Source organism: Acinetobacter sp. V110_1 (assembly GCF_031798975.1).
Taxonomy (GTDB): Bacteria; Pseudomonadota; Gammaproteobacteria; order Pseudomonadales; family Moraxellaceae; genus Acinetobacter; species Acinetobacter nosocomialis_A.
Genome location: NZ_JAVQNN010000024.1, coordinates 1 through 55,762, shown reverse-complemented (window position 1 = coordinate 55,762; position 55,762 = coordinate 1). Strand labels below are relative to the sequence as shown.

At 39.7% G+C, this 55,762-nt stretch carries 49 protein-coding genes, 2 tRNA genes and 2 pseudogenes; 38 read left to right on the top strand and 15 right to left on the bottom strand.

The features are described from left to right. Positions 1-115: 115 nt before the first annotated feature. The 11 genes from RMA95_RS09920 to RMA95_RS09870 all read left to right on the top strand — a co-directional run bounded on the left by RMA95_RS09920 (position 116) and on the right by RMA95_RS09870 (position 13,515). Positions 116-191 (top strand) — tRNA-Trp (locus tag RMA95_RS09920). Between the two features lie 75 nt (positions 192-266). After that, complete coding sequence (secE, locus tag RMA95_RS09915; RefSeq protein ID WP_002157045.1) at positions 267-707, top strand: preprotein translocase subunit SecE; 441 nt, start codon at positions 267-269, stop codon at positions 705-707. A gap of 7 nt (positions 708-714) precedes the next feature. Continuing rightward, positions 715-1,248 (top strand): transcription termination/antitermination protein NusG, encoded by a 534-nt coding sequence (gene nusG, locus RMA95_RS09910; RefSeq protein WP_002115092.1) that lies wholly within the window; start codon positions 715-717, stop codon positions 1,246-1,248. 109 nt (positions 1,249-1,357) lie between these two features. Continuing rightward, the gene (gene rplK / locus RMA95_RS09905; RefSeq protein WP_001074682.1) at positions 1,358-1,786 is read left to right on the top strand and encodes a 50S ribosomal protein L11; all 429 of its coding nucleotides are present in this window, start codon (positions 1,358-1,360) and stop codon (positions 1,784-1,786) included. Between the two features lie 3 nt (positions 1,787-1,789). Then, positions 1,790-2,485, top strand: a complete 696-nt coding sequence (rplA, locus tag RMA95_RS09900) for a 50S ribosomal protein L1 (protein ID WP_002156922.1) — start codon at positions 1,790-1,792, stop codon at positions 2,483-2,485. Positions 2,486-2,804: 319 nt separating this feature from the next. Beyond that, positions 2,805-3,311 (top strand): 50S ribosomal protein L10, encoded by a 507-nt coding sequence (gene rplJ / locus RMA95_RS09895; protein WP_002157004.1) that lies wholly within the window; start codon positions 2,805-2,807, stop codon positions 3,309-3,311. A gap of 42 nt (positions 3,312-3,353) precedes the next feature. Beyond that, positions 3,354-3,725, top strand: a complete 372-nt coding sequence (rplL, locus tag RMA95_RS09890) for a 50S ribosomal protein L7/L12 (RefSeq protein WP_174728237.1) — start codon at positions 3,354-3,356, stop codon at positions 3,723-3,725. Between the two features lie 304 nt (positions 3,726-4,029). After that, positions 4,030-8,118 carry a DNA-directed RNA polymerase subunit beta gene (gene rpoB / locus RMA95_RS09885; protein ID WP_263612767.1) on the top strand — a complete coding sequence of 1,363 codons (4,089 nt, stop codon included), beginning with the start codon at positions 4,030-4,032 and terminating at the stop codon, positions 8,116-8,118. Positions 8,119-8,204: 86 nt separating this feature from the next. Then, positions 8,205-12,398, top strand: coding sequence for a DNA-directed RNA polymerase subunit beta' (gene rpoC, locus RMA95_RS09880; RefSeq protein WP_311070310.1), 4,194 nt, complete (start codon positions 8,205-8,207; stop codon positions 12,396-12,398). A gap of 180 nt (positions 12,399-12,578) precedes the next feature. Beyond that, positions 12,579-12,944: a DNA transfer protein p32 gene (locus RMA95_RS09875; RefSeq protein ID WP_311070309.1), complete on the top strand. Its 366-nt coding sequence runs from the start codon at positions 12,579-12,581 to the stop codon at positions 12,942-12,944. A 214-nt stretch (positions 12,945-13,158) separates the two neighbouring features. After that, positions 13,159-13,515: a DNA transfer protein p32 gene (locus tag RMA95_RS09870; protein ID WP_311070308.1), complete on the top strand. Its 357-nt coding sequence runs from the start codon at positions 13,159-13,161 to the stop codon at positions 13,513-13,515. A gap of 39 nt (positions 13,516-13,554) precedes the next feature. Here the strand turns inward: RMA95_RS09870 and RMA95_RS09865 are convergent, their stop codons facing one another. Continuing rightward, complete coding sequence (locus RMA95_RS09865) at positions 13,555-14,040, bottom strand: DUF4442 domain-containing protein (RefSeq protein ID WP_263612771.1); 486 nt, start codon at positions 14,038-14,040, stop codon at positions 13,555-13,557. 117 nt (positions 14,041-14,157) lie between these two features. On the opposite strand from RMA95_RS09865, the gene RMA95_RS09860 reads away from it, so the two are divergent. The 5 genes from RMA95_RS09860 (at position 14,158) to htpG (ending at position 20,033) form a co-directional block, all read left to right on the top strand. Continuing rightward, on the top strand, positions 14,158-15,039 hold the full coding sequence (locus RMA95_RS09860; protein ID WP_311070307.1) for an alpha/beta fold hydrolase: 882 nt from the start codon (positions 14,158-14,160) through the stop codon (positions 15,037-15,039). Between the two features lie 101 nt (positions 15,040-15,140). Then, positions 15,141-16,565, top strand: a complete 1,425-nt coding sequence (locus RMA95_RS09855) for a Na+/H+ antiporter NhaC family protein (protein ID WP_311070306.1) — start codon at positions 15,141-15,143, stop codon at positions 16,563-16,565. A gap of 327 nt (positions 16,566-16,892) precedes the next feature. Beyond that, a complete protein-coding gene (locus RMA95_RS09850; protein ID WP_263612774.1) occupies positions 16,893-17,474 on the top strand; it encodes an OmpW family outer membrane protein in 582 nt (193 codons plus the stop codon). A 183-nt stretch (positions 17,475-17,657) separates the two neighbouring features. After that, positions 17,658-18,011: a lysozyme inhibitor LprI family protein gene (locus RMA95_RS09845; protein ID WP_263612775.1), complete on the top strand. Its 354-nt coding sequence runs from the start codon at positions 17,658-17,660 to the stop codon at positions 18,009-18,011. Positions 18,012-18,113: 102 nt separating this feature from the next. Beyond that, complete coding sequence (gene htpG / locus RMA95_RS09840; RefSeq protein ID WP_311070305.1) at positions 18,114-20,033, top strand: molecular chaperone HtpG; 1,920 nt, start codon at positions 18,114-18,116, stop codon at positions 20,031-20,033. Between the two features lie 85 nt (positions 20,034-20,118). On the opposite strand, the gene RMA95_RS09835 is transcribed toward htpG, so the two are convergent. From RMA95_RS09835 to RMA95_RS09825, 3 genes are all read right to left on the bottom strand, one after another. Next, entirely contained in the window at positions 20,119-21,021 is a 903-nt protein-coding gene (locus RMA95_RS09835) for a selenocysteine synthase (protein WP_263612777.1), read from the bottom strand. A gap of 122 nt (positions 21,022-21,143) precedes the next feature. Then, a complete protein-coding gene (locus RMA95_RS09830) occupies positions 21,144-22,283 on the bottom strand; it encodes a hypothetical protein (protein ID WP_263612778.1) in 1,140 nt (379 codons plus the stop codon). 352 nt (positions 22,284-22,635) lie between these two features. Continuing rightward, the gene (locus RMA95_RS09825; protein WP_263612779.1) at positions 22,636-23,346 is read right to left on the bottom strand and encodes a DsbA family oxidoreductase; all 711 of its coding nucleotides are present in this window, start codon (positions 23,344-23,346) and stop codon (positions 22,636-22,638) included. Positions 23,347-23,523: 177 nt separating this feature from the next. Here RMA95_RS09825 and RMA95_RS09820 point away from each other — a divergent pair, with 177 nt between their 5' ends. After that, positions 23,524-24,282, top strand: a complete 759-nt coding sequence (locus tag RMA95_RS09820) for a hypothetical protein (protein WP_311070304.1) — start codon at positions 23,524-23,526, stop codon at positions 24,280-24,282. 21 nt (positions 24,283-24,303) lie between these two features. Here the strand turns inward: RMA95_RS09820 and RMA95_RS09815 are convergent, their stop codons facing one another. Then, on the bottom strand, positions 24,304-24,669 hold the full coding sequence (locus RMA95_RS09815) for a MerR family transcriptional regulator (protein ID WP_311070303.1): 366 nt from the start codon (positions 24,667-24,669) through the stop codon (positions 24,304-24,306). A gap of 71 nt (positions 24,670-24,740) precedes the next feature. On the opposite strand from RMA95_RS09815, the gene RMA95_RS09810 reads away from it, so the two are divergent. After that, entirely contained in the window at positions 24,741-25,388 is a 648-nt protein-coding gene (locus tag RMA95_RS09810; protein ID WP_311070302.1) for an alpha/beta hydrolase, read from the top strand. A gap of 237 nt (positions 25,389-25,625) precedes the next feature. Then, positions 25,626-26,117 carry a hypothetical protein gene (locus tag RMA95_RS09805; RefSeq protein WP_311070301.1) on the top strand — a complete coding sequence of 164 codons (492 nt, stop codon included), beginning with the start codon at positions 25,626-25,628 and terminating at the stop codon, positions 26,115-26,117. 47 nt (positions 26,118-26,164) lie between these two features. Here RMA95_RS09805 and fadA read toward each other — a convergent pair whose 3' ends face one another. Beyond that, positions 26,165-27,337 carry an acetyl-CoA C-acyltransferase FadA gene (fadA, locus tag RMA95_RS09800; RefSeq protein ID WP_019456791.1) on the bottom strand — a complete coding sequence of 391 codons (1,173 nt, stop codon included), beginning with the start codon at positions 27,335-27,337 and terminating at the stop codon, positions 26,165-26,167. Between the two features lie 12 nt (positions 27,338-27,349). Beyond that, positions 27,350-29,503, bottom strand: coding sequence for a fatty acid oxidation complex subunit alpha FadB (gene fadB / locus RMA95_RS09795; RefSeq protein WP_311070300.1), 2,154 nt, complete (start codon positions 29,501-29,503; stop codon positions 27,350-27,352). Positions 29,504-29,980: 477 nt separating this feature from the next. Between fadB and RMA95_RS09790 the strand changes: the two genes are divergently transcribed. From RMA95_RS09790 to RMA95_RS09750, 9 genes and pseudogenes are all read left to right on the top strand, one after another. Beyond that, complete coding sequence (locus tag RMA95_RS09790) at positions 29,981-30,985, top strand: hypothetical protein (RefSeq protein ID WP_311070299.1); 1,005 nt, start codon at positions 29,981-29,983, stop codon at positions 30,983-30,985. 171 nt (positions 30,986-31,156) lie between these two features. Beyond that, on the top strand, positions 31,157-32,071 hold the full coding sequence (lpxO, locus tag RMA95_RS09785; protein WP_004699120.1) for a lipid A hydroxylase LpxO: 915 nt from the start codon (positions 31,157-31,159) through the stop codon (positions 32,069-32,071). 87 nt (positions 32,072-32,158) lie between these two features. Next, positions 32,159-32,285, top strand: a pseudogene (locus tag RMA95_RS09780) (hypothetical protein). Continuing rightward, a complete protein-coding gene (locus RMA95_RS09775) occupies positions 32,282-33,325 on the top strand; it encodes a lysozyme inhibitor LprI family protein (RefSeq protein WP_263612787.1) in 1,044 nt (347 codons plus the stop codon). The pseudogene RMA95_RS09780 and the gene RMA95_RS09775 overlap by 4 nt, the downstream one beginning before the upstream one ends. Positions 33,326-33,554: 229 nt before the next feature. Further along, complete coding sequence (locus tag RMA95_RS09770) at positions 33,555-34,085, top strand: CHAP domain-containing protein (RefSeq protein WP_263612788.1); 531 nt, start codon at positions 33,555-33,557, stop codon at positions 34,083-34,085. A gap of 133 nt (positions 34,086-34,218) precedes the next feature. Beyond that, positions 34,219-36,018, top strand: a complete 1,800-nt coding sequence (gene uvrC / locus RMA95_RS09765) for an excinuclease ABC subunit UvrC (RefSeq protein ID WP_311070311.1) — start codon at positions 34,219-34,221, stop codon at positions 36,016-36,018. A gap of 120 nt (positions 36,019-36,138) precedes the next feature. Then, a pseudogene (locus RMA95_RS09760) lies at positions 36,139-36,923 on the top strand (thioesterase family protein). A 118-nt stretch (positions 36,924-37,041) separates the two neighbouring features. Further along, the gene (gene pgsA, locus RMA95_RS09755) at positions 37,042-37,629 is read left to right on the top strand and encodes a CDP-diacylglycerol--glycerol-3-phosphate 3-phosphatidyltransferase (protein WP_002156973.1); all 588 of its coding nucleotides are present in this window, start codon (positions 37,042-37,044) and stop codon (positions 37,627-37,629) included. A 169-nt stretch (positions 37,630-37,798) separates the two neighbouring features. Then, positions 37,799-38,410 (top strand): alpha-ketoglutarate-dependent dioxygenase AlkB, encoded by a 612-nt coding sequence (locus RMA95_RS09750; protein ID WP_311070298.1) that lies wholly within the window; start codon positions 37,799-37,801, stop codon positions 38,408-38,410. Positions 38,411-38,604: 194 nt separating this feature from the next. On the opposite strand, the gene RMA95_RS09745 is transcribed toward RMA95_RS09750, so the two are convergent. Beyond that, on the bottom strand, positions 38,605-39,378 hold the full coding sequence (locus tag RMA95_RS09745) for an IclR family transcriptional regulator C-terminal domain-containing protein (protein ID WP_311070297.1): 774 nt from the start codon (positions 39,376-39,378) through the stop codon (positions 38,605-38,607). A gap of 494 nt (positions 39,379-39,872) precedes the next feature. Here RMA95_RS09745 and RMA95_RS09740 point away from each other — a divergent pair, with 494 nt between their 5' ends. The 3 genes from RMA95_RS09740 to RMA95_RS09730 are packed head-to-tail and all read left to right on the top strand — an operon-like array spanning position 39,873 to position 43,212. Next, the gene (locus RMA95_RS09740; RefSeq protein ID WP_311070296.1) at positions 39,873-41,972 is read left to right on the top strand and encodes an FUSC family protein; all 2,100 of its coding nucleotides are present in this window, start codon (positions 39,873-39,875) and stop codon (positions 41,970-41,972) included. After that, on the top strand, positions 41,965-42,171 hold the full coding sequence (locus tag RMA95_RS09735; RefSeq protein WP_263612794.1) for a DUF1656 domain-containing protein: 207 nt from the start codon (positions 41,965-41,967) through the stop codon (positions 42,169-42,171). Before RMA95_RS09740 ends, RMA95_RS09735 begins: the two co-directional genes overlap by 8 nt. A 39-nt stretch (positions 42,172-42,210) precedes the next feature. Next, positions 42,211-43,212 (top strand): HlyD family secretion protein, encoded by a 1,002-nt coding sequence (locus tag RMA95_RS09730; protein ID WP_174723304.1) that lies wholly within the window; start codon positions 42,211-42,213, stop codon positions 43,210-43,212. A gap of 56 nt (positions 43,213-43,268) precedes the next feature. Here the strand turns inward: RMA95_RS09730 and ruvX are convergent, their stop codons facing one another. The 3 genes from ruvX to recN all read right to left on the bottom strand — a co-directional run bounded on the left by ruvX (position 43,269) and on the right by recN (position 46,056). Beyond that, entirely contained in the window at positions 43,269-43,709 is a 441-nt protein-coding gene (gene ruvX, locus RMA95_RS09725) for a Holliday junction resolvase RuvX (protein ID WP_000127528.1), read from the bottom strand. Then, complete coding sequence (locus RMA95_RS09720) at positions 43,709-44,263, bottom strand: YqgE/AlgH family protein (protein ID WP_001979301.1); 555 nt, start codon at positions 44,261-44,263, stop codon at positions 43,709-43,711. Before RMA95_RS09720 ends, ruvX begins: the two co-directional genes overlap by 1 nt. Positions 44,264-44,388: 125 nt before the next feature. After that, a complete protein-coding gene (recN, locus tag RMA95_RS09715) occupies positions 44,389-46,056 on the bottom strand; it encodes a DNA repair protein RecN (RefSeq protein ID WP_311070295.1) in 1,668 nt (555 codons plus the stop codon). Positions 46,057-46,170: 114 nt separating this feature from the next. Between recN and RMA95_RS09710 the strand changes: the two genes are divergently transcribed. From RMA95_RS09710 to RMA95_RS09695, 4 genes are all read left to right on the top strand, one after another. Then, on the top strand, positions 46,171-47,481 hold the full coding sequence (locus tag RMA95_RS09710; RefSeq protein WP_311070294.1) for a tetratricopeptide repeat protein: 1,311 nt from the start codon (positions 46,171-46,173) through the stop codon (positions 47,479-47,481). A 76-nt stretch (positions 47,482-47,557) separates the two neighbouring features. Next, the gene (locus RMA95_RS09705; protein ID WP_000099685.1) at positions 47,558-47,884 is read left to right on the top strand and encodes a pyrimidine/purine nucleoside phosphorylase; all 327 of its coding nucleotides are present in this window, start codon (positions 47,558-47,560) and stop codon (positions 47,882-47,884) included. Between the two features lie 101 nt (positions 47,885-47,985). Next, positions 47,986-48,735 (top strand): 23S rRNA (guanosine(2251)-2'-O)-methyltransferase RlmB, encoded by a 750-nt coding sequence (gene rlmB, locus RMA95_RS09700; protein WP_311070293.1) that lies wholly within the window; start codon positions 47,986-47,988, stop codon positions 48,733-48,735. A gap of 35 nt (positions 48,736-48,770) precedes the next feature. Next, a complete protein-coding gene (locus tag RMA95_RS09695) occupies positions 48,771-49,685 on the top strand; it encodes a DMT family transporter (RefSeq protein ID WP_311070292.1) in 915 nt (304 codons plus the stop codon). On the opposite strand, the gene coaE is transcribed toward RMA95_RS09695, so the two are convergent. From coaE to pilB, 4 genes are read right to left on the bottom strand one after another with little or no spacing between them, the layout of a single operon-like run. Further along, positions 49,682-50,278: a dephospho-CoA kinase gene (gene coaE, locus RMA95_RS09690; RefSeq protein WP_311070291.1), complete on the bottom strand. Its 597-nt coding sequence runs from the start codon at positions 50,276-50,278 to the stop codon at positions 49,682-49,684. The genes RMA95_RS09695 and coaE overlap by 4 nt on opposite strands. Position 50,279: 1 nt before the next feature. Further along, positions 50,280-51,140, bottom strand: coding sequence for an A24 family peptidase (locus RMA95_RS09685; RefSeq protein ID WP_311070290.1), 861 nt, complete (start codon positions 51,138-51,140; stop codon positions 50,280-50,282). Then, positions 51,140-52,366: a type II secretion system F family protein gene (locus tag RMA95_RS09680; RefSeq protein ID WP_311070289.1), complete on the bottom strand. Its 1,227-nt coding sequence runs from the start codon at positions 52,364-52,366 to the stop codon at positions 51,140-51,142. Before RMA95_RS09680 ends, RMA95_RS09685 begins: the two co-directional genes overlap by 1 nt. Before the next feature lie 27 nt (positions 52,367-52,393). Further along, positions 52,394-54,106, bottom strand: coding sequence for a type IV-A pilus assembly ATPase PilB (gene pilB, locus RMA95_RS09675; RefSeq protein ID WP_311070288.1), 1,713 nt, complete (start codon positions 54,104-54,106; stop codon positions 52,394-52,396). A 289-nt stretch (positions 54,107-54,395) separates the two neighbouring features. Between pilB and tpiA the strand changes: the two genes are divergently transcribed. From tpiA to RMA95_RS09660, 3 genes are all read left to right on the top strand, one after another. Next, on the top strand, positions 54,396-55,190 hold the full coding sequence (tpiA, locus tag RMA95_RS09670; protein WP_311070287.1) for a triose-phosphate isomerase: 795 nt from the start codon (positions 54,396-54,398) through the stop codon (positions 55,188-55,190). A 12-nt stretch (positions 55,191-55,202) separates the two neighbouring features. After that, complete coding sequence (gene secG, locus RMA95_RS09665) at positions 55,203-55,532, top strand: preprotein translocase subunit SecG (protein ID WP_002156913.1); 330 nt, start codon at positions 55,203-55,205, stop codon at positions 55,530-55,532. Positions 55,533-55,588: 56 nt separating this feature from the next. Continuing rightward, positions 55,589-55,673, top strand: a tRNA-Leu gene (locus RMA95_RS09660). Positions 55,674-55,762 lie beyond the last annotated feature (89 nt).

Below are 55,762 nucleotides of genomic sequence, written 5' to 3'. Positions count from 1 at the left end.
CCGTGAAGGTGGTCGTACTGTAGGTGCTGGTGTTGTTGCGAAAGTAACTGCATAAGCATAATATAGTGACGAATTACGTCTCAAGTTGAGAGCTTTGGCTCTCAACTTGCTTTATAGGTCAGTAGTTCAATTGGTAGAGCGTCGGTCTCCAAAACCGAATGTTGGGGGTTCGAGTCCCTCCTGACCTGCCATATTTTGAAATAAAAAGCTTGATGCTGGCTTAGTTGTTCATATAATAAGTCGCGAGTTCTACGACGAGTACAAAAATGTCGAATGATAAATCGCGTGACGCATTGAGCGACGCGCCAATTCCTCAAAGAAATAATTCTGCTGAAGTTGTTCGTACTGGTTCGCCTTTAGATATCGTTCTATGGGTGATAGCAATTGCATTATTGCTCTCGGCTACCATGGTGAATCAGCATTTACCAGCGTATTGGGCCCCTGCAAATAATGTATGGGTGCGCGTTGGGGTAATTTTTGCTTGTATCGTTGTGGCTTTAGGTTTATTATACGCCACCCATCAAGGTAAAGGCTTCGTTCGTTTGCTGAAAGATGCACGAGTCGAATTGCGTCGAGTAACTTGGCCAACAAAACAAGAAACAGTCACTACATCGTGGCAGGTTCTATTGGTTGTAGTTGTTGCATCGTTAGTATTATGGTGCTTTGACTATGGTTTGGGTTGGTTAATTAAGTTGATTATCGGGTAAAAGAGCTATGAAACGTTGGTACATTATTCATGCCTACTCTGGTTATGAAAAACAAGTGATGCGTTCACTTACAGAACGAATCCAGCGTAGCGCTGTTGCCGATAGCTTTGGTGATGTCCTAGTTCCTACCGAAGAAGTGGTAGAAATGAAGGATGGTAAGAAACGTAAATCTGAGCGTAAATTCTTTCCTGGCTATGTGTTAGTTGAAATGGAAATGAATGATGATACTTGGCACATTGTTAAAGAATGTCCAAAAGTATTAGGTTTTATCGGTGGTACACCTGAAAAACCAGCGCCAATCACTCAACGTGAAGCAGATGCGATTCTTGCGCGTGTACGTAATACTGGTGAAGCTCCACGTCCTAAGACGATGTTTGAACCAGGTGAAGAATTACTCGTTATTGATGGTCCATTCACAGACTTTAAAGGTGTGGTGGAAGAGGTTCAATACGACAAGTCACGTTTAACGTTGACGATTAACGTGTTTAATCGACCAACTCAGGTTGAACTCGAATTTCGCCAAGTCGAAAAAACGATTTAATCTTAATTGGTTGAAAAGCGCCCGATTTTATCGGGCATTGTTGTTGTAACAGTATTGTTACGTAGAAATTGGGGAGCCTAACGGCGCCTGTACCCAGAGGTATTTTAAAATGGCTAAGAAGATTGACGGCTATATCAAGCTGCAAGTTCCAGCTGGTAAAGCAAATCCATCTCCACCAATTGGTCCTGCACTAGGTCAACGTGGTGTAAACATCATGGCATTCTGTAAAGAATTCAATGCTGCTACACAAAAAGTTGAACCAGGTCTTCCAATTCCTGTAGTGATTACTGTGTACAACGACAAGTCGTTCACATTCATCATGAAAACTCCTCCAGCTTCTATTCTTCTTAAGAAAGCTGCTGGTATCCAAAAGGGTTCATCTGTACCTAACAAAACTAAAGTTGGTAAGTTGACTCGTGCTCAATTAGAAGAAATCGCGACTACTAAAGAACCAGACTTAACTGGTGCTGATTTAGACGCGCGTGTTCGTACCATCGCTGGTTCTGCACGTTCTATGGGCTTGGAAGTGGAGCTATAAGACATGGCAAAGTTAACTAAACGTCAAAAAGCCATTGCTGCTGCTGTAGAAGCAAACAAAGTTTACACTTTGGAAGAAGCAGTACAGGTTCTTAACAGCTTACCTGCTGCAAAGTTCAAAGAATCTTTAGACATCTCTGTAAACCTTGGTGTAGATCCACGTAAATCTGATCAGGTTGTTCGTGGTGCTACTACATTACCTGCAGGTACTGGTAAAACTGTACGTGTAGCTGTATTTGCTCAAGGCGCTCAAGCAGAAGCTGCTAAAGAAGCTGGTGCTGATGTTGTAGGTTTTGATGACCTTGCTGAAAGCATCCAAGGTGGAAACCTTGACTTTGATGTTGTAATCGCTGCTCCAGACGCTATGCGTGTTGTTGGTAAGCTCGGTACAATTCTTGGTCCACGTGGTTTAATGCCAAACCCTAAAGTAGGTACTGTAACTCCTGATGTTGCGAATGCTGTTAAAAACGCAAAATCTGGTCAGGCTCGTTACCGTGTAGACAAAGCGGGTATTATCCACGCTGCGATTGGTCAAGTTGGCTTTGATGCTGCTGCAATCCGTCAAAACGTTGAAACTTTAGTTGCTGACTTGAAAAAGTTAAAACCTGCAACTTCTAAAGGCGTATACATCAAGAAGATCACTTTGAGCTCAACTATGGGTCCTGGTCTTACTGTTGATGTAAACAACGTTTCTAACTAAGTTTTAACTTAGTTCTGTACAGAATTTTAAAGTCCTGATTGAGTAGGTAGCAAAAATAGAAATAAGTTTCTATTTTTGCGCAGTCAAAGCAACGCTTTGACTCTTGCTTATCAGGCGGACTTTGAATTGATGAATGAGAATTTATCAGCGTCAAAGACCTCAGGCGAGAAGGCGTTATTTTCGAATAGCGACTTTTCTTAATAACCCAGCCTGCGTAGACGCGGTGGTGTGATTTGTTCCTCCTCCGCGTGTAAGTCGAAAGGCTTACGAATTGGGAGTGTGCCCATTGGGTGCATAAATCACCTTAGGAGGTTTTACAATGGCTCTTCTTATCGAAGACAAAAAACAGATCGTTTCAGAAGTAAGTGAAGTTGCTTCTAAAGCGTTTGCAGCCGTTGTTGCTGACTATCAAGGTTTAAGCGTAGAGCAATTAACAACACTTCGTGTTGAAGCTCGTAAGTTAGGTGTAACTACACGTATCGTACGTAACACTTTGGCTAAGCGCGCATTCCAAGGTACTCAATTTGATATCTTGAACGACAACCTTGTTGGTCCAACAATTCTAGGTTTTTCAACTTCTGAAGATGACATGGGTGCAGCTGCACGCTTGTTTGAAGAATTTGCAAAAACTAACAAAGCATTTGAATTAAAAGCTGCTGCATTTGACGGCAAAGTTTATCAAGGTGCTGATGTTAGCGTTATTGCTAATCTTCCAAACCAAGAGAAAGCGCTTACTATGCTTGCCTCTGTTCTTCAAGCTCCTATTTCGAAATTGGGTCGCCTCATTACAGCGCTCAAAGAGAAAAACGAGTCAGAAGCTGCTTAATCAATTTTACACACCATTCAATATCCATTTGGAGTTATTCTCATGGCTTTAACTAACGAAGAAATCTTAAACGCAGTTGCTGAAAAAACTGTTCTTGAACTTGTTGAATTAATTTCTGCTTTCGAAGAGAAATTCAACGTTTCAGCTGCAGCTGTTGCTGTTGCTGCTCCAGCTGGTGGCGCTGCTGCTGCTGCTGAAGAACAAACTGAATTCAACGTTGAGTTGACTTCTTTCGGTGCTAACAAAGTAGCTGTAATTAAAGCAGTTCGTGAAGCAACTGGCCTTGGTCTTAAAGAAGCTAAAGACCTAGTTGAAGGTGCTCCTCAAGTTCTTAAAGAAGGCGTTTCTAAAGAAGAAGGCGAAGAACTTAAGAAGAAACTTGAAGAAGCTGGTGCTACAGTTACACTTAAGTAATTGTAAAAGGAGTCGGTTTTTAAATCGGCTCCATAAAATGGCTGATGGCTCTTGGGTCATCAGCCTTTTTGCGTTACAATAATCGGCTCGATTTTTGTTAGTTTTGTTTGATTTTTATAAAAATCTAAATAAAACAAGAAATTTCAAATGTTTACCAATATTTTTCATTTTTAAAAATATTGTTAAGCGTTTTTATACCACTAAAAATTGCAGCATTTGTAAACAGTGGTGGCCATATCGGCCTGCGTAATTCCTTCTGAGCCCGTTCTGCAGGCGGGCTTAGTTTACTTTCCGAGGACTCCAGATGGCATACTCATATACCGAAAAGAAACGGATCCGTAAGAATTTTGGTAAATTGCCCCAAGTAATGGATGCACCGTACTTATTATCGATTCAGGTCGATTCGTACAGAACATTCTTGCAAGATGGCAAAACTCCAAAAAACCGCGAAGATATCGGTCTCCAAGCCGCATTTCGTTCAGTTTTTCCTATCGAAAGTTATTCTGGCAATGCTGCTTTAGAATTTGTTGAGTATAGCCTTGGTAAACCTGAGTTCGATGTACGCGAATGTATTCTTCGTGGTTCGACTTATGCGGCACCAATGCGCGTTAAAATTCGTTTGATTATTAAAGATCGCGAAACTAAATCAATTAAAGACGTACGTGAACAAGAAGTCTATATGGGTGAAATCCCATTGATGACTGAAAATGGTACCTTTGTTATCAATGGTACTGAGCGTGTAATCGTATCTCAATTACACCGTTCACCAGGCGTGTTCTTCGATCATGACAAAGGTAAGACTCACTCAAGTGGTAAAGTGTTGTATTCAGCACGTATCATTCCTTACCGTGGTTCATGGTTAGACTTTGAATTTGATGCAAAAGACCTTGTTTACGTACGTATTGACCGTCGTCGTAAATTACTTGCTACTGTTGTGTTACGTGCACTAGGTTATAACAATGAACAAATCTTGAATTTGTTCTACGAAAAAGTACCTGTGTATCTTGACATGGGCAGTTATCAAATTGACCTTGTTCCTGAGCGTTTACGTGGTGAAATGGCTCAATTTGATATTGCTGACAATGAAGGTAAAGTCATTGTTGAGCAAGGTAAACGTATTAATGCGCGTCACGTACGTCAAATGGAAGCTGCAGGTTTAACTAAACTTTCAGTTCCTGACGAATACTTATATGAGCGTATTACTGCTGAAGACATTACTTTACGTGATGGTGAAGTGATTGCTGCGAATACGTTGTTAAGCCATGAAGTAATGGTGAAGTTGGCAGAAGGCGGTGTTAAGCAATTTAACATCCTGTTCACGAACGACATCGACCGTGGTTCTTTTGTTGCTGATACATTACGTGCAGACACAACAGCGGGACGTGAAGAAGCATTAGTAGAAATCTACAAAGTAATGCGTCCGGGCGAGCCACCAACAAAAGAAGCTGCTGAAAATTTATTCAATAACTTGTTCTTCTCTTCTGAGCGTTATGACTTATCTCCAGTAGGTCGTATGAAGTTCAACCGTCGTTTAGGTCGTCCTTACGAAGTTGGTACTGACCAGAAGTCACGTGAAGTTGAAGGTATTTTATCGCACGAAGATATTATCGATGTATTACGTACATTGGTTGAAATCCGTAACGGTAAAGGTGAAGTGGACGATATCGACCACTTGGGTAACCGTCGTGTACGTTCTGTTGGTGAAATGACAGAGAACCAATTCCGTGTTGGTTTGGTTCGTGTTGAGCGTGCTGTTAAAGAACGTTTAAGCCAAGCAGAAACAGATAACTTGTCTCCACAAGACTTGATTAACGCTAAACCAGTTGCTGCTGCAATCAAAGAATTCTTTGGTTCAAGCCAGTTATCTCAGTTCATGGACCAAAACAACCCATTATCTGAGATTACACATAAGCGTCGTGTATCTGCGCTTGGTCCTGGTGGTTTAACACGTGAGCGTGCAGGCTTCGAAGTACGTGACGTACATCAAACTCACTATGGCCGTGTTTGTCCAATTGAAACTCCTGAAGGTCCAAACATTGGTTTGATCAACTCGCTTTCTGTATATGCAAAAGCGAATGACTTCGGTTTCTTGGAAACACCATACCGTAGAGTAGTAGATGGTCGTGTAACTGATGCAGTTGAATATTTATCTGCTATTGAAGAAGTAGGTACTGTTATTGCACAGGCCGACTCTGCTGTAGATAAAGATGGCAACTTAACAGAAGAATTCGTTTCTGTTCGTCATCAAGGTGAATTCGTACGTATGCCACCTGAAAAAGTGACGCATATGGACGTTTCTGCACAACAGGTTGTATCTGTTGCTGCATCACTTATTCCATTCCTTGAACACGATGACGCGAACCGTGCATTGATGGGTTCGAACATGCAACGTCAGGCTGTTCCTACTTTACGTGCTGACAAGCCACTTGTCGGTACAGGTATGGAAGCGAACGTAGCACGTGACTCAGGTGTGTGTGTAATCGCAAATCGTGGTGGTGCAATTGAATATGTAGATGCTTCTCGTATCGTTATTCGTGTAAACGAAGATGAAATGGTTGCAGGTGAGGCGGGTGTAGATATCTATAACCTCATCAAATATACACGTTCGAACCAAAATACTTGTATTAACCAAAATGTTATCGTGAATTTGGGCGACAAAGTTGCTCGTGGTGACATCTTGGCAGACGGTCCATCAACAGACATGGGTGAACTTGCGCTTGGTCAAAACATGCGTGTAGCGTTCATGACATGGAATGGTTACAACTACGAAGACTCGATCTTGTTATCTGAGCGTGTTCTTCAAGAAGACCGTTTAACTTCTATTCATATTCAAGAATTGTCATGTGTAGCACGTGATACTAAGTTAGGTGCAGAAGAAATTACTGCCGATATTCCTAACGTAGGTGAAGCTGCGCTTTCTAAACTTGATGAATCAGGTATCGTTTATATCGGTGCTGAAGTTACTGCTGGTGACATCTTAGTTGGTAAAGTAACGCCTAAAGGCGAAACTCAGTTAACTCCTGAAGAAAAATTGCTTCGCGCAATCTTTGGTGAAAAAGCTGCTGACGTTAAAGATTCATCTTTACGTGTTCCATCTGGTACTAAAGGTACAGTTATCGACGTTCAAGTCTTCACTCGTGATGGCTTAGAGAAAGATGACCGTGCATTAGCGATTGAAAAAGCACAGCTTGATTCTTACCGTAAAGACTTGAAAGAAGAATACAAAATCTTTGAAGAAGCGGCTCGTGAACGTGTAATTCGTTTACTTAAAGGCCAAGAGTCTAATGGCGGTGGTTCAACTAAACGTGGTGATAAACTTTCTGAAGATTTATTGTCTGGTTTAGAGCTTGTTGATTTACTTGAAATTCAACCGACAGATGAAGCAATCGCTGAGCGTTTAACTCAAATTCAAGTGTTCTTGAAAGAGAAGAGCGCAGAAATCGATGAGAAATTCGCTGAGAAGAAACGTAAGCTTGCAACAGGTGATGAGTTAACAACTGGCGTATTGAAAGTTGTTAAGGTTTACTTAGCTGTTAAACGTCGTATTCAGCCTGGTGATAAGATGGCTGGTCGTCACGGTAACAAGGGTGTTGTATCTAACATCTTACCTGTTGAAGACATGCCACACGATGCGAACGGTGTACCGGTAGATATCGTATTGAACCCGTTGGGCGTACCATCTCGTATGAACGTGGGTCAGATTCTTGAGACTCACTTGGGTATGGCGGCTAAAGGGCTTGGTGACAAAATCGAAAAAATGTTGAAAGAACAGCGTACAGTTTTAGAGTTACGTGAATTCTTAGACAAGATTTATAACAAAGTCGGTGGCGAGCAAGAAGATCTTGATAGCTTGACTGATGATGAAATCCTAGCACTTTCAGGCAACTTACGTGCTGGTGTTCCTTTAGCTACTCCTGTATTTGATGGTGCTGAAGAAAGTCAAATTAAAGATTTACTTGAATTGGCTGACATTTCACGTACAGGTCAAACAGTATTGTTTGACGGACGTACAGGTGAACAGTTTGACCGTCCAGTAACTGTTGGTTACATGTACATGTTGAAGTTGAACCACTTGGTTGATGACAAGATGCACGCACGTTCAACTGGTTCTTACTCATTAGTTACACAACAACCGCTTGGTGGTAAAGCACAATTCGGTGGTCAGCGTTTCGGTGAGATGGAAGTATGGGCACTTGAAGCATACGGTGCAGCATATACACTTCAAGAAATGCTCACAGTGAAGTCGGATGACGTTGAAGGACGTACTCGCATCTATAAGAATATTGTAGATGGTAACCATTATATGGATCCGGGTATGCCTGAATCGTTCAACGTATTGACCAAAGAGATCCGTTCTTTAGGTATCAACATTGAACTGAAAAATGGTGACTAAGTCGTAAGACTCACGATTTTTTAGGAAAAAACAATATTTGTGACCCAGTCGGGTAAGCGAGGCTTCCCGACACACGGAGAAAAAAATTGAAAGACTTGCTCGATATCATGCGTAAGAAAACGGATTCAGATGGTCATGCGCCAGTTGAGTTCGACCGTATCCGTATTGGTCTTGCGTCACCAGAAATGATTAAGTCATGGTCTCATGGTGAAGTTAAAAAACCTGAGACAATCAACTACCGTACGTTCAAGCCAGAACGTGATGGTTTATTCTGTGCCAAAATCTTTGGTCCAGTAAAAGATTACGAATGCTTGTGTGGTAAATACAAGCGTATGAAATACAAAGGCGTCATTTGTGAAAAATGTGGCGTTGAAGTAACTACAGCGAAAGTTCGTCGTGAACGTATGGGTCACATTGAACTTGCTTCTCCAGTTGCGCATATCTGGTTCTTAAAATCGTTACCTAGCCGTATCGGTTTATTACTTGATATGACACTTCGTGATATCGAACGTGTATTGTATTTCGAATCATACGTTGTTACTGATCCTGGTATGACGCCATTCGAAAAGTATCAACTTCTTAATGACGAAGAATACTTTACAGCTTTAGAAGAGCACGGTGACGAGTTCGTTGCGAAAATGGGTGCGGAAGCAGTTCAAGACTTGTTGAAAGACATTGACCTTGAAGCTGAAATTGCTCGTTTACGTGAAGAAATTCCTCAAACAACTTCTGAAACGAAGTTGAAAAAAGCATCTAAACGCTTGAAATTGATGGAAGCATTCAAAGACTCGAACAACAAGCCAGAATGGATGGTAATGAATGTACTTCCGGTGCTTCCACCAGATTTACGTCCATTAGTTCCACTTGAAGGTGGTCGTTTCGCGACTTCTGACTTGAACGATTTATATCGTCGTGTGATTAACCGTAACAACCGTTTGAAGCGTCTTCTTGACCTTGCAGCGCCAGACATTATCGTACGTAACGAAAAACGTATGTTACAAGAGTCTGTAGATGCATTGCTTGATAACGGTCGTCGTGGTCGCGCAATCACTGGTTCTAACAAACGTCCATTAAAATCTTTGGCAGATATGATCAAAGGTAAACAAGGTCGTTTCCGTCAGAACTTGTTAGGTAAGCGTGTTGACTACTCTGGTCGTTCGGTAATTACTGTTGGTCCTACTTTACGTCTTCACCAATGTGGTCTTCCGAAGAAAATGGCGCTTGAATTATTCAAACCATTTATTTTCGCGAAATTACAAGCTTCAGGTCAGGCAACAACCATTAAAGCTGCGAAGAAAATGGTTGAGCGCGAGACTCCGGAAGTTTGGGACGTTCTTGCATCTGTAATTCGTCAACATCCAGTCATGTTGAACCGTGCGCCAACACTTCACCGTTTAGGTCTTCAAGCATTTGAACCTATTCTTATTGAAGGTAAAGCAATCCGTCTTCACCCACTCGTTTGTGCTGCGTTCAACGCCGACTTCGACGGTGACCAAATGGCGGTACACGTTCCATTGACACTTGAAGCACAGTTAGAAGCTCGTGCATTGATGATGTCAACGAACAACATCTTGTCACCTGCAAACGGTGAGCCAATCATCGTTCCTTCTCAAGACGTTGTCTTGGGTCTTTACTACATCACTCGTGATGCAGTAAATGCGAAAGGTGAAGGCATGGTGTTTGCGGATACTCATGAAGTAAACCGTGCACTTGCAACTGGTCAAGTTGCGATTCATGCGCGTGTTAAAGTGCGTGTGCATCAAACTGTTATCAATGAAAATGGTGAACGTGAACACCAAACCATTATCGTTGATACAACACCAGGTCGTTGCTTACTTTGGGAAGTTGTTCCACAAGGTTTAAGTTTTGACATGATCAACCTTGAGATGACTAAAAAGAACATCTCTAAGTTAATCAACTCTTGTTACCGTAAACTTGGTTTGAAAGATACTGTTATCTTCGCTGACCAGTTAATGTACTTGGGCTTCCGTCAAGCGACTCGTTCAGGTGTATCTGTAGGTATGGAAGACATGTTAATTCCACCTACGAAACACACAATTATTGATAAAGCGGAAACAGAAGTTCGTGAAATCGAACAACAGTTCGAACAAGGTTTCGTAACTGCTGGTGAACGTTATAACAAAGTTGTCGATATCTGGGCGCGTACAAACGACCAAGTTGCGAAAGCGATGATGGATAATTTGTCTTACACTGTTGTTAAAAACAAACAAGGTGAAGACGAGAAGCAAAAATCATTCAACAGCATCTATATGATGTCTGACTCTGGTGCCCGTGGTAGTGCGGCACAGATTCGTCAGCTTGCTGGTATGCGTGGTTTGATGGCAAAACCGGATGGCTCGATTATTGAGACACCGATTAAAGCGAACTTCCGTGAAGGTTTGACAGTACTTCAGTACTTTATTTCAACACACGGTGCGCGTAAAGGTTTGGCCGATACAGCATTAAAAACTGCGAACTCTGGTTACTTGACTCGTCGTCTTGTAGACGTAGCGCAAGATTTAGTAATTACCGAGCCTGACTGTGGTACAGCGGGTGGTTTGGTAATGACTCCATTCATTCAAGGTGGTGATGTCATCGAGCCATTACGTGACCGCGTATTAGGTCGTGTAACTGCTGAAGATGTACGTCGTGCATCTGATGATGAAGTTGTATTACCTCGTGGTACGTTAATTGACGAGAAAATCGCAGCTCAGCTTGAAGAAGCTGGTGTCGATGAAGTTAAAGTACGTTCAGTAATTGCATGTGAATCTACATTCGGTGTATGTGCTCGTTGTTATGGTCGTGACCTTGCACGTGGTCACTTGGTGAACCCAGGTGAATCAGTAGGTGTAATGGCTGCGCAATCAATTGGTGAGCCAGGTACACAGTTAACGATGCGTACGTTCCACGTAGGTGGTGCTGCGAGCCGAACTTCTGCTGCAAACAGTGTTCAAGTACGTAACAAAGGTACTGTACGTTTCCACAACGTGAAAACTGTACAACATGCGAAAGGTCACTTGGTTTCAGTTTCACGTTCAGGTGAAATTGGTATTGCCGATGAGTTAGGTCGTGAGCGTGAGCGTTATAAACTTCCTTACGGTGCAAGCATCTTGTTGAAAGATGGTGAAATCGTTGAGGCAGGTGGTATCGTTGCGACTTGGGATCCGCATACACATCCATTAGTAACAGAAGTTGCTGGTAAAGCACGTTTCAGCCAAATCGCTGATGGTGTAACTGCAACATCGAAAACTGATGATGCAACTGGTATGACAACTGTTGAAATCTTGCCTGTAACAGCACGTCCTGCTTCTGGTAAAGATTTACGTCCAGCAATCGTATTGGATACGGCTGATGGTGGTGAACAGTTCTACTTCTTACCACAAAACACGATTGTTACCGTTCGTGATGGCGAAACAATTGGTGTGGGTGACGTTATTGGTCGTGTACCACAAGAATCTTCACGTACTCGTGATATTACCGGTGGTCTTCCACGTGTTGCTGACTTGTTCGAAGCACGTAAGCCGAAAGAACATGCGATCTTGGCAGAAGTGTCTGGTATCGTAAGCTTTGGTAAAGAGACTAAAGGTAAGAACCGTTTAGTAATTACTCCAGATGACGGTTCTGAAATTTACGAAGAGTTGATTCCTAAATGGCGTCAAATCAACGTGTTTGAAGGTGAGCATGTGAACCGTGGTGAAACCATTTCTGATGGTCCACAAAACCCACATGACATCTTACGCTTGAAAGGTGAAGTTGCTTTAACTAACTACATCGTGAACGAAGTTCAAGACGTTTACCGTCTCCAAGGTGTAAAAATCAACGACAAGCACATTGAAGTTATCGTACGTCAAATGTTGCGTAAAGTTGATATCATCGATGGTGGTGATACAAGCTTCATTAAAGGCGAACAAGTGGATTACATCCGCGTTGTTCAAGAGAACCAAGCTGTCTTGGCTCAGAACAAGTTCCCTGCGAAGTTTGAACGTCAATTGATGGGTATTACGAAAGCATCGCTTTCTACTGACTCGTTCATCTCTGCTGCATCGTTCCAGGAAACAACTCGTGTGTTAACTGAAGCTGCTGTAACAGGTAAAGAAGATGATTTACGTGGCTTGAAAGAAAACGTTGTTGTGGGTCGCTTGATTCCAGCTGGTACTGGTCTTGCATACCACTTAGAGCGTCGTCGTCAAGAAGCAGAAGCTGCAGAACATGAGCTTCATAATGACTTCAGCGAAGTAGACCAAGCATTCAGCCAAGCATTAAACTCAGAGCAATTCTAAGTTTAGACTGGCAATAAAAAAGGCACCTCAGGGTGCCTTTTTTATTTATATTCATTTTTAACAATTAAAAGTTGTAATTACATAAACACATTAAAGAGCCATTATTTTATTACTTAAGCGGGATAAAGACTCCACAAAAAACCATTAGGCTACCTGCTTATGAAGACTGGAGTAAATCGAATGAAAAAAATGATGATGATTGCAGGTGTGGGTTTGATGTCAACCACGCTATTTGTAGGCTGCCAAAATGCAAGTCCAGAAAGCAAACGTATTGGTTCAGCCGCTATTGGCGGTGGTGCAGGTGGTGCAGTAGGTAAACATGTGGGCGGTAATATTGGTGCAGGCTTAGGCGCGGCGCTTGGCGCTGGTGTGGCAGCGAATGCAAAAGGGTCTAGCAGTAAAACTGTACGTAATAGTGCAATTGGCGCCGGTGTGGGTGCTGTCTTAGGTGGCGCAATCATTGGTGGTGATACAGGCGCTGCTGCAGGAGGAGCGCTAGGTGGTAGCGCAGGCGCGGCTTATGAAGAGAAAAAAGGAAAATACTAAAATTACCCTTTAAGATATTTAAAACAGAAGCTCTAATTTAATGAAGAGCTTCTGTTTTTGTTTCTTTAGTAGATTGAAATTTAAATAATTAACTCTACATAGAAGGCTTTTACAAAATATCAATCGATTGCCACAGTGCGATAACACAAACTGATCAAATTACTCATAAAAGAAGATTATGCTTTGATAAGAGCACAAAGGAGTGAGTACGGTCATGAAAAAAACAATTGGTTTAATTTCTACTTTAATGTTATCTGCATTTATGTTCACTGGTTGTCAAAATATGAGTCCATCTGACCAGCGCATTGGCGCAGCTGCATTAGGCGGTGCTGTTGGTGGTGGAGTTGGTAACCATGTGGGTGGTGGTATAGGTGCGGGTGTCGGTGCAGCAGCAGGTGCTGGTGTAGGTTCAAATAGCCAAGGCGGTAGTAAGCAAACCACGACCAAGAGTGCGATCGGAGCTGGTATCGGTTCTGTGGTAGGTAAAGCAATATTGGGTGGTGATACAGGTGCTGCAATTGGTGGCGCAATTGGTGGTGGTGCCGGTGCTGCGATTGAAGAAAAGAAATAAAGTTTACTGATATAAAATAAGCGCCTTAGAGCGCTTATTTTATTGTTGAAAAGCTTTTGCTTTTTTACGGCGAATGTAGAGGGTCTTTTGCACTTCAGCAATTCTCACGCCCGATTCATCAAAAATATTTAGATGATATGTTCTGAGTACAGGAGCATAGTTTTCGGCGAGTTCTCGAATCTGTTCAATTTCTGCTAAATCAACTCGGATGTCCGCATAAACAGTACTTCGACCAGGCGATAAAAAATTAATCTCAGCCGCTTTATCCCAGACAATGTATTTTGATCCTAAGTGATGCATAAGAATCAGCATATAGAACGGGTCTACCATCGAGTAAAGACTTCCACCAAAATGAGTACCTACCAGATTTTGATTTTTCCAGGTCAGCGGCATTTTTACCCGAACATGACAAAGTTCTAAGTTCATGACTTCAATATAAATCCCTGCCCCACGATAAGGTGGGTAGTGGTTAAATAAGAATTTAGAAATTGAAGGAATGTTCTGAAGTTTTTTTAAAATAGCCATAATAGTCAATTTTTTTTATTGCAACATTGGTCATACTAGATAAGTATCATCTTTTTTATATTGATGGCAATGCTTTATCCGATTAACGACATGATCGATTGAAAAACAAAATAGGAAATGATTATGCAGCCAAAGATTTATACAGTAACAACAAGTGATCAACAAACTCTATGTGCCAAGGCTTGGGGTGATGAGAAAAATACTCCATTAGTTTTAGTACATGGTTATCCTGACAATCAGGAAGTATGGGAATCGGTCATTGAGCATTTAATCAATGATTTTTATATTGTTACTTATGATGTCCGTGGAGCGGGCTTGTCATCTATTCCAAAACGAATACGAGATTATCGTTTAGAGCGTTTATCTTTAGATTTACAAGAAGTCGTTGATGAAGTACTCCCAAGCCGACAGTTCCATATGGCCGCACATGATTGGGGTTCAATTCAGTCTTGGGAGTCTGCAACTGAACCTAAATTTAAAGGCCGCTTGTTATCTTACACGACCATCTCTGGTCCTTGTTTAGATCATGCTGCACTGTTCTTAAGAGATAAATTTAAAACAGATCCTGCAAAGATCTTAAAAATATTAACGAAATCATGGTATATCGGTGCGTTCCATTTACCATTAATTGCTCCAACAGTATGGTCTTTGTTTAGTCCAGAAAAATGGGGCAAAATATTAAAAGACTTAGAGCGAAAAGATAATTTACCGTTAAATAGTAATATTTCTGCTGACGGTAAATATGGGATTAATTTATACCGTGCTAATTTTATTCCTCGCTTAACAGCTCCTCGCCAGCGTTATGCACAGTGTCCAGTTAAAGCAATAATTTTAAAATACGATACGTTTGTAAGCCCCGAATATATTACAGAAGCAATGCCAAAATGGGTGGAAAACTTTGAATATGTTGAACTTGAAGCAAACCATTGGGCTATTCTGAGTCAGGCTGAAAAAGTGGCAGGCCATATTCGTCAGTTTATTGAATCACAAAGCAAATAAGTGACTGTTTAATATACAAAACTACTCATTCGGCGATATTTTCGGCTTCGTAGATGCGAATCTGATAGAATATCGCCTTTTGTTTTGTTCTGAATTTGTTCATGAATGCTGTTGTTGTGGCGATTGCTGTGATGTTTTTACTCTCACTAGCACGCGTTTCTGTCGTATTGACATTAGTGGTCTCTGCCATTGTTGGTGGTCTTGTCGCGGGTTTAAGTCTTTCTCAAACAGTTGAAGCTTTTAATGCTGGTCTAGGTGATGGTGCCGAAGTTGCACTTGCTTATGCCGTATTAGGCGCATTTGCACTTGCTCTTTCTAAATCGGGTTTACCCGACCTACTTGCTCATAAGCTTATTGGTCTTTTGGGAATGGAAGCGGGGAAAAGCCGTGAAACCAAAGTAAAATATTTACTCTTAGGTATTTTACTGATTGCTGCCATTTTCTCTCAAAACCTGATACCTGTTCATATTGCATTTATTCCTGTACTTGTACCGCCATTATTACGAGTCATGAACCATTTAAAACTAGACCGCCGCGCAGCAGCTTGTGTTTTGACTTTAGGTTTAGTGGGTACCTATATTTTTCTACCTGTCGGCTTTGGTGCGATTTTCCTTGAACAAATCTTAATGGGAAATATCAACAAAATTGGTGCTGCTTATGGCTTACATGTAGAACGAGGCATGATGCCAATTGGCATGGCAATTCCAGTTCTAGGAATGGTTTTAGGTACTTTGGTTGCGGTGTTTATTAGTTACCGTAAGCCAAGAATTTATGCTGATCGTACCATTACCCCTGTAACTACCATCGATTTAGATAAACCTCTGCGTGCAACAGCGCAAGATGAAACAGCAGCTCTAAAAGCCGATGCAGAAGAACTTAAACATGAAGCAGAGCAAGGCCCTGTAATTGCTAAGAAAACAATTTTCATGGCTTTACTGGCTATAGGCCTCACTTTAGTTGCACAGCTTTATTCTGGCTCAATGATTTTGGGTGGTTTAGTAGGCTTTGCAGTTTTGTCTACAGCAGGCATTTTTAAGTGGCAAGATGCAGATGATGTCTTTGTACAAGGCATGCGAATGATGGCTCTAGTCGGTTTTATTATGATCTCCGCTGCGGGTTTCGCTTCAGTCATGACGCATACTGGGGATATCAATCAACTGGTAAAAGGTGTGGTTGAAATCATTGGGGATAATCGTGCGCTTGCAGCTTTCTTAATGCTTTGTATTGGTTTATTTGTCACGATTGGTATTGGTTCATCTTTCTCAAGTGTTCCTGTTTTAGCAGTTATTTATGTGCCTTTATGTGTACAGTTTGGTTTCTCGCCATTAGCAACGATTGCACTGATTGGAACAGCAGCGGCTTTAGGTGATGCAGGTTCTCCAGCTTCCGATTCAACTTTAGGACCTACAGCTGGCTTAGGAGTAGATGGGCAGCATGACCATATTTGGGATACTGTGATTCCAACATTTATCCACTTTAATATTCCTCTACTCGTTTTTGGTTGGATTGCAGCCATGGTTTTATAAGTTTTTATAATATATTGAATTAAAACCTCCTTAATAATTATCTAAAGATAAGCATTAAGGAGGTTTTTTTATGTTATAAATAAAACATGCATTTAAAATAAATTATATTAAAATACTCGGAATTTAAAGTATATTAAAAAAGTTGGTTATATAAAATAATTCTGATTAATTAGGTTGGGATAAAAACCAATTAAAATGGTTGGTTAATATATAATTTTATTTAAAACAGTTATTTAAAAATAAATATAAAAATAATTTTATAATGGGTGTTGCATCAATTTAAAATAAATGTTTATTATAAATATAAATAAGGTTGGAGATATTAAAGTGTTCAAAAAAGCGTTAGTTATTGCATTAATGGGGATGTCTTCATTTACTTTTGCTGGTAATTGGCAAGTAAAATTTGGTGGTAGTGTTATTGCTCCATCTGAGGATACAACAACTGCTTTAGGTGTAGTAAAGGCTGATAATGAATATGCATTTACACCATCAGTTGAATACTTTTTTGGCGAATCTCCTTTTTCGGCAGAATTATTATTAGCAACGCCAGTTAATCATGATGTTTTATTAGATGGTCAGAAAGTAGCGCGTATTAAACAATTGCCACCGACAATTACCGCGAAATATCATTTTAAAAACTCAACTCGTTTTACACCGTATATTGGTATCGGGGCAACAGCATTTATTCCTTGGGATGAACAAGGTGTTGCTGACAAAGTAAAAGAAGATTTTGGTGTAGCTGGTCAAGTTGGTTTTAACTTTCAACCTGCTGATGCAAAAAATTGGGGTGTATTTGTAGATGTTCGATACGCGGATATTAGCCCAGAAGTTACTTTAACAAATGGTGCTAAATTCGACTTGGATATTAACCCGTTTGTTTACACTTTAGGTTATAGCTATAAATTTTAAGCATAATAATAAATAGAAAAAATATAATAACAAACCTAGACTCAGGCACCTCACATAGATTTTATGTGAGGTTTTTTATTTTATTTTTCTCACTAAAAAAAGCATAAAACAGACAGTTTTCTACATATTCTTTCACCCTTTATTTTTAAACTATTTTTTATATATCTTTAAAGGAATAACCTCATGAATAGAAAATTCGCCATAGGCTTAGCACTTTTAAGTGGTATGGCTTTTACTCATAGTGTGCAGGCAGCTAGTTTCTCTTGCGATGCAGCAAAAACCAAGACGGAAGTAAGCATTTGTAAAAACCGTTCTTTAAATGATGCAGATGTCAAAATGGCAACGACTTATCAAATTGTTTTACATGCTTTGCCAATGGGTGGTCGTGATAATCAAAAAGATACGCAGCAGCAGTGGTTGAAAAAAAGAAATGCTTGCGCAGCTAATGTAAGTTGTATTTCCAAAGCTTATCAACAGAGGCAACAACAGTTAGATTCTATCTTACAAGATAGGGTATTAAGTCACGGTCCATTTTAGTTAAAGAAAAATTTTTTAATATTCAGGATTGAAAAATTCTAGAAGTACTCCATTCATAAAGCATTCGAGAACAAACAAACTTCAAAATTTAAGGAGTGATTTATGAGTGAACAAGCATCACAAAATTATAGTTTCCAAGCAGAAGTAGCACAGCTTTTACATTTAGTGACGCATTCTCTCTATTCGAACCCTGAAATTTTCTTGCGTGAGCTTATTTCGAATGCATCAGATGCATGTGATAAGTTGCGTTTTGAAGGAATTAATCATCCTGAATATTATGAAAATGATCCGGACTTACATGTACGAATCAGCTTAAATAAAGAAGATAAAACGTTAACGATTTCTGATAACGGTATTGGTTTAAGCCAACAAGAAGCAATTGATAACTTAGGTACCATTGCAAAATCTGGTACTAAAGACTTCATGTCAAAATTGACGGGTGACCAGAAAGCGGATGCTCAGTTGATTGGTCAGTTTGGTGTTGGTTTCTACTCAGGTTTTATTGTTGCCGATAAAATTACGGTGGAATCACGCCGTGCAGGTTTAGATGCTTCTGAAGGGGTGCGTTGGATCAGTGGCGGTACAGGCGAGTTTGAAGTTCAGCAAATTGATAAAGCTTCACGTGGTACTGACATTATTCTTCACTTGCGTGATGACGCGCTTGATTATTTAGAATCTTATAAAGTTAAGCAGATCGTTAATAAATATTCTGACCACATTAGCTTGCCAATTGAAATGCAAAAAGAAGTTTGGCAAGAAGAGGAAGTCGCTGAAGGTGAAGAACCTAAAGGTGGCCAAATGGTCAAAACTGACGAATGGGAAGCGATTAACTCTGCAAGTGCTTTATGGACACGTAACAAAAGTGAAGTGACTGAAGAGCAATATGTTGAGTTTTATAAAAACTTAACGCATGACTTTGAAGCGCCACTGGCTTGGGCTCATAACCGTGTAGAAGGTAGTACGGAATATACCCAGTTACTTTATATTCCAAGTAAAGCACCTCATGACATTTTTACACGTGAAGCAAAAGCGGGAATTAAGCTGTATGTAAAACGCGTATTCATTATGGATGATGCGGATAATTTAATTCCAAACTATTTACGCTTTGTACAAGGTGTCGTGGACAGCGCCGATTTACCGCTTAATGTGAGCCGTGAGTTGTTGCAAGAAAGCCGTGACGTTAAGACAATTCGTGAAGGTAACGCACGCCGTGTACTCACTTTGCTTGACGGCTTGGCTAAATCAGAAGATGAAAAAGACCAAGAAAAATTCAAGACGTTCTACACTGAGTTTGGTTCAGTGCTTAAAGAAGGCTTGGGTGAAGACTTCGGTAATCGCGAGCGTATTTTAAAATTATTACGTTATGCAACTTCAACAAATGATGAAGTGGTAACTTCTTTTGCAGACTATAAAGCGCGCATGAAAGAAGGCCAAAAAGCCATTTATTACGTTACTGCTGACAGCTTAGCTGCTGCTAAAAACTCTCCACAGCTAGAGTTGTTTAAGAAAAAAGGCATTGAAGTATTATTAATGACAGAGCGTGTTGATGAGTGGGCAATGAACTTTGTTCATGAGTTTGACGGTACGCCATTAAAGAATGTATCTAAAGGCGCTGTTGATTTAGGTGACTTACAAGATGCAGAAGAGAAAAAGGCACTTGAGCAAGCGGCTGAACAATTTAAGCCTGTGGTTGAGAAATTAAGTGACTCGTTGAAGGCTAAAACTAAAGAAGTACGTGTAACGACCCGTTTGGTAGACTCTCCGGCGTGTTTAGTAAGAAGTGAAGGTGAGTTATCACCGCAACTTATTCGTATGTTGAAACAAGCAGGTCAAGCTGTTCCTGAAATCAAGCCAATTTTAGAAATTAACCCTGAGCATCCTTTAGTGAAAAAACTTGAAGGTTCAGAACAATTTGATGACTTGGCAAACGTGATTTTTGATCAGGCTGTGATTGCAGAAGGTGGTTTACCAGAAGACCCAGCAGCTTATGTGAAGCGTATTAATAGCCTATTGTTGAAATAATTTTTTGATATAAAAAAAGCCTCTGAACTGTCAGAGGCTTTTTTGTGGATAAAGAAAGAGTTATCCACAACTTAATGATTTTTGGTTAAAAATTAGCTTCCAGATTCATTTGTACACTCAATTGATGCTTAGGGTCATCATCAATATGATTAAAAAAATTAAGATCATTTTGCATAAAAATCCAATCTCGCCATATAGGCTGACGCCATGAGAGATAGGGTCCCCAACTATTTATCCGCATGTCATTTTTGGTATATACGCCACCACTATAAATACCGTAAGTCAGACTATTATCTTTTACAAACGCAAATTGTTGAAAAGTCCAATTGCCCCAGTTGTATTCTTCATTTTCGCTCTTATTCACATTAAATTTGTTAGCGAATAGGGTGTTGTCTTGCATTTTCTGCGTTAAGTTGAGTGTTGTTTCCGTATAGTTCCGGCTGGTTGAACCGTAGCGAAAGACCTGTTCGGTATCTATGCTTATGTTATGTCTTAAATTCCATTTTTTCTTGGCAAGAAATTGTACGTAAACATCACTGTCTGAATTTGAGCCTAAATCAAGATTATTTTCGAAAGGCATCCATGTTGAAATCGTATCCCAGCTTGCGGTAAGTGGATTACTAACCGAAATATGGGGTGTTGAAGCTTTCTTCTTTTTCTTACCTAAGGTTTTATAAGGGTGCTTGGGCTGAGTTGCACGGCTCCATAACGTATCATTTCCAAACACCGCCATCAGGTCCTGAATAAGTGCGGCATCTGAATCATTATTTGTTTCTGCTTCACAGGGTGAAGGCGAAAAAGAGAGTATGTGACTATTATTTCTTATGAATAGGGTGGACGAATGTAGAGATCGTCTTGTAGAGCGTTGATGCTTGAAAGAAGTAGAGAAAAGCTGTGTATGAGGAATTAAAACCAACATACCTAAACTATAAATACAAAGTAAGGCTTTAGATTTATATTCGAATGAAAAAGAAGAGAATTGATTCATTTTTATGAAAATCAAGAATCAAAAGTTAGCTCAGTATTGTAAGGGAAAAAGCTTAAATTTTTATTTAAAAGTATTTTATTTTTCATCACCTTGGAGACAGCCTCCAAGGTGGTTCTTAGCAATTAGAACAGTGCTTCTAAACGTAAGAATGTGCTGACAAAATGGTTACGGTCTTCACGGTGGTCATTAAAGTAATTGACGTCGCCTTGTACAAAGAACCATTCACGAAAGAGCGGCTGACGCCATGATACAAATGGTCCCCAACTGTTTAAGCGTAAATCGTTGTCGTTGTAATAGCCACCTGTATAAATACCATAGTTAAAACGGTTATTTGCAAAGAAACTATGTTCGCGGAAAACTCGATTTTCCCATGTTAAATCATCATCTTGATCATCGGCATACGTTAAGCTGAACTGGTTCGATAAAATCGGTTGATTTGGACGAGCATGGGTAAGCTCTAGGTTAGTACGTAAATAATTTTCACTATGAATGCCATAGCGATAAATCTCTTCAGCATAAAACTTAAAGTCATTACGGAGTTGCCAATTTCTCGATGCTTTTAAGCGAACATACACGTCGTCTCCAGAACGGATACCTAAGTCTGCATCTGTTTCAAACGGCAGTTTTTTAGAGAAATTTGACCAACGTAATGCGATTGAGCTGTTGTCATCTCGTGTTCGTTTAGTATCAAGTTTCTTATTTGAATCTTGATTTGGGTTTTGGTTAATATTGGCTGGACTATTATTAAATTCGTTATCTAAAGAGTCATCACCAAACACCACGCTTAAGCGTTTCTCTAGCGTAGGGAGTTTAATCTTCCCGCGTATTCTGGGTTTGATTTCAAAGTTATCGTATTCATTCCAATAGTTATCAACCATTACACGGATGGTTGCAGTAGCTGGTTTTTGCGGGTCGACTTCACCAAACCAGTTATCAATTTTTTCAGAGGTATGATCAGCCCAATTTCGAATTTTCTTTTGCTTACGGTCAAACCAAGTCTGATCTTCAGTTTGCTCGGTGGGTGGAACAATAGGTTGATTGGACTGCTCCGGAAAAATCGTTGGGGTGGCATCAATCCACCTTGGGATTTGATCTAAAAGATTTTCATCTTTATTTTCTTCGGTTTGTACTCCAGATGACGAACCTTTGACTTGCTGAGTTGAAGAAGAGTTTACTTCTGCATGAGCCATACATACTGAACCAAATCCTAAAGTTACAAGTGCGAAAAGCTGCCGATACGTAATAACGTGAAATATTTTCATATCTATCTTTTATGTTTTGTTGTTATTGTCACTTTTGTTGATTTCTCTAATAAAATCAAGAGGACGACACAAAAGTTAAGTAAATTTAACTTTTCTTACATATTTGAAATAAGTTAAAAAGTTTAAGCTATTAGCGAGAATTTTTAAGCAAAAAAAATCCCCCAAACTAGGGGGATTTTAGATCAAGGAAACTTCAAATTCCGATCATTAAACATATAAAAAACAGAACATTACAGCGCGAATATTCTAAGTCGCAATCATAAACACATTTTAAACAATTGAATAGTTCTTTTTTTAGAACGCTCTATTGCTAAAACGGTGATAAAACATACGATTTGTTCACACTTTACAATTAAGACTGTTTATCTTGTGGAATATCACATGTTTCATCATTACAAACAGCTGCGTCATCTTGCTCGATTTCTTCAGCATTTGCTTTGAGCTGTGCTTGTTCTAACACTTGTAAAAACACTTCACGAGGCTGTGCACCTGCAAGCGCAATTCTTTGATCAAATACAAAGAATGGTACGCCAGTTACATTGAGCTGCTCGTGTGCAATTTTTTCGTCATGACGAACGAAGTCAGCCAATTCATTCGTATCGAGTACATATTCAACTTCGGCATTATCAAGGCCAATACGAGAAGCGATTTCCTCTACGACTTCACGTTCACCAATCGCTAAACCTTCAGTCATATAAGCATGGAAAAAGGCTTCTTTTGCTTGGTTACCTAAACCTTTACTTTGGGCAAGATGAATAATACGGTGAGCGTTAAAGCTATTGCCTGAGTTGGCTTTTTGCCATTGGAAGTCGATACCTTCAGAGGCAGCCATGGCCGCAATGTTGCGCTCCATTTCTTCCATCTCTTCATAGGTACGGCCATATTTTTTCGCTAAACGCTCAGTATTTGAAGTGTCATGTGTTGCTGGCGCATTCGGATCTAATTCGAAACTATGCCAATGAATATCAAGTTCAATACCAGCTTCAGCCGCGACATGTTCAAGGCGTTTTTTGCCGATGTAACAGAAAGGACAAACTACATCAGACCAGACATCAACACGCATGGGAGAATCTCATAAATTTTAATTACCCATCATAATAGGGATGATGTGCAAGGATTTAAAGCATTGAATAGCGAATAGAGTGTTGCGTATTATGAAATAAATGACATATAAAGAAGAAAGAGCTCTATTTTATAACTATAAAGAGCAAAACTATAAGAATGGAAATAGGAGGTGTGTATGCGCCGAATTTTGATTGCAATTGCAGGTCTGGTGGTGATTGCAGGTATTGCCTTTTTTTCCTATCAACATATCAAACAGCAGCAAGCTAAAGACAGTAGCGAAATGTTCGATGTCGTGATGAATGAAAAAATGAGTGAACTTTATGAGCAGGCTCAGGATTGGTCTAAACCTGTACAACTCGATATTCATGATAAACGGCTTGCAGGGCACTATAAGCAAGTCTCAGAGTTTCTTTTAAGTTATTGGGTCCAAAACGTAAATGCCCGCAATGAATATTTAAGAGAACTAAAAGCTGCAAAGTGGGATACTTTTTTAAATGTTGACCGTTTGGACCTTGATAAAAAACAAAAATATGCCGAAACAGAAAAGATGTTGGCTGATGTTCGGAAAGCTTCAGATAAGTATCAGTCTGAATATGAATCAATACATAAGACCTTTCTCGCTAAAATTCAGGAATTATCTGTTGATGCAGATACGAGACAACTTCTTGAAATGAAATTGGGAACTCAGCAAAAGGCTGATCAAGACCATACGCTTTTTATGATTGAGCTGCAAATTTTAGATGATGCAGAGGAAATGTTTAAACTTCTAAAAAACTATTCGTGGCAAAAGAAAGATCATATGATCCTTTTTCATGAAAATGCTCAAGTTAAAAAATTTAACGAGCTTTACCAACATGTTTTAAAGCTTAATGCAAAAATTGAAAGTATTAAGAAAAAGAATGTGGCTGCTTTAGAAAATGAGTTAGAAGAATAGTTACAGCATGAGCATCAACTACTATGTATTGGTGCTCTCAGCTTTGCCTTTTGCCAAGAAAGATTGTAATAAACTTTGAGAAGTTTGTAGTTTGTTTAACTGCTCAGATACATGCATCAGTTCTGTTTGTAGCTTTTCTTGAACAATAGGGCAGAGTGTAAATACCCTTTCATCTAAATCAAAACATGGTAATAACACCTGAATGTCTTTTAGGGTCATACCTGCATCATTTAATATTTTAATTTTCCTAATATTTTCAATATCTTTTTGTGTGTAACTTCGATAGTTATTGCTTGCACGATGCGGTTGTATTAGCCCTAAACTTTCATAATAACGCAGCATACGCGGACTAACTTTTGTAAGCTCGGCGACTTTAGCGAGGTTCATAAAATAGGCTTGACCTTAACAGTGGTGTCATAGTTTAGCATGTTTTTATCTTTCAAAATGGTACTTGTTCAATGATCAGAAAACTCATTTTATTGGTGTTATTCGGATGGATGTCATTTGTTGCAAATGCCAAAACATTGGAACTTCAGGAGAAGAACATGCGTCAAATATTTGTACTTCACGGTTATTCAGCTTCTATAAATGATCACTGGTTTTTGGACCTAAAACATCAAATAGAAGATGAACATACGGCTGTGACCCTAATACCATTTCCAGATTCTGAGCATCCAGATGTAGATGCTTGGCAGAAGGTTTTAGATGAACAGATACCAGAGGTTAATGAAAATACTTATTTTGTGGCACATAGTTTGGGTGTCATTACCTTACTGCACTTTTTGCAAAGACATGATTATAAAAATATTGGAGGAATGATTTTAGTATCTGGATTCTCTGGACCAATTGCAGATTCTTCACCTCTCACAGCTTATATAACAAAGAGCAAAATCGACACCAATTACTTTAAAGGTATAAGTAAAAAGCTGGTGTATTTGTCTGATAATGATGATCTGGTTCCACCAAAACTAACAGTTCAATTGGCTAAGGATATTGATGCACCGTACATTACAGTTCCTAATGGCGGGCATTTTTTAGGTCGGGAAGGTTATACGACATTTCCGCAATTAGTCGATTCTTTAAAAGAAATGTTAGAGAGCGAATAGAATCTATAAAATAAAAACCACCCTATAAATAGTTATAACTCATTTATAGGATGGTTTTTCTATTCAGCTTTTTATTAAAAAAATCCCTTACTATTACATTAAAAATTTTAATTATATTTACCGTTTATCCGAGCTTTACTGAATCAAAAAGTAGTTTGTTGTAGCCTATTTATAGAGACCTTTGTTTGAATCTTCATCTTTTAATTGAAATAGGGTGACTGATTTTTGGAGCTAGTTATGAACTTTCTAAAACAATCAGCTTTGATTGCTGCATTTGCTTTTATGGGTTTACCAACTGTTCAGGCAGAAGAGGTAACGACTTTACCCACTATTCGCGTTATGGCTGAATCTGAGCTACGTGACGAGGTGGGCTTTGTGCCGTTTCAAGAAGATAAGAAGGTACGCCAAGCACTACAACACCATGAATATAAAATACATAACGATATACAGAATGCTTTAGTCCCTGAAGGTATGACGACCGTAGATTATCAGCCGGTTATGGCACAGCCTGATCTCACGCAACTTTCTCCATTTTTACGAGAATATATTTTAGCTGTAGCGGGTGGAATCCAATCTTCTGACCCAACCAATGGTCTTTTTGAAATGTTAAAGCCGCTGAACATTAACCGAAGTAATGTTGATGCTTATCGTGATGGTACGATGAAAGTAAATCTTAATGACCTTATAAATTTACAACAGCAAATTCAAGACGGTTTAAAAGGCCGATAAGATAAAAATCCCCGCATTGAGCGGGGATTTTTTTATCTTGGAGTTAATTAAACACGTTCGATAATCGTTGCAATACCTTGACCAAGGCCGATACACATCGTCGCAAGACCAATTTGAGTATCTTGTTGTTCCATTACGTTTAACAACGTAGTGGTGATACGCGCACCAGAACAGCCTAGTGGGTGACCCAAAGCAATCGCACCACCATTTAAGTTAATGATGTCTTGCTTGTCATAAACGCCTAAGCCTTTCATTACTGATAAGCCTTGAGCAGCAAATGCTTCGTTTAATTCGATAGTTTGAATATCAGCCATCGTTAAACCAGCACGTTTAAGCGCTTTTTGAGTTGCTGGAACTGGACCATAACCCATGATTGCTGCGTCACAGCCTGCGACTGCCATAGAGCGAATTACAGCACGTGGTTTTAAACCTAATGCTTGAGCACGTTCAGCAGACATAAGTAACATTGCAGAAGCACCGTCAGAAAGAGCAGAAGAAGTTGCTGCTGTTACTGAACCACCTTTAGGGTCAAATACAGGTTTTAATGCTTTGAACGCTTCAAGGTTTGCATCTGGACGAATAACTTCGTCGATGTCGCAAAGGATTTTAAAGCCATTTGCATCGTGACCTTCAACGCCAACGATTTCGTTTTTGAAACGACCTTCTTGAGTTGCAGCCCAAGCACGGCGATGAGATTCAACACCGAACGCATCTTGTTCTTCACGCGTAATGCCGTTCATACGACCTAACATTTCAGCCGTTAAGCCCATCATGTTAGATGCTTTTGCATAGTGTTTAGATGCTTCTGGGTTAAGGTCGATGCCGTGCATCATACCTACGTGACCCATGTGCTCTACACCACCAATAATGAAGATGTCACCTTGGTTAGTCGCAATTTGTGCTGCTGCAGTGTGGATTGCCTGCATAGACGAACCACAAAGACGGTTCACTGTTTGACCAGCAACAGTTTTAGGCAAGTCAGCTAATAAACCGATGTTACGGCCAATGTTCATACCTTGTTCTAGAGTCTGGTTTACACAGCCCCAGATCAGGTCTTCAACTTCATTTACATCAAACTGGTTACGGGCAACGAGCGCACGTACAAGTTCAGCAGATAAACTGTCGGCACGTACATTACGGAACATACCGTTTTTAGATTTGCCCATGGCAGAACGAACGCCATCAACAATCACAACGTCACGTGGATTTAAAGTAGCCATTCACGTCGCTCCTTAACCGTAGAATTTTTTGTTGTTAGCAGCCATGTCGCGCAACATTTGCGGCGCTTCATAAGCCTTACCTAAGTGTGCATATTTATCGCAAAGCGCAACGTATTCAGCAACACCTGTTTGGTCGATGTAACGGCATGGGCCACCACGGAATGGAGGGAAACCTACACCCATAATCATTGCCATGTCTGCTTCAGATGCAGTTGCTACAATCTTGTCTTCTAAGCAACGAACTGTTTCGTTACAGAAAGCAAGCATCATACGGTCAATGATTTCTTGGTTATCAAATTCGCGTTTTTCGCCAGTTACGAATGGAGCAATCACTTCATACGCTGTTGGATCAACAGTTTTTGCTTTCTTGCCTTTCTTGTCGAGTTCGTATTTGTAGAAACCTACGTCATTCTTTTGACCAAGACGCTTCGCTTCATACATTGCTTGGATTGCGCCTTTGTAGTCTGGCTTCATACGGTCAGGGAAACCTTCCGCCATTACTTCTGCACCATGTACACCTGTATCGATACCTACAACGTCGATGAGGTAAGCAGGACCCATTGGCCAACCAAACTTAGACATTACATTGTCGATTTGCTGGAAATCTGCGCCGTCTTTTACAAGAAGGTCAAATGCACCGAAGTAAGGGAACAATACACGGTTAACCAAGAACCCTGGGCAGTCATTTACAACGATTGGTGTTTTACCCATTTTTTGAGCAAGAACAACAGTAGTCGCAATCGCTTCTTCAGAAGTCTTTTCACCACGAATAACTTCTACAAGCGGCATCATGTGAACTGGGTTGAAGAAGTGCATACCAACGAAGTTTTCAGGACGTTGTAATGCTTTTGCCAAACGTGTAATTGAAATTGTAGAAGTGTTAGAAGCAATGATCGTGTTTTCACGAACATTTTTCTCAGTTTCTGCAAGTACGATTTCTTTAACTTTTGGATTTTCAGTTACCGCTTCGATCACGATATCAACTTCTTTAAACTCATCGTAGCTTAAAGTAGGACGGATACGAGCAAGCGTTTCACCCATTTGCGCAGGTTTCATTTTCTTGCGTTCAACTTGTTTAGTTAACAAGCTGTTTGCTTCTGACATACCTAGTGCAAGTTGTGGGTTACCAATATCTTTCATGATAATTGGTGTGCCTTTGCTTGCCGCCTGGTAAGCAATACCGCCACCCATAATACCAGCGCCAAGTACAGCCGCTTGATTTACAGGGTGAGCACCTTTTTCATGTTGTTTAGATGCTTTTTTCACAACTTGGTCATTGATGAATAACCCAATTAATGCACCAGCTTGTGGAGTAATTGCTGCTTTAGCAAAGCCTTCAGCTTCAACTTTTAACGCTTCATCACGTGCAAGGCTTGCACCTGCTTGTAATGAATCAAGTAATAATTTTGGAGCAGGGTATTGAGCAGGGTTTGCTTTAGCAAGTACAGCGCCTTTTGCTGTGTTGAACGCCATCATTTGTTCAAGTGGGTTCAATTTTACAGCATCAAGTTTTTCTTGGCGTTTTGCTTTCCAGTTTAAACGGCCAGAAATCGCTTGCTTAACCAAGTCAGTTGCAGCATCAAGTAATTTGTCCGCAGCGACAACCGCATCTACAGCACCATCTTTAAGCGCAGCAGCTGGTTTTTTAGGAGCAGCCATTGCCATCCATTCAACCGCGTTATCGATACCAATAACTCGGCTTAAACGAACACTACCACCGAAACCAGGATAAATACCAAGTTTGATTTCTGGTAAGCCCACTTGTGCAGCTTCTGACATCACGCGATAGTCACACACTAAACACATTTCAAAACCACCACCCAAAGCCATGCCATTAATAGCAGCAACTTTTGGAAGGTCTAAATCTTCAAAGCTATTGAAGATTTCGTGAACAGGCATAAGCCAGTCAACAATCGCTTTTTCGCCTTGTGCGAAGTTTTCACCAAACTCAGTAATATCTGCACCAACAATAAATGTAGATTTACCAGAAGTTACAACTAAGCCTTTAATATCGTTATTGGCTTTTACAGCCGCGATAGCAGCTTTGAAATCTTCAATTGTTGCACGGTTAAATTTATTGACCGACTCACCTTGTAAGTCAAAGCGGAATTCTGCAATTCCGTCCGCAAGCATTTGGACGGTAATGGCATTGCCAGCGTGGATCATGCCTGATCTCCTTAGTTTTGGAGGATTTCTAAGTTGATGTTATGAAGCGTGTGTACAGCTCCGGTACACATTTATGCTTCGCTAATCTTACGATAACTATATCTAAAAAGAAGCCAACAAGTTGTATCAAGCCGTGACGCAAGGGTCATCAATAATCTGCAAATAATTTTTTTTAATTTATTTATATGAAAAATATGTTTTTTATTGGGGGTAATAGCTTGATAAGCAAGGGTGGAAGGGCCCATAAGAGAATATAGTAAATGATGAAATGAATGATAAAAGAACAATAAAAAAATACAGATTTCAGTGGGGAAAGCGCATGCATGAAAAAAATAATAAAGACGGTTGAATAGCCTTGGTTTTTTGAACTGCTAATGGAAATTAATATACTTTGTGAATTATTAGACAGAAAGGGTTGTCTATTTTTTTATCTTTGGATAAACTTTGTGTTATAAAAATGTTAGACAAAGTAATATTATGTTAAAAAATAAGTTTATGATTTTAGCCATCTTACCAATGATGTTGAGTGCGTGTGGCGGTGGTGGTTCTAGTGATAATAATTCCGTAAATAACGATCAAAGTAGTGCATCACAAGATTCTACAGCGAATGGAAGTCGTTACTATTTTATGGATTACAATGCGAATGAAACAGACGCATTAAATATTTCTTATTTTGAAATATTCAATAAAAAATCAACAGATGGATCTTCTAATCAAGCTTTAGGTGAGTACTTGCTCACAGAGAAAAAACTCTATTTGCCAACTGATAGAGCGATTAATGTGATGAATATTAATTCGCTAACGGATTGGACACTGGATCTTATTGGTGATGTTAAAGAGGATTGGAAACTTCAGAGAGTTAATCTTTCTGGTCAGAATATGTTTGACGCTGTTTTACCGGGTTATCGAGCAGTAGGCTTTCCAGTAAATGATGCAAGTACAACTAATGGACGTATATTTCTTAATACTTATGGACAGAATAAATTTCCTGACGGAAGTAGTTGCTATCGTTTAATTTCAAAAAAATCTAATCAAGAGTCTTTTGCATTCAATGTCGGTCAAGATTATGAAATTAACCAGAGTTTTGACGAGTTCGATGCTGACAATGCTTCGTACCTTAATTATTTGAATCAAACTAATCCATTCGGCTTTACTTATAAAGCAGTTAAAGGAACATGGCAAACAGTTCAGTGGACTACAATTTATGATACTAGTCTAGGTTTTGATGCGAGCGATAGTGTTGCGGTGCAATATCAAGGTAAGCCATACACAGCAAGTTATACAAGTAATATTGGTTGGACTGCTGATCAAGAAGTTAAGCATTGGGAAACATACCTAAAAAATGCCAATGATCCCCAACGCATCCGTTTTGCTCAGTTAAGAATTGCACAATTGAAATCAGGTTGTTATGTCTATAATGAAACTGCTGCAAACGCACTTGTTTCTCTGAATGCGTTAAATTGGAAACCTTATCAAAATTAATTTAAAATCTGAGTTTAAGAAATCTCAAGAATAAATGTTCTTGAGATTTTTTTTTGATAAAAATAATAGTTACTCATATGAGTCTGAATTTTCTTCGAGAGTTTGTTATTATTTCTCCAATTTTAAATTCCTTCGAAGTATTTTTAAAGATGCTTAAATGCGAGTAACTATATGATTAAGTGGATCGTATTAGCGATTTTTGTAATATCTGCATTGTATATCCAACATCGCGGCAAAGTGCGTCACTCGTTTTATCGTCAATTTTTTGACCATTCAACCTTGCTCGCACCGATTAACTTTTTAATGTACATCTTTTCAAAGGTACCGAATCAGCCTTATATCGACACTCAACACTTTAAAGATTTAAAAGTGTTAGATGAAAATTGGGAAATGATTCGAGATGAAGCGAAAGCTTTATATGACCAAGGCGGGATTAAAGCTTCGAGTACCTATAACGACTTAGGTTTCAACTCGTTCTTTAAAACAGGTTGGAAACGTTTTTACCTGAAATGGTATGAGTCGAGCCATCCTTCGGCAGCTGAGCTTTGTCCAAAAACGACAGCTTTACTGAAAACATTACCGACCATTAAAGCGGCAATGTTTACCGAACTTGCTCCTGATAGCCGCTTGGTTAGACACCGTGACCCATACGCAGGTTCACTTCGTTATCACTTGGGTTTGATTACACCAAATGATGATCGTTGTTTTATTGATGTCGATGGTGAAAGATACTCTTGGCGTGACGGTCAAAGCGTTGTGTTTGATGAAACGTATATTCACTATGCTGAAAATAAGACTGATCAAAACCGTATTATTTTCTTTGCAGACGTTGAGCGTCCAATGAAAGTGAAATGGATGGAACGTTTTAATCATTGGTTTGGTCGTAACGTGATGACTGCTGCAAGTTCACCGAATGAAACAGGTGACCAAACGGGTGGTTTAAATAAAGCATTTGGCTATGTGTACCAAATTCGTATTAAAGCAAAAGCATTAAAAGCTAAAAACCGTAAGTTATATTACTTCTTGAAATGGTTCCTCATGCTTGGGATTTTCTTCCTGATTTTTGTGCGACCATATGTATTTTAATTAAAGCGCCCGAAAGGGCGTTTTTTTATTGTGATTATTTAAATAATTTAGATTTATTTTTATGCATTTAAAACGATGCTTATTAGCGTGGGGAGTATTTTATTTAAAATTTTAGGTGAATTTTATATTAATTATTGGGATGATAATGCGACTGGTAAATATATGCCTTTCTTGTACTTAATAAATTTTAAAAATTTGCGTGGAATATAAATGAATACGGTGATGAAACAAGCTTTAGTAATAACTACATTCAGTGCAGCAGTAATATTAACTGGATGTGGTAAATCTAAGCCAGAGCCAAAATCAAAAACAGAAAAAGTTGAGGCAATTTCGGATTGGAGCTGTACGCATCCTGACAATTTAAATCAGATTCAAACCTCTTTGAAAAAAGAATATTTGAAGCAAATCGAACGTAGCTTAAGACAAAGTCAATATCAGGTTGATGCTGATATTCTTAATAAAATTAATCAAGGTTTGAAGTTTGAAATTAAAAATATTCGCACTTTACCGTTAGAAGATGAAAGCCAAAAAAATACACAACTCAGCTGTGAAAGCCAGTTAGTTGTTTCATTTCCTAAAGGTTTACAAAAACGTGCGGAAAAAGCATATGTTGAAGAACTGCGTCACTCTAATGAAGAATCACAGACGCTGAATGACTATTTTTCGGATAATGAATCATCTTTGACTCTTGAAAATGATCAATTGAAAGGTGAATTTTTCTATAACATCACAAAAACAGATAAAGAGGGGTTGGTGTTTGATTTACCAAGTCAAAACACTGTGATTGAAGGATTGGTTTTTGTTGCCACTAAAGCTGTGCAATATGCGGCTTATGTTAAAGAAAATGAGTTGATTGACGAAAATATTGAAGAAAATAGACAAATGTCTGAACAAAATAATGAAGAGCAGACTGCTTTGGCTCAAGAAGCCATGGATGTTCGTAAAAAAGAATTAGATAGCGACAAAGCGAAGCAAGTGGAACGCTTAAATCTGACTTGGGATAAATTGAGCGCTGAGAAAAAAACTCAATTTAAACAAGATCAATCGGACTGGTTTAAAAAACGTGATGTTGAATGTAAAGTACTGGCACAAAAAAGTGTGGAAGAAATTCCTGAAAAGGACTTAGAAACTTACCAAAAGCAATCCGATTATTGGACTGCTGATATGCGTAAGCAAAATCAGGAGATGCAATATACACAGTGCTTTATTCAAAAAACTGCAGAGCGAACAGTTTATTTAAATAATTTAAACTAATCTGAAATTCTCCATAAGTGCTAGGTCAATCGTGTTGAAATAGATGGGATTGACCAATCTTTAGTAAGCTCGAAAGGGATTTTTTTATAGAATAAATTTGATAAATTGTTTTTTGTGACCCATTTCACAGTGCTGGCAATTTGTTACAACTATTAAAAGCCAACGCATAATTTTGATTCTACAATTGCTCCGTTTTTTCGAAGACTGGTTAGCGGAAGTAGGTTTCAAAATGGCTCATGCTCATCACGTAGCTCATGCACATGTTCACCACATTAAATTGAGAAAAGAAGAAAGTTCTCAGGGTGACTTAAAAACGAAAGCGATGTTAAACAAAGCTTCGGCTGAGACTAAAAAGCATAGCCGATTGGCTTCTAAAAGGCATAAAGTAGAAGACCAAAATATCGATCTGCATAAGTTCTCAAGCAAACTTGAGAGCATGTCAGCAAAGCACAGTAAAGAAAAATGTGCCAAGAATATCCGTATTGCTTTACAGGCTGCAGGTGCAGATGTTTCAAAGCATCCAGTAGCTGCATCTGACTGGGGGCATACTCTAGAAAAGAACGGCTATAAGAAAATCAAACCAGCATTCAACCGTCCTCAAGAAGGCGATATCTATATTATTGAACGTACCAGTGGTCATACCTACGGACATATTGCTGGTTATACTGGGAATGGCTGGTTCTCAGATTTTCGTCAAAAAACCTATGCGGTGTATAAAGAAAAAGACGTGAAGTACAGTTACTATCGTCTCGATTCTTAAAGACCTACGACATACTTTGTCGGTCTATTTCGTCATCCCTTGTCAAATTTAGGTTCTGGCACAGTAAAGCACTTGAAAAGTAAGGATGAAAACATCACATTAGGTATTCAGTATTAAGCCATGCATGCCAATAGTGAATCAAAACGCTCGTCCTCATATTGAAAAAATTTTAGCCCATATGACCCAGCTTCCAGGCGTTTATAAAATGCTAGGGAAAGATGGTGAGTTGTTATATGTGGGCAAAGCAAAAAACCTAAAAAATCGGGTGTCGAGCTATTTTGTTAAAACCATTGAGCATCCGAAAACTCAGGCTTTAGTTGCGCGAATTTATGATATTGAAACGCTTGTCACGCGTTCAGAAACTGAAGCGCTGCTTTTAGAACAAAACTTAATTAAACAACATCGTCCGCCTTATAACATCATGTTGCGAGACGACAAGTCATACGTCTATATCTTTGTATCGGCAGATAAACCGTATCCACGAATTGCCAGTGGGCGTGGCAAAGGTAAGCACCAAATTGGTAAATTCTTTGGGCCTTATCCAAGTGCTTATAGTGCCCGAGACACCTTACTGGTTTTACAAAAACTTTTTAATGTCCGTCAGTGTGAAAATAGTTACTTCTCACAGCGCAAGCGTCCATGTTTGCAATATCAAATCAAGCGTTGCTCGGCTCCGTGTGTAGGCTTGGTCTCACCAGAAGATTACAAAGAAGATGTGAATAACAGTATTCGATTCTTACAAGGTGACACCAAAGAATTAAACCAAGAGCTGATTGCGAAAATGGAGCAGGCAGCGGCGGATCTTGAATTTGAAAAAGCTGTTTTTTATAGGGATCGGTTATCTTTACTCCGTGAAGTCCAAGCGCAACAAGCTGTTTTCAAAGTAAAAGGTGAAGCTGACATTTTGGCAATTGCCTATCAGGCTGGCGTGACATGTGTGCAGATTATGCATGTACGTAACGGACGTATGTTGGGAGGTAAAAGCTATTTCCCTGACATGTTAGGTGATGACCTTGGTCAAATGCTAAGTGACTTTATGGCAAACTTTTACTTTCAGGTTGCCGATGAAGTACCAAGTGAACTGATTGTAAATACTGCCTTACCTGATCGTAAAGAGTTGGAAGAAGCCTTAGCACAGCAGTTTGGAAAGAAAGTCCAGATTAAGAGCAGTGTACGAGAAACACGTGCTGAATGGTTAGAACTTGCCGAAATGAACGTTCAGCATGCAATTAAAGGGCAGTTGAGTAACCATTTAGAACTCAATGAGCGTTTCCACCAGCTTGAGCAGGTGGTTGGCCGTCCAATTGATCGTATCGAATGTTTTGATATTAGTCATACCATGGGCGAAGCGCCGATCGCATCATGCGTGGTGTTTGACCAAGGCGGTGCGCGTAAACGTGACTACCGACAATTTGCCATTCAAGATATTACTGCGGGCGATGATTATGCTGCGATGCGACAAGCTTTAACGCGTCGCTATAAAAAGGCGATGCTGCCTGATTTGCTTTTAATTGATGGTGGTAAAGGCCAGCTTCATATGGCAATGGAAGTTATGCAAGAACTTGGACTTGAGGCTTTCATGATTGGTGTATCAAAAGGTGAAGGGCGTAAACCGGGACTTGAAACGCTTCATTTTACTGATGGCACAAAAACTCAGTTACCTGAAGATCATAAAGCCCTACATTTGATTCAACAGGTACGTGATGAAGCTCACCGTTTTGCGATTACCAAACACCGCGCTAAGCGTGATAAGCGTCGTAGCACCTCAGTTTTAGAAGCAATTCCGGGCTTAGGACCTAAACGCCGTCGAGATTTATTAACACATTTTGGTGGGATTCAAGGTGTGTTAAAAGCATCGGAAAAAGAATTAACAGTAGTGCCGGGCTTAGGTGAAGTGATGGCAAGAACGATTTATAAAATTTTGCATGAGTAGTCTTGTATTTAAAATTTGAGTGACAAAAGCGCTCATAAATTAATAGCATCATGACCATTCACATGATGGTCAAAATAATGAAAGATACTTCCTAATCACGCACATGACTTAGGGATATGCATGTCATTATTACAGCTATTTGAAGATGTAAAACAAAATGAATGGATTGATATACCCGCAGGGTGGTTACAGGGTCGAACGGTTTTTGGCGGCCTTGTTGCTGGGCTATTAATGCAAAAAGCATGCTCCCACATCCAAGATTCAAATAAAAGATTATTAAGTTGTAGTGTTACTTTTGTGGGCCCTGTACAGCAAGGTTCTGCCCGATTGACTATTGAAATTTTAAGAGAAGGGAAGTCAGTCACTACGCTTGAGACACGTTTATGGCAAGATGGTGCAGTACAAACCATTTTGGTCGCAAGTTTTGGGGCACCTCGTGTATCGAGTATTGAGGTAAAACAAGAACCCGTTGCTCCTGTATATGTGCAGCCTGAAAATTTATTTGTTATTCCTTTTGCCAAACATATGCCTGAATGCTTTCAGCATTTCGAAGTCTGTTGGGCTGAGGGTAATTATCCAGTGACAGCAAGTGAACATCCGGACTTTGGTGGTTGGTCAAGGTTCTCCCCAAAGCAACATGAAAATCGTCAACTAACATTGCCTGATTTATGGATATTTGGCCGCCGGGTGTTTTGCCCATGTTTAAGCAAGTTGCGCCTGCAAGTTCTTTAACATGGCATATTACTTATATGAACCCAGTCCAGCATCAATTGTGTGACTGGTTTAAATATAAAGTCGTCACAGAACATGCAGCTGAGGGGTATTCCACAGAATATGCATATCTTTGGGACCAAAGTGATCATTTAATTGCAATTTTGCGGCAAACTGTTACGGTATTTACCTAAGCAATCCACTTTCTCGATTCACATATTTCGTATAAAGTGGCTGTTACAGATAGATACAATATTGAAGTATGTGTCTTTGTCTGTTAAAAGATGCGTGAAGACTAAATTGGCGGTGTTTATGACCACAGGGCGAATCCTGAATATCCCAAATATCCTAACTTTGGCGCGTATCGCGCTTATTCCTGTATTTTTGGTGATTGCATATTGGCCGCCTGCAATAGGTATTGGTGAGCATGTAGGAAGTATGACTCGTCATATTATCTTGACTGCAATTTTTGTGCTGGCTGCCGTAACCGATTGGTTTGACGGTTATCTAGCACGAACGTTAAACCAGACTTCAGCATTTGGCCGATTCCTAGACCCGGTTGCAGATAAACTGATGGTCGCAGCTGCACTTATTGTTCTAGTGCAGTGGAAACCTACCATTGCGATGGCTTTTGCTGCAATTGTTATTATTTCACGGGAAATTACTGTTTCTGCTTTACGTGAGTGGATGGCAGAACTTGGTGCGCGAACCAGTGTAGCAGTGTCAACTGTAGGTAAATATAAAACCGCATTTCAAATGATTGCGATTAGTGTATTCCTACTGAATTGGCAGCCTTTAGAAATGCTGGCTTATGCTTTGTTATATACCGCAGTCATTCTGACTTTGTGGTCAATGTTTATTTATTTAAAAGCCGCGTGGCCATATCTAAAGCAGCCATAAACCCAAATAAGATTCTAAAAAGCCTTTCCTTGAGAAAGGCTTTTTTTATTGCAAAGTGCCAGAATAGAATGACTCTCGCAATTGGTGTGGTTAATAAATATCATTGGCAAAAAGGGCGTAAAATGGCATTGTTAGCTTGAGAGATGGCTAAGCAGCAAGGGGAGATTGCATGACACTAGATTTATTTTCTCCAGAACCTTGTACAAATTTATTACCGTATGATGGCGAAGTTCAGGACTACGGATGTATTTTAAGTGCCGAAGAAGCCGAGCAATATTTTCATTATTTGTACCAACATCTGGCGTGGCGACATGATGAAGCGAAGTTATACGGCAAGCACTTTATTACTCCCCGTAAAGTCGCTTGGTATGGTGACGAGCATTATCGGTATAAATATTCTGGTGTCTTTCGTGATTCTTTACCGTGGGACAGAGCACTTGCCCAACTAAAACAGCAAGTAGAGCAGATACTTTCAGAAAAATTTAATTCTTGCTTAGCCAATCTTTATGAAGATGGAACGCAAGGAATGGCTTGGCATAGTGACTCGGATGTGTCCTTAGCCAGAACTACTACAATTGCTTCCTTAAGTTTTGGAGCAACGCGAAAGTTCTCTTTTAGGCATATTCAAAGCAAAGAAAAAGTTGAAATGTGGTTACAGCCAGGTCAACTCATTGTGATGCGCGGTGAGACTCAACAATATTGGCAACACCGTTTAAATCGTTCGACAAAAATTTTACAGCCACGTATTAATCTGACTTTTCGTCAGTTCAAGTTTTCATAAGTTTTTGCTAAAAATTAGGCAAGAAAAAAGCCCATGATGGCAGCATGAGCTTATTCCTCTGAGGGAGAGCCTTCTATTGATGAGCTGCTGATGAAAAGAATCATCAATAGGTGCTAAAATCATAATATGAGAATGTTTAGATATTTTCAATGCTCTAAAGTGTAAGAAAACTTTAAATTATCAAAAATATTATTTTAGATCTCACCTTTTTCTGAAAGTTCCATAAAACGCTGCTCAATCAATCCAGCATTTTCTTGCAAAATTTCAATCAGTTTTTGAATATTTAAAAAATCAAAACGGTTCTTGGATGCCACTAGCGTTAACGCTAAAGGAACTTCTTTACTCGAAAAACGAACGGGTACGGCAAGGCCTGAAACATTAGGATCAATCTCACCTTGTGAGAAATAGAAGCCTTGTTTCTTTATTTTACGCATGCGTTGAATAAAGCTTGGTTCGTCTAGAGCAAACCCTGACTGCGACAGTTCAGGTTTAAAACGTTCATAGTAGTCATGCATGCGCTGTTTACTTAAATGTGACACCATTGTTTTTGGTGATGCCCCAACATAAATCGGGCGTGGACAGCCTCGGCCATACGAAAGTAATTCAGTATCTTTGAAAATTTCATGATGAATATCAATACAGTAGTCATCATTTAAATAGGTGAGTAAACAGCAAAGTTCAGTGCGTTCAACAATGTTGCGCATAAACGGCGTACTGATTTGGACCAATGGATCTGTTGTTCTTGATACATAGTCAAGAACTGCTATTTTTGAGCCTAAAGTGTAATCGCCAGAAGTACCATTAATACGTTTTAATAAGTCGGCCGATACGAGTTCTTTTAGATAACGGTAGCTGGTCGGTTTAGACAAGCCAAGTTCTTCGCAAATAATATCGACATTAATCACTGGTCGTGAAACTGAAAATAAATCCAGTACGGTTAAAATTTTGCCAAAACTTGAAATTGCCATGATGTCTTATTCATATCCTTAATAAACGGGTCACACTTGAGTTCTTATAACAGAAAAATTGAAGCTTTGTCTCAATTCCAAGATAACTACCTGATTTAAATATTTTACGCTCAGAATCAGAAAAGTTCTCTTGATTCGCACATCATATATGATTAACTAAAAACATATCAAATTATCAAATGAAGATATTTTAGTTGACTAAATCACTTTAATTTGAAAAAATTGTGCAACAAAATATCTAATCGAGAAATTGGTTTACTCTGCCGACTTTTTCGATGTCTCTCCTTTCCTAAGCTTGGTCGTATAAATAGCGGCCAATCTGAAATCATCTCGGCACATCATGCAAAGATGTAGGAAAAATCATTGTATTGAAGGATGCTCTCATTAAATCATTTGTCTATAAGGCAAATGACAAAGTCGTGTTGTCTTTTTAAAAGGCAAGGGGACACTGAGGAGCATGCTCATCAGTTCAAATCTGTATTTGAGATGAGTTCATGTTATTAAAGCAAATACTGGCTTTTCGCCCGAGTAAGCTTGATCTAATTTTTGCAATAAAGACATTTATTGCCGGCATGTTGGCATTATTTGTTTCGTTTGAATTAGACCTGATTAATCCAATGTGGTCGATCGGTACCGTCCTAATTATCGCCAACCCTTATTCGGGTATGGTGTCTTCTAAGTGTGTCTATCGTGTTTTAGGCACGGTGGGTGGTGCCATTGTTGCGTTAACAATAACACCTCATCTGATTAATACGCCGTGGATATTTACGGTTGTATTGTCACTATGGGTGGGCTTTGCGCTTTATGTATCCTTACTCGACCGAACTCCTCGTAGTTATGCATTTATGCTGGCGGGTTATTCAACTGCAATGATTGCATATAACGCGATTACTTATATTGATCAGTACAATATTTTTGATATCGCTTTGGCGCGTGTACTTGAGATTTCAATTGGTGTGATTTCGAGTGCCGTGGTTTCCGCAACTATTTTGCCCATGCATATTGGTTCGGCAATTAAGCAGCGTGTAACCAAAACACTCAAAGATACAGAGAACCTGTTTGCAAACTTGTTAAATGCAGATCAACAGCAAAACAATACACAGCTTTTGGCTGCGATTACTCGTGATACCACCGATATTCATGCTTTAGCAGTTCACTTGAGCTATGAAAAAGGTGAGTTGCATGGCATGACCAAGCCTTTGCAAGAAATGCTCCATCAAATGTCGATGGTGGTTGCAAATTTGGTTGCCTTATCTGAACGAATTAAACAGTTACAAGAACTGCATTTTATTGAAAGTCATTCAGACAAATTAAAACAGCTTTCAGGTCATGTGATTCATTTTCTTGAACAAAAAGACCAGATGACTGATGAAAATGTTTTGCAGTTACCTGACGAGTTTGAAAATGACTTTTTGAACTTAAATGACTCGGCTTCTGAACATCAACAAGTGCTATTGGCTGCCATGAAAATGGATGTCCGCCACTTTATTAGTAATGTTTTAGCTGTAAAAGTTTTATGGCAACGCATCAAGCAGGGTAATAAAGAGATTCCAGATAACATTACCCCAATGACGACTAAATATCCAAGTTTGCACCGAGATCATGGCGTAGCCGTCAGAGGTGGTATTAGTGCGGTACTCATTACATTTATTGTGACAGGTGTGTGGATTCTGTCTGGCTGGAAAGCTGGATTTATGATGGCACAGATTGGGGCCGTAACTGCTTGTATTTTAACTGCCTTAGATAACCCTGTTCCTGTCTTACGTATTTTTATATGGGGCAGTGTAGCATCGGCTGTTTTAGTGTTTATTTATGCTTTTGGTGTTTTCCCTCATGTCACCACATTTTGGGAACTGGGACTCGTTTTGTTACCGATGTTCTTATTTGCGGTTTCTATGATGGCGAATCAAGCACTCATGCCAGTGGGCATGGTGTTGGGTATTAATACCATGATGGGTCTGAACTTGCACAATGCTTATAGTATGGATGCAGTGTCTTACTTAGATAGTTCATTTGGTATGGTCATGGGGGTATTGGTGTCTCTCATTGTGATAGATGTCGTACGTGCCATGTCACCCGATACCAGCGCAAATCGTATTCTGGCTTTACATTATCGAGCAATGCGTCAAGCGATTTATATCCCTTATGGTATTGAATTCAAAGTTCATTTACGTGCGATGTTAGACCGTGTAGGTGTTTTAAATACCAAGATGGTTCAGTCAGAAGAGATTAAAAAATCGATTCATCAAGCATTGGTTGAATCAAGCGCGATTGTTGATTTAAGCCGACTTCAAGAGTTAGCAAATCAGCTTCAGCCATCTTCAGAACTAGCTCATCACATTGGCCGTTTGCAACAAGATTTAGATGAGCTGTTTAGAGCCAAAGAAAATGAAAAAGATGAAAGTGATGTATTGGTACAGCACATTCATCAGACCTTGTTTGAACTTAAACAACTTGCTTCAAATATTGAAGATATGACTTTGCGCCAAAGATTATTTATTTCGCTAAATAATATTGCTTATAGCATGTGTCATGTTTCATCAAACCAAATGAATGCAAATCGTACGCTTACAGGAGCCACAGCGCATGGGTGAGTTTAATGTCTACGGTATTTACGTGCCCGCTTTGCTCGTCCAAGCCTTATTTGCATATATATGTTTCCGCTTGTTAAGTCCTCTAACTAACAAATGGATTGCACAAGGCTGGATCGCACTACCCAGCATTTTCAATTTGTGTTTTTACCTTTTACTACTTTTGGTGATACACCAAATTTTTGTTGGGTTAGGTGCTTAAAGATGATTGCCAGATTAAAGATTGAGTTAGGTGAGTAAAATGAATCAATTGGAGTTGAAAAAAGTCATCCGTCCAGTGATTTTGATTGTCGCATTAATGATTGCGGTCTATACCATTGTGCATTTATGGAACTACTATAATGCAGCTCCGTGGACACGTGATGGTCGAGTTCGTGGTGACGTTATTCAGGTCTCTTCAGATGTAGCAGGACTTGTAACGGAAGTATTGGTTCAAGATAACCAGACTGTCAAAAAAGGTCAGGTACTTTTTAAAATTGATGTCTCTCGCCGAGCTTTAGATGTAGAGCAAGCAAAATCTGATTTGGCAAAAGCAAAAGCGGCATATGCTCAGGCACAAGCAGGTTTAGCACAAGCCAAAGCAAACTTGATTAAGTCGAGCACGAACATTAAGTTAGCCGAGAAAAATGCAAACCGTTATTCAAACTTAATGGATGGCGCGATTTCTAAACAAGAACAAGATCAGGTCTTTGCAACCCGCGATCAATCACATGCGGAACATGAGCAACTCCAAGCTGCGATTCAACAAGCTGAAGCCACTATTAAACAGCAGCAGGCACTGGTTGAAGCAGCAACAAGTAACTTACATTTAGCAGAGCTCAACATGCACCGTGCGGCTGTTGTTGCACCTGCAGATGGAACACTTTCTAACTTTGATTTGCGTCCTGGTAACTATGTTCAAGTGGGACAAGCAGTTGCAGCATTGCTCGATCGTAAACAGCTTTATGTTGTGGGATATTTTGAAGAAACAAAATTAGACCGTATTCATATTGGTGATCAGGCAAGTGTGCAATTAATGGGTGATAGTCAGAAAATTAAAGGGCATGTACAAGGTATTGCATCGGGTATTGAAGACCGCGAGCGTTCAAGTAGTTCTAAACTGCTTGCAAACGTAAATCCAACCTTTAGCTGGGTTCGTTTAGCACAGCGTGTGCCTGTAAAAATTGTATTAGACGAAGCACCAAAAAATCAGTTGGCGTTTGTATCTGGCCGTACTGCGACAGTACATATTATTGAAAAATAAAAAGCTTAAGTTTTTAAACTCAATAAAAAAGCATGTGTAAAACATGCTTTTTTATTTTATGGCGTTAAGCCAACAGGATTGCGATACCAGCTTTGAATCAGCAAAGCTGCGGCAAAACTATCTGCTGATAACTTCTTTGCACGGCCTTGTTCTTGGTAAAAGCCCAGCTCTTCTCTTGCTTCACGTGTAGTGAGTCGCTCATCTACCATCCACGTTTCAATATTGGTTTGATGGCGTAAACGTCTTGCAAACTTACGTGCACGTGTAGAAAGTTCTGACTCGCTATCATCCATATTTAATGGAAGACCCACAATGAACAAATCCGGCTGCCACTCTTTCACAATTTTTAAAAGTTGGTCCCAATTGGGAATCCCATCTTTCATCACAAATAACGGCAGTGGATTAGCACTTTCAATTGCAGATTGACCTATCGCCATTCCCATTTTTTGGGTGCCAAAGTCAAAAGCCATAATTGATTTTGATTGTGTTGCAGTCATTAAGCGTGTCCGATTTCAGAAGCCAGCCATGTGCGATCTACACCAATTTTTTTATAGGCTGCATCCCAACGGTCGTCATACGGCAAGTTGAAAATCAGATCCATGTCGGCATCACAGATAAGCCAATCACCACGAGCGATTTCATCTTCTAACTGGTTTTTACCCCAACTCGCATAACCAAGTGCGATTTGGTAACGACCAACACCTTCATTATGTGCGATTGCATCGAGAATATCTTTACTGGTGGTAATACAGACATTTTCACCCACAGCAATGGAAGAGTGCCATGTTGGTTGGCCAGTATGAAGGACAAAGCCAGCTTCTGGGCGTAAAGGACCGCCTTGTAAAACCTCATGCGGATTTACATTGTCTGCATCAATGTCTAAATCATTGAGTAGTTCTTTAATTTGGATACCAGCAGGGCGATTGATAATAATACCTTGAGCACCTTCTTCGTCATGACGGGCAAGATAAATTACAGTATTTGCAAAAAAGTCATCTGCCATTTCTGGCGGGGCAATCAGACAACGGTGAGTCATATATTGTTTGGTCACCTAAGCGGTTCTCCCTCAAAAAATGTCGCTATAGGGTCTCTCGACCCTTTTATCTATATAGGTTCTTTTTATCAACATACAAGAGTTAATCGGATTTCGCCAATCTTTTTCTCTCATTTTCTTTATTAATTTGAAGAAGCTTGAAATTTAAGTTGGCGTAATTGTTTGGCATGCTGCAAGGTTGTTTCATTAATTTCAACACCGCCTGACATACGTGCCAACTCAGAAATAATCTGATTTTCATCGAGTTGTACAATGGTACTGCTTGCCGGATCAGTTTGCTGCTTTTTAACTAACAAATGTTGGTCAGATTGTGCAGCGACCTGTGCTTGGTGAGTAATACATAGCAGTTGGACATGCTGAGCTAAATCGGCAAGTAAACGACCAACCACTTCAGCTGTACCACCACTAATCCCGACATCAATTTCATCAAATACCAAAACTTCTGCCTCGGTCTTTTCAGCATTCATCACTTGCATAACAAGTGCAATACGTGAAAGCTCACCACCCGATGCCACACGTGCCAATGGTTGTGGTGGTATGCCTTTATTGGCAGTAAATAAAAGTTGAATGAAGCTTAGACCTTCTGAGCTTGGTTGCTCTAATGGTTCAAACTTAAACTCAAAGTGAGCCTCAGGTAGCGCTAAAGGTTTTACTTGTTCGGTTAACTGTTTGGCAAGTGGGATAGCTGCTTCACGACGAATATTGTCTAAATGCTGGGCTTTGTCTAAGAACTCTTGATGTGACTTTTCTACTTGTTCTGCAAGAGTTTCTGGGTCTTCAAGTTGATGTAACTGTTCAAGCTCATTTTGCCAAGTTTCATATTCTTCTTTAAGTGTCTCTGGCTGAGTACGATATTTACGTGCTAGACGATGGAAAACTTCCAACTTAGAGTTCAGTTCTTCCATTCGTTCAGGATCAAAACTTTGGCGATCAATAAACTGACGTAAATTTGATGTGGCATCATCAATTTCACTTTGAGCATTGAGTAAAGAATTATAAATTTCAGAAAGCTGTTCACTACGCCCCGCATGAGATTCTAGACGGCGAATGATCGATGACATTTCTTGAGTAATGTTTTGCTCAGCTTCATCAAGCGCATTCAGGCTATAGCTACAATCTTGCATGATATGTTCATGATGACTGAGGCGATCGAACTCTTGCTCGATTTCTTTGTAATCGGTTTGAATAACCTCTTCAAGCTCTTCAATTTGTAGCTCTAAGGTCGCAATACGTTGTAGACGTGTTGCTTGAGCATCTAAAGCCGCTTGGTGTAAACGAATTGTGCGTTGCCACGTGCTATAGGCCTCACGAACATCGTTTGCTTCGACATAAAAATTGTTATAACGGTCTAACCAATGCTTTGGATAAGGTGGTTCAAGTAGCTGTTGTTGGCTGTGCTGGCTATATAATTGAACCAATAAACGCCCTAATTCTTTAAGCTCAGAGAGGCTGCTCGGACGTCCATTGACCCATGCTTTACTACGACCAGTTGCGAAAATAACACGACGTAAATGAATTTCCCCAGAGTCATCATCTAGTTCATGATCTTGTAACCATTTTGCTTCTGGGCTATTGTCCTGATAAGTAAAAACAGCGGTGATATCCGCTTTGTCCGAACCATAGCGGACATAATTTGTATCTGTACGTTCCCCTAAGCAGGCAGAAAGTGCATCCAGTAATAATGATTTTCCGGCACCTGTCTCACCTGTTAGAACATTAAATCCTTGTTCTATATCAATAGCTAAATGATCAGCTAATGCAAAATTGATTAAAGTTAAATGTGTGAGCATAAACGCATCCAACGCGCCAAATTATGGGTTAAAGATAGAGAAGTTTTGAATTTGCTACAAGTGATCTATTATTCTAACTGAAATAATAGAACAGCAAGATTGCGGATCTTTACAATGAAAAAAACATTAAGCTTACCGAAAGCACCAATAGGAATGATGAACCGCCATAAAAAAATTAATCCTGCTGAAATGAATAAAATTTTAAATCAGCATTTTAATGCATTTAAACAGGCTGCTGCACAAGGCGACTATGCCAAAGCTTATCAGCATGTAAAAAAAGCGGTAAATCTAGTACCACAGCATCCAGGAGCATTATCTGATTTAGCTTATACTGAGCTGCGGTTACACCGTTATGACGATGCATATCAACATTATATGCAAGCCATTAAAGCAAGTGGTTCTAACGTTAATACAAATTTATATGATGGATTAACTGAAGTTTGCCATCATTTAAATAAAAAGGAAGAAAAGATTAAATTTGGACGTTTAGCTATTTCAACAAAAAAAGAACTCACAAAGAATGAGCCTGCTTTAAATATATCCACTCATAAGCCTGTCCCCTTTAGTTCCAATCCTCAAGAAAACATTATTGCTTTTTCTTTATTTGGAGCAAATCCGCGTTACTGTGAAACTTCAATTTTAAATACCAAGCTCGCTCAAGAGATATACCCTGAATGGACTTGTCGGTTCTATATAGATGATACCGTTCCTGAATTTGTGCAGCAGCGTTTACAAGCAAATGGGGCACAAGTGGCACAGGTGAGTACCTCACAGAAACAATTATCCGGCTTATTTTGGCGCTTTTTAGTTATGGATGATCCAACCGTTAAGCGCTTTTTGATACGTGATGCTGACTCTATTGTGTCTTATCGTGAGAAAGCTGCCGTTGATGCTTGGCTCAAAAGTGATGAATGGTTTCATTTAATGAGAGATAGCTACTCTCATACTGAATTGATTTTGGCGGGTATGTGGGGTGGATGCTCAGGTATTTTTCATAATATTGAAGCACATATCAAAGATTATGTTGCCACTGGAAGGTATCCGGACAATCGAGTCATAGATCAACATTATCTGCGTTATTGTATTTGGCCGACTTTAAAACAAAGTGTACTCGTACATGATAGCCAGCAATTTGATGAAAATAGTGCCGATTTTCCGGTTTATGAGTCAGCTTCAATGCAAAATGACCCAGACAATTTTCATGTTGGCATGGATAATGGTTCACCAGTGGTTACAACTGCTGTTACTCACCCAACAGCAGAGAAAGTTTATTGGGTTTTACTCGATGAAAATTACGATGAAGTTTGCAGATATGATGCAATAGTGTCGAAGAGTCGAAATATTGAAGTAAATTTACCCCACGCTTTTGCTAAAAAAATTCAGTTACAGCAGTGGAAATTACAAGTCTATCCATATGAAAACTGATTGATTAGTTATTTAGGCACAATTAAACTACATTCATCATAATTTATATAAATGCGGCATTATCTGGAGAGTGTGCATGAGTTCAACCCAATTTGATCATGTAACGGTCATCAAAAAATCAAATGTTTATTTTGGTGGAGCATGTATCAGCCATACCGTGCAATTTGAAGATGGAACGAAAAAAACATTAGGTGTTATTTTGCCGACTGAGCAGCCTTTAACATTTGAAACACACGTTCCTGAGCGTATGGAAATTATTTCAGGTGAATGTCGCGTTAAAATTGCAGACAGCAATGAAAGTGAATTGTTCCGTGCTGGTCAATCATTTTATGTACCAGGTAATAGCGTTTTCAAAATCGAGACTGATGAAGTACTCGATTATGTTTGCCACTTAGAAGGCTAAGAAATTACTGTTTAAATCGGGTACACTATGCCCAAAGAAATCCTGTGAAGTTGGCTTTACAGGATTTTTATTTTTTGCTTAAACGTTGTTAGAGGTCATGCATGGCAAAACCGGAATATTATTATGGCGTTCACTCAGTGGAGTCATTGTTAGAACTTGAGCCGGAGCGCGTGCTGACCTTGTTTACATTGAAAGGGCGCGACGATCAACGTTTGCAGAAGATTCTGCAATTGGCTGAGCCTTTTGGAATTAGTGTACAAAAAGCAAGCCGTGATAGCCTCGAAAAGCTTGCGGGCTTGCCATTCCACCAAGGTGTAGTGGCAGCAGTACGTCCGCACCCGACTTTAAATGAAAAAGATCTGGATCAGATCTTGGCTGAAACTCCAGATGCTTTATTGCTGGCATTAGATCAGGTGACCGATCCACATAACTTAGGTGCTTGTATTCGTACAGCCGCTGCAATGGGGGTTCAGGCTGTGATTGTGCCTCGTGATCGCTCAGCAAGTTTGACCCCAACTGCTCGTAAGGTTGCAGCGGGTGGAGCCGAGAAAGTTAAGTTCATTCAAGTAACAAACTTAGCTCGTACATTAGCCCATCTAAAAGAAACCACTCACACACGTGTGATTGGCACCATGCTTGATGAAAGCGCACTACCAATTCAAAAATGTGATTTCTCTGGTCCAGTCGTAATCGTGATGGGAGCTGAAGATACGGGTTTACGTCCAATTACTCAGGCACAGTGTGATCATAAAGTTTATATCCCGATGTCTGGGAATTTACAGAGCCTAAATGTGAGTGTGGCAACAGGTATGGCACTTTATGAGGCTTGCCGTCAGCGTTCTGAGGTATAATAGAGCTGCCTTTCTCGTTTTAAAGCAGTCTTAATATGTCTCCCCGTAAGCAAGGTTATTTCTTTGTATTGGTGACCATGTGCATTTGGGGCGGGTTTACACTTTTTGCCCGTTTAAATGCACAGTGGCATATCAGTGCTTGGGATATTGCTGCACTGCGCTTTGCTATTGCTTTTCTAATTTTGATGCCTATCTTAATTTATAAAAAAGATCTCGCTTTTTTATGGAGTAAGCATGCGGTTATTTTGGCGCTCATTGGTGGAGTGATTTATTGTCTTACCGTCTACACCGCGTTTCTTTATGCCCCTGCTGCACATGCTGCAATTTTCTTAAATGGTTGTATTCCAATTTGTACTGCAATTGCAGCATACATTTTATTTAGACAACCATTTGATAAGCATACATGGGTGAGTCTGGCAATTATGATCACTGCCTTGGCTCTCATGAGTGTGTTGATGTTGCAAGGTAATGCTTCTGCTTTTGGCCTGGGGGATTTGCTTCTTTTTATTAGTGCGATTTGGTGGGGTATTTTCACTGTATTACTTAAACAGTGGAAACTTTCCGCATGGCACTCTATGGCAAGTGTTGCGATTTGGTCTGCAATTATCTATTTACCCATCTATGCTTTATTTCTGCCTAAGCATTTTATGGAAGTTAGTCCTGTTCATTTAGCGATACAGGGCATTTTCCACGGTGTATTTGTCGTTATTATCGCAACTTTGACTTATGTTGCTGCCATTCAACGACTAGGCGCTTTTAAAACGGGAAGTATTGTGACTTTGGCGCCGTTTATTGCTGCTATTTTAGCTGTACCTTTACTTGGCGAGTCATTAAGCCCATCGATTGTGGTGGGCTTAGTAGGTATGGGAATAGGTGCTTTACAGCCTTGGCGTTGGTTTAGGCAAGATAGCTTGGCACAAAAGATTCAGCAGCAAAATAAGCAAGATTAGTTGGCGCGCTTCAAATAGCTTTGATGTAAAGGCTCTAATTGCTGATATAAATGTTCGAGTAATCCGTCATTAAACACAATGTCATTGGCAAGTTCACGTTTACGCTCGCGTGGCATTTGTGCAGCAATAATTTTCTGGATTTGTTCTTGGTTTTGCCCATCGCGCTGACTTGCACGTTGAATTTGAGTTTGTTCGCTCGCATCAACTAATAGGGTGTGATTAACCAATTCATGCTGGTTGGTTTCAAAAAGTAGTGGTGAAACTAAAATCACATAAGGACTTTTAGGATTTTGTAGCTGTTGAATAATAGATTGACGGATTGCAGGGTGGGTAATTTTTTCGAGTGTGTGGCGCGCTTCTGGATTTTGGAAAATATATTCACGTAAGGCGCGGCGGTCTAAACTACCATCGGGTTGAAGTACCCAGTCTCCAAAAGTTTGCTGAATTTTTTGGAGAGTAGGTTGGCCTTTTTCAACGACTTCACGCGCAACGATATCGGCATCGACGACTTGAATTCCTTGGGACTCGAACCATTGTGTTGCAGCAGATTTTCCACTGCCAATACCACCTGTGATTCCCAGAATAAAAGCCATCTTAACCTCCTAAATAAATTTTCATAATCTGATTACCCCATAAAAAGGCAACCCAACCCGCAATCGCAATATACGGCCCAAAAGCAAAAGGTTGATTGTCATTTCTTAACTTTAATAAGATGATGCCAATGATTGCACCCAATAAAGATGACAATAACACAATTAACGGTAGCATCAATGGCCCCATCCATGCACCTAATGCTGCAAGCAATTTAAAGTCGCCGTAGCCCATACCTTCTTTGCCAGTAATTACTTTAAATAAGTAATAGACAATCCAAAGACATAGAAAACCAATGAGGTAACCCCAAATGGCCGAGTTGGGTGAGGTGTAGATATTAAAGGTGTTAATGCCTAAACCAAGCGCAGCTAAAGGAAGAGTAAAGCGATCAGGCAAAAGTTGTGTATCAAAGTCAATAAAGGTCAGTGCTATCAGTACCCATGTGAGGATGAGTCCAAAAAGCATTTGTATAGTTGGACCAAACACCATAACCACCACCAATGAACATAGCATGGTAAGTAGTTCGATGGCTGGATAACGAATGCTGATAGGATGTTGGCAATGACCACATTTTCCTCTTAGCACAAGCCAGCTTATGACAGGAATATTTTGATACCAACGAATCGATTGATGACATGAGGGGCATGAGGAAGCAGGTTTGCTTAATGTCAGTTTTTCATGGTCAATAATCGGTTGTTCTGGATTGAGGAGCATTTGACATTCTTGCTGCCAGTCTTGCTCCATCATCTTTGGAGTACGATAAATCACTACGTTCAGAAAGCTACCAATACATAGACTCACAAGTGCAACAGCAATATAAAGAGCAGTTAAGTTTTGAATAAAATAAGCAATAATATCTTGCATTATATAACTGAGCCCATTTGGAAAATTGGAAGATACATGGCAATAACCAGACCGCCTACCAGTACCCCTAAAATTGCCATGATTAAAGGTTCCATCATTGCAGTTAAACCATCAACGGCATTATCCACTTCATTTTCATAGTAGGTCGCAACTTTATCGAGCATGCTGTCTAGTGCACCAGATTCTTCACCAATTGCAACCATTTGTACAGCCATAGAAGGAAAACGGTTAGATACACGCATGGCAAACTGAAGTTGCTGACCTGTTGCGACATCTTCACGAATTTTCATGACAGCTTGCTCATAGATGACATTGTTGGTTGCGCCGGCGGTTGACTCAAGTGCATCAATTAGTGGTACACCAGCTGCGAATGTGGTCGCAAGCGTACGGCTATAACGTGCAATAATTGCTTTATAGACCAAATCCCCAAAAATAGGTAATTTAAGCGCGAGTTTATCTAAGCCGTCACGAAACTTCTTACTGCGTTTTTTAGCTTCTAAAAAGGCGGCAATCATTGCACCAATCGCGATAATCATAATAAACCAGTATTCTTGCATCCATTTCGACATATTCACGACCATTTGGGTGAATGCTGGTAATTCTGCTCCGAATGAAGAAAACAGATCCTGAAACACGGGTACGACTTTAACCATCAAAATAATGGTCACCACAATCGCTACCACAATAACCGTTGCAGGATATTTCATTGCTTTCTTGATTTTCTGTTTTAACAATTCACTTTTTTCTTTGTAAATCGCCACACGATCTAGCATGGTTTCAAGCGCACCTGATTGTTCACCAGACTCAACAAGTGAACAAAACAAATTATCAAAATATTGAGGATACTTTTTTAAAGCTGAGGCAAAGGTACTACCACCTTCCACTTCACCTTTAATACCGAGTACTACCTCACGCATGGCTGGATTTTCTAAACCTTCTGCTACTATTTCAAAGCCTTGTACCAGTGGTACACCAGCTTTCATCATGGTCGCCAGTTGTCGGGTAAAAATCGTAATATCAAGTGTGGTGACTTTTTTCTTGAATAAACCTTCAAGAATATTTTTACGTTTCTCACGTATGGTTCGAACAGTGACACCTTGTTTGCGTAAGGTCACTTTAGCTAAAGCCATATTTTTAGCTGGCAGTTCTCCCTTAATTTTTATGCCTTTACGGTCAACCCCTTCATAAGCAAAAGTCGGCATCATTTGTGCCTTTTTGACAGCCATCAGATTATCCTTATTTTAAATAGTGTCTTATTCACTGGTCACACGGTTAACTTCTTGTAGGGAAGTCACGCCTTGCATCACCTTTTTTAAACCTGAACGACGTAGATTATTAAACCCCAGTTTTTCAGAAGCAGCCGCGATTTCTAGAGCGTTGCCATCTTCCATAATAATCTTGGAAATCTCAGGTGTAACTTTCATTACTTCATAAATACCGACACGGCCTTTATAGCCTTCACGACATTCAGGACAACCTACCGGTTGAAAAACGCGAAAGTCTGGATGTGCTAAGTCTTGTTCGGTAAAACCCATTTCTAATAGGCTTTGTTTAGGAATATCAGCAGGTATTTTGCACTGAGAGCAAAGACGTCGTGCTAAACGCTGTGCAATAACTAGGTTTACTGATGTTGCAATATTGAAAGAGGGAACTCCCATATTGCGTAGACGGGTTAGCGTTTCTGGAGCACTGTTGGTATGCAGCGTCGACATCACCATGTGACCCGTTTGTGCAGCTTTAATTGCGATTTCTGCTGTTTCCAAGTCACGAATCTCACCCACCATAATAATGTCAGGGTCTTGACGTAAAAAGGATTTAAGCGCGGCAGCAAAAGTGAGACCTACTTTGGGGTTCACGTTAACCTGATTAATACCTTCAAGATTGATCTCCACTGGATCTTCGGCAGTAGAAATATTAGAACTTTCAGTATTTAAAATATTCAAACCTGTATATAAAGATACAGTTTTACCAGAACCTGTTGGACCTGTGATTAAAAGCATGCCCTGTGGTTTATCTAAAGCTTCCATAAATAAAGCTTTTTGTTCTTCTTCGTATCCTAATGCGTCAATTCCCAGCATTGCACTTGATGGGTCAAGAATACGAAGAACTAACTTTTCACCAAATAAGGTCGGAAGAGAGTTCACACGGAAATCAATTGCTTTGGTCTTTGATAGTTTGAGTTTGATACGACCATCTTGTGGAACACGTTTTTCGGAAATGTCCATTTGAGACATTACTTTTAAACGTGATGCCAAACGGTTCGCAAGTTGTAAAGGCGGATTGGCAATTTGACGTAATACGCCATCGACACGATAACGTACCCGATATGACTTTTCATATGGTTCAAAATGTAAATCTGAAGCACCCATACGAATGGCATCAATGAGCAACTTATTAATATATTTAACAATAGGTGCTTCATCACCTTGTGGTGTTTCTTCTTCATCCTCTTGAGTGGTAGGGCCATCAAGACTGACATCAAGATCAAACTCTTCATCATTAAAGTCAAAACTGCTTTCTTCTGCAAAATGCTGACCTAAAACTTTTTCGAGTTTATGGTGCTCAACAATGACAGGTTCAACCATCAGTTTGCTGTTAAAACGGATCGCATCAATCGCTTCAATATTACTTGGATTGCTGGTCGCGACATATAAAATTTGCCCTCTTTGAATAAGTGGCAAAATCCGATGTTTTAAAATCAGTTTTTGATCGACCAGATCTTTAGGAATCTGAGATGTGTCATACACATCTAGATCAAAATATGGTTCAGCAAACTCAGCAGAGATTGTTTCAGCCAATAAAGAAGGGGAGAGATGAACCTCTTCAATTAAATATGCGACTGTATCTTGCTTAGCTCTCTTTGCTGCATCTAATGCATTTTGCATGGTCGCTGCCGACACATGCTTTTCTTCGACTAAACGCCGAAAAAACCCCGTAAATTTTGGAGATGTATGTAATGCTGACATCTGCCTGCCTATGCTAATGTGTTTATAATTGGTATATGAAAAATTATACTTTTGTTATGTAAAATTACTACCTTATAAAATGTTGCTCTAGTCCTACTCAGGCTGTTAAAGCTTGAACTAGTCGAAGTTTTTATAGATTAATTTTTAGAATGTTTAAGTTTGAACCCTTAGAAAGTTTTTTTAATTTCAAAGAGTAGAAAAGATATAAGTAATCCCATTAAAGAAAAGTATCTGAAATTTGTATAAATGCGTGTAGAATGTGCTGCATTTTTGATGAAAGGTGAGCAGTATGTCGGGTACGACGATTACGCCTTGGGTAGTTGGCAACTGGAAAATGAATCCAATGCGTGCTAACGCCAACCAACTTATAGAAGAATTTAAACAATTATTGCAACAAAACCAAATTGCAGATGAAAGCTGCCATGTGGGCGTTGCCCCTGTTTCTATTGCACTTACAACAGTACAGGCGCAATTGCAGGATGCTGCAAGAACCGTATATACGGTTGCGCAAGATGTATCGCGTGTTGCAGGTACAGGTGCTTATACGGGCGAAGTTAGTGCAGAATTATTAAAAGATAGTCAAATTAATTTCGTACTGGTCGGACACTCTGAACGCCGTGATATTTTTGGCGACAACGTTGAAATTTTGAAAGCGAAACTCCAAAATGCATTAAATGCGGGTTTGACTGTCATTTATTGTGTGGGTGAAAGTCTTGAACAGCGTGAGCAAGGTCAGGCAGAGCAAGTTGTTTTACAGCAAATTTGTGATATTGCACCGGTAGTGACCGCTGAACAATGGCAAAACCAAGTCGTGATTGCTTATGAACCTATTTGGGCAATTGGTACAGGTAAAACAGCTTCTCCACAAGATGCACAAGCGATGCACGCTAAAATTCGTGAAGGCTTATGTCAGCTTACTTCAGTAGGTTCAGATATTGCTATTTTATATGGTGGTAGTGTAAAAGCTGAAAATGCTGTTGAATTAGCTGCATGTCCAGACATTAATGGGGCGTTGGTTGGTGGTGCTTCATTAAATGCAGCATCTTTTTATCAAATTGTACAAGCCTTCGCGCAAAGCAAATAACGAGGATAGGGTATGCACTCTTTTGTACTTGTTGTACATATTATTTTAGCTGTACTGATGATTGCATTGATTTTGGTGCAACACGGTAAAGGCGCAGATGCTGGTGCTTCTTTTGGCGGCGGCGGTGCAGCAACTGTATTTGGTGCATCGGGTTCGGGTAATTTCCTTACTCGCCTGACTGCTGTTTTAACTGCATTGTTCTTTGTAACGAGTTTAACTCTCGCTGTTTTTGCGAAAAAACAGACGACGGAAGCATATAGCTTGAAAACTGTACAAACAACAGCACCAGCTCAAACAACATCGCCTGAAACTTCACCAAATGCACCAAAAACGGGTCAATAATTCGAAATAGGGCTTTCCTTTTGCAGTTGGAAGGACTAGAATGCGTCCCACAAGCTGCGGTGGTGGTGGAATTGGTAGACACGCTACCTTGAGGTGGTAGTGCCTTCGGGCGTGGGGGTTCAAGTCCCCCCTTCCGCACCAACTTTGAACCAGAAAGTTGAGTGCAAGCAGTTTATTGATGCGGGATGGAGCAGTCTGGTAGCTCGTCGGGCTCATAACCCGAAGGTCGT

What these genes read in the sequence shown, in the direction of transcription:
- secE (WP_002157045.1), top strand. Translation starts at nt 267, where the DNA reads ATGTCGAATGATAAATCGCGTGACGCATTGAGCGACGCGCCAATTCCT.
- nusG (WP_002115092.1), top strand. Translation starts at nt 715, where the DNA reads ATGAAACGTTGGTACATTATTCATGCCTACTCTGGTTATGAAAAACAA.
- rplK (WP_001074682.1), top strand. Translation starts at nt 1,358, where the DNA reads ATGGCTAAGAAGATTGACGGCTATATCAAGCTGCAAGTTCCAGCTGGT.
- rplA (WP_002156922.1), top strand. Translation starts at nt 1,790, where the DNA reads ATGGCAAAGTTAACTAAACGTCAAAAAGCCATTGCTGCTGCTGTAGAA.
- rplJ (WP_002157004.1), top strand. Translation starts at nt 2,805, where the DNA reads ATGGCTCTTCTTATCGAAGACAAAAAACAGATCGTTTCAGAAGTAAGT.
- rplL (WP_174728237.1), top strand. Translation starts at nt 3,354, where the DNA reads ATGGCTTTAACTAACGAAGAAATCTTAAACGCAGTTGCTGAAAAAACT.
- rpoB (WP_263612767.1), top strand. Translation starts at nt 4,030, where the DNA reads ATGGCATACTCATATACCGAAAAGAAACGGATCCGTAAGAATTTTGGT.
- RMA95_RS09875 (WP_311070309.1), top strand. Translation starts at nt 12,579, where the DNA reads ATGAAAAAAATGATGATGATTGCAGGTGTGGGTTTGATGTCAACCACG.
- RMA95_RS09870 (WP_311070308.1), top strand. Translation starts at nt 13,159, where the DNA reads ATGAAAAAAACAATTGGTTTAATTTCTACTTTAATGTTATCTGCATTT.
- RMA95_RS09865 (WP_263612771.1), bottom strand. Translation starts at nt 14,040, where the DNA reads ATGGCTATTTTAAAAAAACTTCAGAACATTCCTTCAATTTCTAAATTC.
- RMA95_RS09860 (WP_311070307.1), top strand. Translation starts at nt 14,158, where the DNA reads ATGATTATGCAGCCAAAGATTTATACAGTAACAACAAGTGATCAACAA.
- RMA95_RS09855 (WP_311070306.1), top strand. Translation starts at nt 15,141, where the DNA reads ATGAATGCTGTTGTTGTGGCGATTGCTGTGATGTTTTTACTCTCACTA.
- RMA95_RS09845 (WP_263612775.1), top strand. Translation starts at nt 17,658, where the DNA reads ATGAATAGAAAATTCGCCATAGGCTTAGCACTTTTAAGTGGTATGGCT.
- htpG (WP_311070305.1), top strand. Translation starts at nt 18,114, where the DNA reads ATGAGTGAACAAGCATCACAAAATTATAGTTTCCAAGCAGAAGTAGCA.
- RMA95_RS09835 (WP_263612777.1), bottom strand. Translation starts at nt 21,021, where the DNA reads ATGAATCAATTCTCTTCTTTTTCATTCGAATATAAATCTAAAGCCTTA.
- RMA95_RS09830 (WP_263612778.1), bottom strand. Translation starts at nt 22,283, where the DNA reads ATGAAAATATTTCACGTTATTACGTATCGGCAGCTTTTCGCACTTGTA.
- RMA95_RS09825 (WP_263612779.1), bottom strand. Translation starts at nt 23,346, where the DNA reads ATGCGTGTTGATGTCTGGTCTGATGTAGTTTGTCCTTTCTGTTACATC.
- RMA95_RS09820 (WP_311070304.1), top strand. Translation starts at nt 23,524, where the DNA reads ATGCGCCGAATTTTGATTGCAATTGCAGGTCTGGTGGTGATTGCAGGT.
- RMA95_RS09815 (WP_311070303.1), bottom strand. Translation starts at nt 24,669, where the DNA reads ATGAACCTCGCTAAAGTCGCCGAGCTTACAAAAGTTAGTCCGCGTATG.
- RMA95_RS09810 (WP_311070302.1), top strand. Translation starts at nt 24,741, where the DNA reads ATGATCAGAAAACTCATTTTATTGGTGTTATTCGGATGGATGTCATTT.
- RMA95_RS09805 (WP_311070301.1), top strand. Translation starts at nt 25,626, where the DNA reads ATGAACTTTCTAAAACAATCAGCTTTGATTGCTGCATTTGCTTTTATG.
- fadA (WP_019456791.1), bottom strand. Translation starts at nt 27,337, where the DNA reads ATGGCTACTTTAAATCCACGTGACGTTGTGATTGTTGATGGCGTTCGT.
- fadB (WP_311070300.1), bottom strand. Translation starts at nt 29,503, where the DNA reads ATGATCCACGCTGGCAATGCCATTACCGTCCAAATGCTTGCGGACGGA.
- RMA95_RS09790 (WP_311070299.1), top strand. Translation starts at nt 29,981, where the DNA reads ATGTTAAAAAATAAGTTTATGATTTTAGCCATCTTACCAATGATGTTG.
- lpxO (WP_004699120.1), top strand. Translation starts at nt 31,157, where the DNA reads ATGATTAAGTGGATCGTATTAGCGATTTTTGTAATATCTGCATTGTAT.
- RMA95_RS09775 (WP_263612787.1), top strand. Translation starts at nt 32,282, where the DNA reads ATGAATACGGTGATGAAACAAGCTTTAGTAATAACTACATTCAGTGCA.
- RMA95_RS09770 (WP_263612788.1), top strand. Translation starts at nt 33,555, where the DNA reads ATGGCTCATGCTCATCACGTAGCTCATGCACATGTTCACCACATTAAA.
- pgsA (WP_002156973.1), top strand. Translation starts at nt 37,042, where the DNA reads ATGACCACAGGGCGAATCCTGAATATCCCAAATATCCTAACTTTGGCG.
- RMA95_RS09750 (WP_311070298.1), top strand. Translation starts at nt 37,799, where the DNA reads ATGACACTAGATTTATTTTCTCCAGAACCTTGTACAAATTTATTACCG.
- RMA95_RS09745 (WP_311070297.1), bottom strand. Translation starts at nt 39,378, where the DNA reads ATGGCAATTTCAAGTTTTGGCAAAATTTTAACCGTACTGGATTTATTT.
- RMA95_RS09740 (WP_311070296.1), top strand. Translation starts at nt 39,873, where the DNA reads ATGTTATTAAAGCAAATACTGGCTTTTCGCCCGAGTAAGCTTGATCTA.
- RMA95_RS09735 (WP_263612794.1), top strand. Translation starts at nt 41,965, where the DNA reads ATGGGTGAGTTTAATGTCTACGGTATTTACGTGCCCGCTTTGCTCGTC.
- RMA95_RS09730 (WP_174723304.1), top strand. Translation starts at nt 42,211, where the DNA reads ATGAATCAATTGGAGTTGAAAAAAGTCATCCGTCCAGTGATTTTGATT.
- ruvX (WP_000127528.1), bottom strand. Translation starts at nt 43,709, where the DNA reads ATGACTGCAACACAATCAAAATCAATTATGGCTTTTGACTTTGGCACC.
- recN (WP_311070295.1), bottom strand. Translation starts at nt 46,056, where the DNA reads ATGCTCACACATTTAACTTTAATCAATTTTGCATTAGCTGATCATTTA.
- RMA95_RS09710 (WP_311070294.1), top strand. Translation starts at nt 46,171, where the DNA reads ATGAAAAAAACATTAAGCTTACCGAAAGCACCAATAGGAATGATGAAC.
- RMA95_RS09705 (WP_000099685.1), top strand. Translation starts at nt 47,558, where the DNA reads ATGAGTTCAACCCAATTTGATCATGTAACGGTCATCAAAAAATCAAAT.
- rlmB (WP_311070293.1), top strand. Translation starts at nt 47,986, where the DNA reads ATGGCAAAACCGGAATATTATTATGGCGTTCACTCAGTGGAGTCATTG.
- RMA95_RS09695 (WP_311070292.1), top strand. Translation starts at nt 48,771, where the DNA reads ATGTCTCCCCGTAAGCAAGGTTATTTCTTTGTATTGGTGACCATGTGC.
- coaE (WP_311070291.1), bottom strand. Translation starts at nt 50,278, where the DNA reads ATGGCTTTTATTCTGGGAATCACAGGTGGTATTGGCAGTGGAAAATCT.
- RMA95_RS09685 (WP_311070290.1), bottom strand. Translation starts at nt 51,140, where the DNA reads ATGCAAGATATTATTGCTTATTTTATTCAAAACTTAACTGCTCTTTAT.
- RMA95_RS09680 (WP_311070289.1), bottom strand. Translation starts at nt 52,366, where the DNA reads ATGGCTGTCAAAAAGGCACAAATGATGCCGACTTTTGCTTATGAAGGG.
- pilB (WP_311070288.1), bottom strand. Translation starts at nt 54,106, where the DNA reads ATGTCAGCATTACATACATCTCCAAAATTTACGGGGTTTTTTCGGCGT.
- tpiA (WP_311070287.1), top strand. Translation starts at nt 54,396, where the DNA reads ATGTCGGGTACGACGATTACGCCTTGGGTAGTTGGCAACTGGAAAATG.
- secG (WP_002156913.1), top strand. Translation starts at nt 55,203, where the DNA reads ATGCACTCTTTTGTACTTGTTGTACATATTATTTTAGCTGTACTGATG.